This window comes from Phenylobacterium sp. (genome assembly GCF_035276905.1).
Lineage (GTDB): Bacteria > Pseudomonadota > Alphaproteobacteria > Caulobacterales > Caulobacteraceae > Phenylobacterium.
The window spans coordinates 1-43,960 of record NZ_DATELG010000292.1 but is presented as its reverse complement, the minus strand read 5'-3'; the positions used below and the strand labels follow the sequence as shown (position 1 = coordinate 43,960).

At 69.6% G+C, this 43,960-nt stretch carries 46 protein-coding genes, 1 pseudogene and 1 riboswitch; of the genes and pseudogenes, 28 read left to right on the top strand and 19 right to left on the bottom strand.

Features of this window, described 5'->3' with window-relative positions; genetic code table 11:
* Positions 1-10 precede the first annotated feature (10 nt).
* From VJS38_RS13885 to VJS38_RS13875, 3 genes are read right to left on the bottom strand one after another with little or no spacing between them, the layout of a single operon-like run.
* Positions 11-847, bottom strand: coding sequence for an ABC transporter substrate-binding protein (locus VJS38_RS13885; RefSeq protein ID WP_324088742.1), 837 nt, complete (start codon positions 845-847; stop codon positions 11-13).
* Entirely contained in the window at positions 844-1,824 is a 981-nt protein-coding gene (locus VJS38_RS13880; protein WP_324088741.1) for an aminotransferase class I/II-fold pyridoxal phosphate-dependent enzyme, read from the bottom strand. The genes VJS38_RS13885 and VJS38_RS13880 overlap by 4 nt, the downstream gene beginning before the upstream one ends.
* Positions 1,824-3,785, bottom strand: coding sequence for a TonB-dependent receptor plug domain-containing protein (locus VJS38_RS13875; protein WP_324088740.1), 1,962 nt, complete (start codon positions 3,783-3,785; stop codon positions 1,824-1,826). The genes VJS38_RS13880 and VJS38_RS13875 overlap by 1 nt, the downstream gene beginning before the upstream one ends.
* Before the next feature lie 137 nt (positions 3,786-3,922).
* Positions 3,923-4,106: riboswitch (cobalamin riboswitch) on the bottom strand.
* A gap of 41 nt (positions 4,107-4,147) precedes the next feature.
* Between VJS38_RS13875 and cobU the strand changes: the two genes are divergently transcribed.
* A complete protein-coding gene (cobU, locus tag VJS38_RS13870) occupies positions 4,148-4,666 on the top strand; it encodes a bifunctional adenosylcobinamide kinase/adenosylcobinamide-phosphate guanylyltransferase (protein ID WP_324088739.1) in 519 nt (172 codons plus the stop codon).
* 7 nt (positions 4,667-4,673) lie between these two features.
* Here cobU and VJS38_RS13865 read toward each other — a convergent pair whose 3' ends face one another.
* Positions 4,674-5,210: a GNAT family N-acetyltransferase gene (locus VJS38_RS13865; protein ID WP_324088738.1), complete on the bottom strand. Its 537-nt coding sequence runs from the start codon at positions 5,208-5,210 to the stop codon at positions 4,674-4,676.
* Between the two features lie 97 nt (positions 5,211-5,307).
* Here VJS38_RS13865 and VJS38_RS13860 point away from each other — a divergent pair, with 97 nt between their 5' ends.
* The 7 genes from VJS38_RS13860 (at position 5,308) to VJS38_RS13830 (ending at position 10,596) form a co-directional block, all read left to right on the top strand.
* Positions 5,308-6,237, top strand: a complete 930-nt coding sequence (locus tag VJS38_RS13860; protein WP_324088737.1) for a Gfo/Idh/MocA family oxidoreductase — start codon at positions 5,308-5,310, stop codon at positions 6,235-6,237.
* Positions 6,238-6,482: 245 nt separating this feature from the next.
* Positions 6,483-7,307, top strand: coding sequence for a VacJ family lipoprotein (locus VJS38_RS13855; protein WP_324088736.1), 825 nt, complete (start codon positions 6,483-6,485; stop codon positions 7,305-7,307).
* Between the two features lie 31 nt (positions 7,308-7,338).
* Positions 7,339-7,983, top strand: a complete 645-nt coding sequence (locus tag VJS38_RS13850; RefSeq protein WP_324088735.1) for an MlaC/ttg2D family ABC transporter substrate-binding protein — start codon at positions 7,339-7,341, stop codon at positions 7,981-7,983.
* Positions 7,984-8,011: 28 nt separating this feature from the next.
* The gene (gene mlaD, locus VJS38_RS13845; protein WP_324088744.1) at positions 8,012-8,557 is read left to right on the top strand and encodes an outer membrane lipid asymmetry maintenance protein MlaD; all 546 of its coding nucleotides are present in this window, start codon (positions 8,012-8,014) and stop codon (positions 8,555-8,557) included.
* A gap of 1 nt (position 8,558) precedes the next feature.
* On the top strand, positions 8,559-9,365 hold the full coding sequence (locus tag VJS38_RS13840; RefSeq protein ID WP_324088734.1) for an ABC transporter permease: 807 nt from the start codon (positions 8,559-8,561) through the stop codon (positions 9,363-9,365).
* Positions 9,362-10,129, top strand: a complete 768-nt coding sequence (locus tag VJS38_RS13835; protein WP_324088733.1) for an ABC transporter ATP-binding protein — start codon at positions 9,362-9,364, stop codon at positions 10,127-10,129. Before VJS38_RS13840 ends, VJS38_RS13835 begins: the two co-directional genes overlap by 4 nt.
* Positions 10,126-10,596 (top strand): hypothetical protein, encoded by a 471-nt coding sequence (locus VJS38_RS13830; RefSeq protein ID WP_324088732.1) that lies wholly within the window; start codon positions 10,126-10,128, stop codon positions 10,594-10,596. The genes VJS38_RS13835 and VJS38_RS13830 overlap by 4 nt, the downstream gene beginning before the upstream one ends.
* Before the next feature lie 9 nt (positions 10,597-10,605).
* Here the strand turns inward: VJS38_RS13830 and VJS38_RS13825 are convergent, their stop codons facing one another.
* Positions 10,606-12,810 carry a beta-glucosidase gene (locus VJS38_RS13825; RefSeq protein ID WP_324088731.1) on the bottom strand — a complete coding sequence of 735 codons (2,205 nt, stop codon included), beginning with the start codon at positions 12,808-12,810 and terminating at the stop codon, positions 10,606-10,608.
* Between the two features lie 112 nt (positions 12,811-12,922).
* Complete coding sequence (locus VJS38_RS13820; protein ID WP_324088730.1) at positions 12,923-14,533, bottom strand: DHA2 family efflux MFS transporter permease subunit; 1,611 nt, start codon at positions 14,531-14,533, stop codon at positions 12,923-12,925.
* A gap of 84 nt (positions 14,534-14,617) precedes the next feature.
* Here VJS38_RS13820 and VJS38_RS13815 point away from each other — a divergent pair, with 84 nt between their 5' ends.
* Complete coding sequence (locus VJS38_RS13815; RefSeq protein ID WP_324088729.1) at positions 14,618-15,541, top strand: LysR substrate-binding domain-containing protein; 924 nt, start codon at positions 14,618-14,620, stop codon at positions 15,539-15,541.
* A 6-nt stretch (positions 15,542-15,547) separates the two neighbouring features.
* Here the strand turns inward: VJS38_RS13815 and ilvD are convergent, their stop codons facing one another.
* Positions 15,548-17,398, bottom strand: coding sequence for a dihydroxy-acid dehydratase (gene ilvD / locus VJS38_RS13810; RefSeq protein WP_324088728.1), 1,851 nt, complete (start codon positions 17,396-17,398; stop codon positions 15,548-15,550).
* 114 nt (positions 17,399-17,512) lie between these two features.
* The gene (locus VJS38_RS13805) at positions 17,513-17,755 is read right to left on the bottom strand and encodes a hypothetical protein (RefSeq protein WP_324088727.1); all 243 of its coding nucleotides are present in this window, start codon (positions 17,753-17,755) and stop codon (positions 17,513-17,515) included.
* 139 nt (positions 17,756-17,894) lie between these two features.
* On the opposite strand from VJS38_RS13805, the gene VJS38_RS13800 reads away from it, so the two are divergent.
* From VJS38_RS13800 to der, 9 genes and pseudogenes are all read left to right on the top strand, one after another.
* On the top strand, positions 17,895-18,242 hold the full coding sequence (locus tag VJS38_RS13800; RefSeq protein ID WP_324088726.1) for an ArsC family reductase: 348 nt from the start codon (positions 17,895-17,897) through the stop codon (positions 18,240-18,242).
* 124 nt (positions 18,243-18,366) lie between these two features.
* Entirely contained in the window at positions 18,367-18,747 is a 381-nt protein-coding gene (locus VJS38_RS13795; protein ID WP_324088725.1) for a DUF6249 domain-containing protein, read from the top strand.
* A gap of 26 nt (positions 18,748-18,773) precedes the next feature.
* Positions 18,774-19,349 (top strand): RNA polymerase sigma factor, encoded by a 576-nt coding sequence (locus tag VJS38_RS13790; protein WP_324088724.1) that lies wholly within the window; start codon positions 18,774-18,776, stop codon positions 19,347-19,349.
* Positions 19,342-19,716, top strand: coding sequence for a hypothetical protein (locus VJS38_RS13785; protein ID WP_324088723.1), 375 nt, complete (start codon positions 19,342-19,344; stop codon positions 19,714-19,716). The genes VJS38_RS13790 and VJS38_RS13785 overlap by 8 nt, the downstream gene beginning before the upstream one ends.
* 3 nt (positions 19,717-19,719) lie before the next feature.
* Positions 19,720-20,547, top strand: coding sequence for a 3-methyl-2-oxobutanoate hydroxymethyltransferase (gene panB, locus VJS38_RS13780; RefSeq protein WP_324088722.1), 828 nt, complete (start codon positions 19,720-19,722; stop codon positions 20,545-20,547).
* A 253-nt stretch (positions 20,548-20,800) separates the two neighbouring features.
* Positions 20,801-22,228, top strand: coding sequence for a hemerythrin domain-containing protein (locus tag VJS38_RS13775; protein WP_324088721.1), 1,428 nt, complete (start codon positions 20,801-20,803; stop codon positions 22,226-22,228).
* Between the two features lie 194 nt (positions 22,229-22,422).
* Entirely contained in the window at positions 22,423-23,169 is a 747-nt protein-coding gene (locus VJS38_RS13770) for a tetratricopeptide repeat protein (RefSeq protein ID WP_324088720.1), read from the top strand.
* On the top strand, positions 23,166-24,551 hold the full coding sequence (locus VJS38_RS13765) for a PQQ-like beta-propeller repeat protein (RefSeq protein ID WP_324088719.1): 1,386 nt from the start codon (positions 23,166-23,168) through the stop codon (positions 24,549-24,551). Before VJS38_RS13770 ends, VJS38_RS13765 begins: the two co-directional genes overlap by 4 nt.
* A gap of 21 nt (positions 24,552-24,572) precedes the next feature.
* Positions 24,573-25,906: pseudogene (gene der / locus VJS38_RS13760) on the top strand (ribosome biogenesis GTPase Der); the annotation flags it as partial.
* Positions 25,907-26,079: 173 nt separating this feature from the next.
* On the opposite strand, the gene VJS38_RS13755 reads toward der, so the two are convergent.
* The 8 genes from VJS38_RS13755 to VJS38_RS13720 form a co-directional block, all read right to left on the bottom strand.
* Complete coding sequence (locus VJS38_RS13755; RefSeq protein WP_324088717.1) at positions 26,080-26,832, bottom strand: SDR family NAD(P)-dependent oxidoreductase; 753 nt, start codon at positions 26,830-26,832, stop codon at positions 26,080-26,082.
* Between the two features lie 158 nt (positions 26,833-26,990).
* Positions 26,991-28,016 (bottom strand): bile acid:sodium symporter family protein, encoded by a 1,026-nt coding sequence (locus tag VJS38_RS13750; RefSeq protein ID WP_324088716.1) that lies wholly within the window; start codon positions 28,014-28,016, stop codon positions 26,991-26,993.
* Positions 28,013-29,503 carry an amidophosphoribosyltransferase gene (gene purF / locus VJS38_RS13745; RefSeq protein WP_324088715.1) on the bottom strand — a complete coding sequence of 497 codons (1,491 nt, stop codon included), beginning with the start codon at positions 29,501-29,503 and terminating at the stop codon, positions 28,013-28,015. The genes VJS38_RS13750 and purF overlap by 4 nt, the downstream gene beginning before the upstream one ends.
* The gene (locus VJS38_RS13740; protein WP_324088714.1) at positions 29,500-30,108 is read right to left on the bottom strand and encodes a CvpA family protein; all 609 of its coding nucleotides are present in this window, start codon (positions 30,106-30,108) and stop codon (positions 29,500-29,502) included. Before VJS38_RS13740 ends, purF begins: the two co-directional genes overlap by 4 nt.
* Before the next feature lie 13 nt (positions 30,109-30,121).
* Complete coding sequence (gene radA / locus VJS38_RS13735; RefSeq protein WP_324088713.1) at positions 30,122-31,489, bottom strand: DNA repair protein RadA; 1,368 nt, start codon at positions 31,487-31,489, stop codon at positions 30,122-30,124.
* A gap of 115 nt (positions 31,490-31,604) precedes the next feature.
* A complete protein-coding gene (alr, locus tag VJS38_RS13730) occupies positions 31,605-32,777 on the bottom strand; it encodes an alanine racemase (protein ID WP_324088712.1) in 1,173 nt (390 codons plus the stop codon).
* Positions 32,707-34,206 (bottom strand): replicative DNA helicase, encoded by a 1,500-nt coding sequence (locus VJS38_RS13725; RefSeq protein ID WP_324088711.1) that lies wholly within the window; start codon positions 34,204-34,206, stop codon positions 32,707-32,709. Before VJS38_RS13725 ends, alr begins: the two co-directional genes overlap by 71 nt.
* Positions 34,207-34,348: 142 nt before the next feature.
* Complete coding sequence (locus tag VJS38_RS13720) at positions 34,349-34,588, bottom strand: hypothetical protein (protein ID WP_324088710.1); 240 nt, start codon at positions 34,586-34,588, stop codon at positions 34,349-34,351.
* Positions 34,589-34,742: 154 nt separating this feature from the next.
* On the opposite strand from VJS38_RS13720, the gene VJS38_RS13715 reads away from it, so the two are divergent.
* The gene (locus VJS38_RS13715) at positions 34,743-35,186 is read left to right on the top strand and encodes a group III truncated hemoglobin (RefSeq protein ID WP_324088709.1); all 444 of its coding nucleotides are present in this window, start codon (positions 34,743-34,745) and stop codon (positions 35,184-35,186) included.
* 11 nt (positions 35,187-35,197) lie between these two features.
* On the opposite strand, the gene VJS38_RS13710 is transcribed toward VJS38_RS13715, so the two are convergent.
* Both VJS38_RS13710 and VJS38_RS13705 read right to left on the bottom strand, forming a co-directional pair.
* Positions 35,198-35,440, bottom strand: a complete 243-nt coding sequence (locus tag VJS38_RS13710; protein WP_324088708.1) for a hypothetical protein — start codon at positions 35,438-35,440, stop codon at positions 35,198-35,200.
* Complete coding sequence (locus tag VJS38_RS13705; RefSeq protein ID WP_324088707.1) at positions 35,441-35,872, bottom strand: MucR family transcriptional regulator; 432 nt, start codon at positions 35,870-35,872, stop codon at positions 35,441-35,443.
* A 212-nt stretch (positions 35,873-36,084) separates the two neighbouring features.
* On the opposite strand from VJS38_RS13705, the gene glyA reads away from it, so the two are divergent.
* The 7 genes from glyA to thiL are packed head-to-tail and all read left to right on the top strand — an operon-like array spanning position 36,085 to position 41,015.
* Positions 36,085-37,374, top strand: coding sequence for a serine hydroxymethyltransferase (gene glyA, locus VJS38_RS13700; RefSeq protein WP_324088743.1), 1,290 nt, complete (start codon positions 36,085-36,087; stop codon positions 37,372-37,374).
* Between the two features lie 32 nt (positions 37,375-37,406).
* Positions 37,407-37,883 carry a transcriptional regulator NrdR gene (gene nrdR, locus VJS38_RS13695; RefSeq protein WP_324088706.1) on the top strand — a complete coding sequence of 159 codons (477 nt, stop codon included), beginning with the start codon at positions 37,407-37,409 and terminating at the stop codon, positions 37,881-37,883.
* Between the two features lie 8 nt (positions 37,884-37,891).
* A complete protein-coding gene (locus VJS38_RS13690; protein WP_324088705.1) occupies positions 37,892-38,536 on the top strand; it encodes a RibD family protein in 645 nt (214 codons plus the stop codon).
* A complete protein-coding gene (locus VJS38_RS13685; RefSeq protein WP_324088704.1) occupies positions 38,537-39,127 on the top strand; it encodes a riboflavin synthase in 591 nt (196 codons plus the stop codon).
* Positions 39,128-39,167: 40 nt separating this feature from the next.
* Positions 39,168-39,635 carry a 6,7-dimethyl-8-ribityllumazine synthase gene (ribH, locus tag VJS38_RS13680; protein ID WP_324088703.1) on the top strand — a complete coding sequence of 156 codons (468 nt, stop codon included), beginning with the start codon at positions 39,168-39,170 and terminating at the stop codon, positions 39,633-39,635.
* Entirely contained in the window at positions 39,632-40,081 is a 450-nt protein-coding gene (gene nusB, locus VJS38_RS13675; protein WP_324088702.1) for a transcription antitermination factor NusB, read from the top strand. Before ribH ends, nusB begins: the two co-directional genes overlap by 4 nt.
* Positions 40,068-41,015, top strand: coding sequence for a thiamine-phosphate kinase (thiL, locus tag VJS38_RS13670; protein WP_324088701.1), 948 nt, complete (start codon positions 40,068-40,070; stop codon positions 41,013-41,015). Before nusB ends, thiL begins: the two co-directional genes overlap by 14 nt.
* 13 nt (positions 41,016-41,028) lie before the next feature.
* On the opposite strand, the gene VJS38_RS13665 is transcribed toward thiL, so the two are convergent.
* Positions 41,029-42,045, bottom strand: coding sequence for an aspartyl protease family protein (locus VJS38_RS13665; protein ID WP_324088700.1), 1,017 nt, complete (start codon positions 42,043-42,045; stop codon positions 41,029-41,031).
* A gap of 139 nt (positions 42,046-42,184) precedes the next feature.
* Here VJS38_RS13665 and VJS38_RS13660 point away from each other — a divergent pair, with 139 nt between their 5' ends.
* Both VJS38_RS13660 and VJS38_RS13655 read left to right on the top strand, forming a co-directional pair.
* On the top strand, positions 42,185-42,613 hold the full coding sequence (locus VJS38_RS13660) for a hypothetical protein (protein WP_324088699.1): 429 nt from the start codon (positions 42,185-42,187) through the stop codon (positions 42,611-42,613).
* Positions 42,614-42,812: 199 nt separating this feature from the next.
* A partial coding sequence (locus tag VJS38_RS13655) for a sodium/proton-translocating pyrophosphatase (RefSeq protein ID WP_324088698.1) occupies positions 42,813-43,960 on the top strand: 1,148 nt, incomplete at its 3' end.

The following is a 43,960-nucleotide window of genomic DNA, read 5'->3' as shown; positions in this document are numbered from 1 at the left end:
GCCTGGGGGCTCATGCGAGGGACCTCCGCGCCTGCGCCAGCCGGGTCGCGGATTCGACCAGGTTCGGACCGCCGCAATACATCAGATGCTCCGGAAAACTGACGATGCGCGTCCGTCCGCCCAGCGCCTTGAGGGCCGGATGCTTCATCACGCGCTCGCCCCAGGTCGGGGCGCCCGGCAGGGTCTCGCCACTGAACAGCACGTCCGGCGGGTTGGCGAGCACGCTGTCCAACGGGACGTCGGTCGTCCGCTTGGCGCCGTACTCGACCGCGGCGTTGCGGAAACCGGTTCGACGCAAGAGCTCGTCCATCAGGGTGTGCGGACCCGAGGCGAGGCCATTGCGCTGGAAGACCAAGGCGCGGACGGGGTTGCTTGCGGCCGGCGGAGCGGCGGCGGCCAGGGCCGCTTCGATGCGCGCGATTTCGAGGCGGCCGCGTTCGGGATGGCCGGTCAGGTCGGCAATTCGAAGAACCTGCTCCAGGCTCTCGGCCACGCTGTCCGGCGTCGAGAACAGCTCCACGGCGACGCCCAGGCGCTTCAGCGAGTTGCGGGTCGCCAGCGACGAGTGGCGGCTGGCCAGCACCAGATCCGGCGAAAGGGCGATCACCTCCTCGGCGCTTTCGTAGGTGAAGGGAAAGCGGCTGGCCGCCGGGCCGACGCTGGAGGCCAGCGGCTGGCGCGAATAATGGCTGAGGGCCGCCACCTGCGAGGGGTCGGCGACGCTGAGCAGGACGGCGTCCAGGCAGGGGTTCAGGGAGACGATGCGGCGGGCGGTCGCCCGTCCCGCGCCGGCCAGCCCGAAGGCCGCCGCGGCTGTTACGGCCGCGCGTCGGGTCGGAAGGCTCACCGGGCGCGTTCCGACAGGGCCGCTTCCAGGCGGGCCCAGGCTGCGGCCCCGCCGGGAAGTCCGAAGCGAAGAAGCCGGGGATCGGCGAAGGGGCGGCAAAGGACGCCGGCTGCGGCCAGCCGCAGGAAGACGGCGCGGGCGTCCGGCGCGCGGGCCAGCCGGAACAGGGACGTGCCGCCGACGACGGTGAGGCCTGAGCGCGTCAGCAGCTGGTCGAGGCGCGTTGCATCCCGCGCCAGCCGGGCGCGCGTGCGATCGGCCCAGGCGTCGTCGGCATAGGCCGCAAGGCCCGCGGCGATCGCGTCGGCCGATATGGGCCAGTCGCCGAGCCGCCTCCTCAAGCTGGCGACCAGCGCCTCGTCGGCGACGACGAAGCCGAGCCTCAGGCCGGCCAGGCCGTAGAACTTGCCGAACGAGCGCAGGACGACCAGGCGGCCCTCCGCCCGAGGCGCCAGGCTGAGCTCGGGCGCGGTCTCGACGAAGGCCTCGTCGACGAGCGTCCAGCGCCGGCCGGCGGACGAGAGCAGGAGGTCGGCAGGCGTGATCCGACCGTCCGGATTGTTCGGACTGACCACCGCCCAGGCCTCCGCATCCTCCGGCGAGAGGCTGACTTCGGCGCCTGCCGCGCGCCAGGCCTCGGCGTGGCCGCCGTAGGTGTCGGGCGCGATCGCCACGCCTCGGACCGCGAGCAGATCGGGCAAGAGCCGGATCGCCGTCTCGCTGCCGGGCACGGCGGCCACGCGCTCAGGCCGCGCGCCGAAGGTTCGAGCCGCCGCCGCCTCCAGAAACTGCAGCGCCTCCGGGTCGGGCAGGCGCGCCCGCTCGGCGCGGCTGGCCCGCGGCGCCGGATAGGGCCGCGGGTTGATCCCCGTCGAAAGGTCGAGCCAGGGCTGCGGCGCCTGCGGAAAGGCCGCCTGCGCCGCCGCCAGCCGGCCGCCGTGCCGGATGAAGCCATCCAGCTCGGCCGACGTCGTCATCAGAATGTCGCCCTCACGCCGGCGTAGGCCGCCCGACCGAGCTGGCCGTAGTTGCGGATCGTCTCGTAGGACCTGTCGAAGAGGTTCTCGATCCGCCCATAGACCTCGACCGTGTCGTTGATCGGGTAGGACGCGCGGATGTCCCAGAGCACGTAGCCCTTCAGGACGGTGGTGTTGGCCGTATTGTCGAAGCGGTCGCCGGCGTAGTGCACGGCGATCGCCGTCTCGAGCTTGGTCGGCCAGCGATAGGTCGCCTCGGCGTTGGCCTCCCGGGCTGGACGTCTGGCGAGTCGCTTGTCGAAGTTCGGGCTGCCCTCGACGTCGTTGCGCGCGTCGGTCCAAGTGTAGTTGGCCGTCACCGTCAGCGCGTCGGTGACGTCCACCTCGGCGTTCAGTTCGACGCCGTGGGCCTTGGTGCGCGCGGTGTTGGCGTAGTAGCCGAACCGCGGCAGGCCGCCGGCGCCGATGCAGAGCGGATCGCCCGAGCCGCTGGTGCAGGTGAAGAAGTCGATCTGGTTCTTTGTCCGGCGGTCGAAGTAGGCCGCGGAGAGGACGACGCGGTTGTCGAACAGCCGTTGCTCGATGCCGGTGTCCCAGCTGTGGGAGGATTCCGGCGCCAGGTTCGGGTTCCCGAACTCGCTGCCCAATTGGTAGAGGCTGGGCGCCTTGAAGCCCTGGCCCCAGCTCGCGCGCAGGATGGTGTTCCCGTCGTTGAGGCGCCAGGCGGCGGAGGCCTGGCCGACGGTGTGGCCGCCGAAGTCGCTGTGGTGGTCGTGGCGGATCCCGCCGCTGAGCGTCAGGTTCGTCAGCACGTCGCCGGTCAGGTTGGCGTAGACGCCGGTGAGGTCGGCGCTGCGGCTGATGGAGGGCGGGCTCGGATCGAAATCGGACGGCGAGTTGCTGCGCATCGACGCGTGCTCGGTCTCGGCGCCGAACACCGTCTTCCAGGCCGGCGTGATGGCGAAGGCGCCCTGGTACTCGAAGCGCCGGTTGCGCCCCAGCGAGCCGAAAGTGACGTCTGTCAAGGTCTGGTCGGGGTCGTAGTTTTTCCGCCGGGTCTGGGTGTAGGCGAAGGCGAGGCGGTTGGTGAAGCGGCCGTCCAGCAGGCCGAGATTGGCGCCCACGTACCCGACCAGATCCTCGGTCACCCCGTACTCGCGGTCGTCGGCGAAGGTGAAGTCCGGCGGCGGGAAGCCGTCGAAGTCGTTCCGGCCGCGCGAATAGATGGTGCGCAGGTCGAGCGACAGCTGGTCGGTGACGGCCACCTTGGCCTTGGCGCTGGCGCCGATGTTTTTGTAGCCGTCGGATTCCGTTCCGCCCTTGGCCTGGTCGAAGGCCGAGACGCCCGTGGTCGACAGATAGCCCACGGTCGCCCGCCATGCGACGCGGTCGGTCTTGCCGCCGACACCGGCGCGGCCCAGGTACCAGTTGTTCGAGCCGCCCTCGGCCATGAGGTCGCTCTCGAAGGGCTTCGTCGGGTCCGTGGTGATGAGGTTGACCACCCCGCCGATGGCCTGGCTGCCCCACAGCACCGACTGCGGCCCGCGCAGGACCTCGACCCGGCTGATGTCGCCGACCAGCAGGTTGCCGAAGTTGAAGCTGTTGTCGGTGGAGGTGGGGTCGTTCAGCTTGACCCCATCGATCAGCACGACCGTCTGGCCCGTCTCCGCCCCGCGGATATAGACCTGGGTCGGCGCGCCCACCCCGCCATTGCGCGAGAAGCTGACGCCCGGCGTGCGGCTCAGGATGTCGCTGAGGACCTGCGTCTGTTGCGCCTTCAGCTCCTCGGCGGTCAGCACCGTGACCTGCTGGCCGATGTGGTCGGCCCGTTCGGGCGCGCGGCTGGCGACGACGACGAGCTCATCCGTCGATGGAATGTCCATGTCGGCGGCCAGGGATGCGGCAGGCGCGGCGACGGCGAGCACGGAAATGGCGGTGGAAACGAAAAATCTGGTGTTCAAGGCGAGGCCCTCTTCAATCGAAGGCCGCCGGAACGCGAGGTTGGGCGCGACGCGCCCGCCCCGCGCACGCGCGGCCGGACAAGACGTCGCCGAACCGGGGTGTTCTCCCGTCCTCCAAGGCCATCCCCGACCTCGTCGAATGACGACCGCCGCGGGCAGGTCTCCTGACTTGCGGCTCGATCGCCCGGCCCCGCCTTCCCAGGCCTTTCGGCCCAGTGGCGCATGGGGTCGTGCTCGCCGCTCACAGTTGCGGGGACAGTCCGGGTCTTTCACCCAGTTCCCTTTTGATCCCTTGCGGGAACCCGTTGCGTGAGTGGCGCTATAGTCGCGCTGGCGCGGTGCGTCAAACAAGGGTGTTTCGAATGGGCCTGAGGCTGATCATCGGTGGAGCGCGCTCGGGCAAGAGCGCCCGCGCCCAGGCGCTGGCGGAGGCGCAGGCCCAGCGGCGCGGCGGGACGCCGGTCATGATCGCCACGGCTGAAGCTCTGGACGAGGAGATGCGCGAGCGAATCGCCCGCCACCGGGCCGAGCGCGGTCCAGCGTGGCGGACGCTGGAGGCGCCGCTCGATCTCGCCGCCGCGATCGCGGGGCTGGCGCCTGAAGACTGCGCAGTCGTGGACTGCCTGACGCTGTGGCTCAGCAATCTGATGTTCGCCGAGCGCAGCCTTGCTCAGGAGACCGATCTCATGCTCGAGGCCGCGGACCACGCATTGGGCGAGGTGATCTTCGTCACCAACGAGGTCGGCATGAGCATCGTGCCGGAGAACGCCCTGGCCCGGCGGTTCCGCGACGAAGCCGGTCGGATGAACCGGCGGGTCGCCGAGCGCGCGGACGAGGTGGAGGTGATGTTCGCCGGCGTTCCGCTGCGGCTGAAGCCGTGAGGCGGCCTCAGGCGCAGGCGCGACCCGCGGCGTAAAGCACGTGCCGCCGGAGCGGATGATCCACTGGAAGATGCGGGTGGTCGAAGGCGCGGCCAGGTTGCTCGACCATGCCGATCCGCTGCATCACGCGCTGCGAGCGCCGGTTGTCGACCGCGGTGATGGCGATGATCTCGTCGATGTCGAGGTGCTCGAACCCCCAGGCGAGCGCGGCCGCGCCGCCTTCCGAGGCGAAGCCCTGGCCCCAGGCGTCCGGCGAAAGGCGCCAGCCGATCTCGACGGCCGGCGAGGGCGGCAGATCGGCCTGCAGGCGCATGAGGCCGATCATGCCGATCAGGCGCGCGTCCGCCTTGCGCTCGGCGGCCCAGAAGCCGAAGCCGTGCTCGGCGATGTGAGAGGTGACGCGGTCGAGGGCGGCGTCGCTCGCCCTGCGGTCGATCGGTCCGCCCAGCCAGTCGCTGACCCGCGGGTCGCCGTTGAGCGCGGCGAAGGCGTCGCGGTCGGCGTCGCGGAATGGGCGCAGGATCAGCCGGGCGGTCTCGATCATTCCGCCAGTTGTGGGCACGGTGCGGCGTCGGGTCCAGTGCCGGATCCTGCGCGACGGTCAGGTCGTTTGGGAGAAACCCGTAAAGGCGCGCGCCCCAATGAGCCCAAAAATCCAGCTCGGCCTCGTCGGTCTCGGCAAGATCGCCCGCGACCAGCACCTTCCAGCCATCTCCAGGACGCCGGGGATCGAGCTGGTCGCCGTCGCCAGTCCCCACGCGCGGGCCGAGGGCGTGCGCAACTACGCCGAGGTCGGGGAGATGCTGGCCGCCGAGCCGCACCTGGACGCGGTGGTGATGTGCCAGCCGCCACAGCCGCGGTTCGACGCCGCCAGGCAGGCTATCGCCGCGGGCAAGCACGTCTTCCTGGAGAAGCCCCCAGGCGCGACCATCTGCGCGGTGGAGGCGCTGATCAGCCTGGCCGACGAGAAAGGCCTTACGCTCTTCGCCAGCTGGCATTCGCGATACGCCGCAGCGGTGGCGCCGGCGCGGGCGTGGCTGGCGGGACGCACGCTGCGAAGGGCGGCCATTACCTGGAAGGAGGACGTCCGCCGTTGGCATCCGGGACAGACCTGGATCTTCGACGCGGGCGGTTTCGGCGTGTTCGATCCTGGGATCAACGCGCTCTCCATCCTCACCGAGGTCGTGCGCGATCCGATCGTGCTGTCGGCGGCTGAGCTGGAGGTGCCGTCGAACCGCGCCGCGCCGATCGCGGCCAAACTCGCCCTGAAAACCGTCGAGGGTGCGCCGATCGAGGCCGTGTTCGACTTCCGCCAGACGGGGCTGCAGACCTGGAATATCTCGATCGAGACAAACCAGGGCGAATTGCTGCTCAGCGAAGGCGGCGACAGGCTCGCGATCGACGGCGTCGCGCAGGACTGCGGGCCGGAGGGCGAGTATCCGGCCATGTACCGGCATTTCGTCGATCTCGTGCAACACCGCCGCAGCGACGTCGATCTGGCGCCCCTGCGGCTGGTCGCGGACGCGTTTCTTTCCGGGCGCTTTCGGCCGACCGATCCTTTCGAAGAGTAACCAGGGAAGGAGAGCGCCGTCTGCGGCATGCCGGCCGCCTCGCAGGGGGTCGCCGCGGCAGAGCGGTGATACGTAGGCCGCTCCTGAACCTGCGGCCGCGCCGACGGAATTCCGACGCCGGACGGAATCTTGCGGCCCGAAGGCCACAGGCCGCTGCGGAGATGCAAAGCCATCGGCAAAGTTACGCCGCTGGGGCTTGATCCTCACTACGGTATAGCTACGTGGCAGCGGGAAGGGGATCGTCCATGACTCGACGCGCTAGATCGATCGGCCGGCTGACCGGGCCGCTGCGGTATGTCGGCCTTTGCCTGGCCGGCGCGCTGGCCGCGACGAGCGCGGCGGCGCAGGATGCGCCCCCGACTCCGCCGGCGGAGCGCGCCGTGGCGCCCGAGGCGCGGGCCGACGCCACCGTCGCCTACGACCCCTGGCAGCCGATGAACCGCGGGCTGTTCGCCTTCGGCATGGGCCTCGACCATGCGGTTTTCGCACCGGTCACCCACGGCTACATGAAGGTCACCCCCGCGCCGGTGCGCAACCGGGTGACCTCGATGGTCTACAACCTCAGCGAACCCTCGACGGTGATCGAGGACGTCCTGCAGGGCCATCCGAGGAAGGCCGGCCGCGCCACCGCGCGGTTCGTCGTCAATTCGACGGTGGGCGTCCTCGGCCTTTTCGACGTCGCCGCGCGCTGGGGCCTGGAGCCTCACGAATCCGATTTCGGCCAGACCCTCGGCCGCTACGGCGCCCAGCCCGGCCCCTACATCTTCGTGCCGGTCGTCGGCCCCACGAACCTGCGCGACGGGATCGGGCGGATCGTCGACGTCGCCACCGACCCGATCGGCTTCATCACCGGCCCGATCACCTCCACTCCTGGCGCGATCCGCTACGGCGTCACGGCGCTGGACCAGCGCGCCCTCAGCGATCCGGCGTTCGAGGCCCTGAAGGACGCCACCGATCCCTACGTGACCACCCGATCGGCCTATACGCAGTATCGGGCCTCGGTCATCCAGAACGCCACGGGCAAGACCCAGGCGCTTCCGGACTTCGACGAAACGCCGAGCGCACAGTAAAAGCGTAGCCTTCCAGAACTTGGATCCGACGATGCCCCACCTGAACCGCCGCCGCATGAGCGCTGCGCTCGCCACCGTCGCCGCCGTCCTGACGCTGGGCGCGGCGACTTCCAGCCAGGCCCAAGGCGCGCGCGACCCTGGCGCGGAGCAGTTTGTGCAGGCCAGCGCGCAAAAGGTGATCGGCATCCTGGCCGACAAGGGCCTCAGCGAGGCGCAGAAGGAGGCGGCCTTCCACCGCGCCATCGACGAACTCGCCGACGTGCCGAAGATCACCAACTTCGTGCTCGGCAAGTACGCCCGGTCCATCACGCCCGAGCAGAAGGCGCGCTTCACGCCGGCGTTCCGCGCTTACGCCGAGAGCGTCTACCGCAACCGCCTGGACGACTATCACGGCGAAGTCCTGAAGGTGACCGGCTCGACCGTGCGCAAGCCCGGCGATGTCATCGTCACCACCCAGATCACCGGCGGTCACAATGCGCAGCCGGTCGACGTCGCCTGGCGCGTGCTGGGCGGCTCGGGCGGCTGGAAGGCCGTCGACGTCCAGTTCAAGGGCGTCTGGCTGGCGATCACCCAGCAGCAGGACTTCGTCTCGACCATCGACAACGCGCACGGAAACATCGACGTGCTGGTCGCCCAGTTGCAGCGCGACGCGAAGCGGCCGCCGTCGAGCCGCTGAGACGGCCGGCGAACGGAACGGAAGGGATCTGACTTTGCGTGAACAATGGGCCGAGGCCGCCACGGGCCTGGTCGTCATCCTGCTGGCCGCGGTCTTCCTGGTCTATTCGCTGACCGTCGGCGGCGTCGGCCGCAAGGCCGGCAGCTATGAGGTCACGGCCAAGTTCGGCGAGGTCGGCGCGCTCGCGCCCGGCGCCGTGGTCAGCGTGGCCGGGGTGAAGGTAGGCACGGTCTCGGAGATCAGGCTCGATCCCAAGACCTTCCTGGCGGTGACGAAGCTGAGCCTTGATCCCGCCGTCAAGCTGCCGGCGGACTCCACCGCCAAGATCACCAGCGACAGCCTGCTGGGCGGCGCGCACATCGCCATCGCGCCGGGCGGCGCGCTGGAAGACCTGAAGCCCGGTAGCGAGATCGAGAACACGCAAGGCTCGGTCGACCTCTTCGGCCTGATCGGCCAGTTCCTGCGCCCGCAATCGGGGGACGCGGCGGCGGGCAACGCCGCGGCTCCCGCCGCGGGCGCCGCGGCGGCGAAGGCTCCGGCGGCGGGCAACGTCGCGGCTCTGCCGGACTATTGAGATGACCGCCTCGACCGTCGCGCCGCCGGCCGTACTCAGCCCTCTTCGCCTGCTGGGCCGCTCCACCCTGGGCGTCCTGAAGCGGGTAGGGTCGGTGGCGGTGTTCGCCGCTCGCGGCGTCGCGGCCGCGGCGAGCCCGCCCTGGTTCTCCGCCCAGCTGCTGCGCCAGCTGGCGGCCGTCGGCTATTTCTCGCTGCCGGTCGTGGGCCTGACCGCGGTCTTCACCGGCGCGGCGCTGGCGCTCAACATCTACACCGGCGGCGGGCGGTTCAACGCCGAGCAGGTCATGCCGCAGATCGTCGCGCTGGGCATCACCCGGGAGCTCGCGCCGGTGCTGGCCGCCCTGATGCTGGCGGGCCGCGTGTCCGCCGCCATCGCCGCCGAGCTGGGCGCCATGCGCGCCACCGAACAGATCGACGCGATGCAGACCCTGTCGACCGATCCGTTCCGCTACCTGGTGGCGCCGCGCCTGGTGGCGGGCGTGGTCATGCTGCCCCTGCTGACCGTGGTCGCCGACCTGATCGGGGTGGCCGGCGGCTGGCTGGTCGCCACCCGCGTGCTGCACTTCAATCCGACGGTCTACATCCGCAACACCATGAGCTTCCTGCAGGCGTGGGATGTGGGCTCCGGCCTGATCAAAGCCGCCGTGTTCGGCTTCATCGTCACATTGATGGGCTGCTTCCACGGCTACAACGCCAAGGGCGGCGCCCGCGGCGTCGGCCGGGCGACGACGCATGCCGTCGTCTCCGCCTCGGTGCTGGTGTTCGCCGCCGACTACCTGCTCACCTCGCTGTTCGCCCACACATGACCACCGTGCCGAAACTCGCCTGGAAGGGCGTGCACAAGCGCTTCGACGGCAAGCGGGTGCTGGACGGGCTCGACCTGGCGGTGGACGCCGGGCGTTCCCTGGTGATCATCGGCGGGTCGGGGCAGGGGAAGTCGGTCACGCTCAAGGTGGCGCTGGGCCTGATGACGCCCGACGCCGGCGAGATCGCCCTCGACGGCCAGGACGTGGTGGGGCTGCGCGGCCCAGCGCGCAGCAAGCTGTTTTCCCGCTTCGGCATGCTCTTCCAGGGCGGGGCGCTGTTCGACAGCCTGTCGGTCTGGGAGAATGTCGCTTTTCGCCTGCTCAACGCCGACGGCGTCAAGCGCAAGGCCGCCCGCGAGCGGGCCGTCGAGGCGCTGGAGCGTGTGCGGTTGGGCGCGCAGGTCGCCGACCTGTTCCCCGGCGAGCTCTCCGGCGGCATGCAAAAGCGGGTCGGGCTGGCCCGCGCCGTGGTCGCCACGCCGGAGATCATCTTCTTCGACGAGCCGACCACCGGGCTCGATCCGATCACGGCCGCGGCGATCAACGGCCTGATCGTCGAACAGGTCCGCAGGCTCGGTTGCACGGCGGTGTCGATCACCCACGACCTGGCCTCGGCCCGGACCATCGGCGACGAGATCGCCATGCTGAACAAGGGACAAATCATCTGGCGTGGAACCCCGGCCGAGCTCGACCACACCGACGACGCGCGCGTGCGCCAGTTCGTCGACGGGCGGCCGGACGGCCCGCTGACGAATCGCCATTGAGGCTGCGCGCTGCGATGTGGCGCGGCCTCGTCCTGGCCGCTCTGCTCGGCCTCGCCGGGCAGGCCAGAGCCCAGGCCTATGTCACGCCGATCTGCCGGGCTTACGTCTCGGACGCCAACCTGCGCTTCGATTCCGCCGAGCACGTGCGCTGGTACAAGCGCTTCTGGACCGGCCAGTGCGGCCAGATGCTGGCCTGCCTGCCGGGCTCGCCCACCTGGAACGACATCGCCGCCAGGCTGGTGGCGCGCGGCGCGCCGGCGCAGCGTCCGGCGCTCCTGCCCACGGCCTGCGGGCTGGGACAGCGGATCGGGCTCGAGTGGTCGCGCGAGCATGGCGTGCGGCGGATCACCACCGCGGACCTCAGGCGCTATCGCACCCTTCTCGAGGGCGACGCCGATCCCGTGCGCGGGCTGGCCAGGGTGGAGAGCGCCGTCGAGGCGGACCTGAAGCGGCCGCCGCAGCGCTGAGCCGCGGACTCAGGGCTTGATCGAGAGCGTCGCCAGCTGGGCCTTTCCGGTCAGCTGCGGCTGGTCGAAGGCGGAGCCCACCTCGATCTCGTAGAGGCCGGGCGCGACGCGCCAACGCCGCCCGGCCACATCGAACGCGGCCAGGAGCCGCGGATCCGCGGCGACGGAGACCTGGCGGGCCTCGCCGGGCCTAAGCTCAATGCGCCGCCAGCCGACCAGACGCTTGACGCCGTTCACCCGGGCGTAGACCTGGGCCACCTCCACGCCGAGGCGCTGGCCGACGTTGGCGACCTGGAAGCTGACTCGCAGGCCCTTGCCGCCGGTGACGGCCAGGCTCTTGTAGGCGAAGCGCGTGTAGCTGAGGCCGTGGCCGAAGGCGAACAGCGGCCTGGCCTTGGTGCGGTCATACCAGCGGTAGCCGACGTCGGCGCCTTCCGGATAGGTGACCGGGAAGTGCTTCTGGGCGTCGGGCAGGGCGGCGATCTCCTCGTCGCTCTTGCCGGCCAGGAGGTCGGCGCCGGGCAGTTTCGGGTTCGGCGTCTGGGCGAGCGAGGCTGGGAAGGTGATGGGCAGGCGCCCGGACGGATTCACCTGGCCGGTAAGGACGCGGGCGATGGCCTCGCCGCCGCGTTGTCCCGAATACCAGGCCTCGAGCACCGCCCCCACCTGATCCAGCCAGGGCATGGTCACCGGCCCGCCGGTCTCCAGCACCACGACGGTCTTCGGGTTCGCCGTAGCGACCGCCGCGATCAGGGCGTTCTGATTGTCCGGCAGGCTGAGGTCGGGAACGTCCTTGTCCTCGGTGGTGAACTGCTCGCCGAACACCACCACGAGGTCGGCGTCTCGGGCGGCCGCCGCGGCGCGCTGCGGATCGGTTCCGTCGTCGAACCTCACCGTCGCCTGCGGCAGCGCCGCCCTGAGCGCCGTGAGCGGCGGGGACGGCGCGTATACCCGCCTCTGCCAGGCGGGCTCTCCCGGAATATTGAGTGCGAGCGCCGGCCCGCCCACGGGCGTGACCTGTGACGAGCCGCCGCCGCTCGGCACGCCTGCGTCGGCGTGGCCGCCGACGACGAGGATGCGCTTCGCAGAGCCTGCGATCGGCAGCAGGCCGCCTTCGTTCTTCAGCAGCACGATCCCGGCCTCGGCCACCGCCTGGGCGACCTTGCCGTGGGCGTCGTAGTCGATCGGCCGGCCCATCTTCACCGGATCGTCGGCGACGCCCGACGCATACATGGTGCGCAGGATGCGCAGCACCGCCCGGTCGATGTCGGCGTCGGTGACGCGGCCGGCGGCCAGCTCCTGGCGCAGCAGGGCGCCGAAATAGGGCGTGTCGGAGTGTTGGGTCCCGGACTCCTGGTCGAGGCCGGCGCGGATCGAAGGGCTATGGACGGCGCCCCAATCGGACATCACGAAGCCCTTGTAGCCCCAGTCCCGGCGCAGGACGTCGGTGAGCAGGAAGCTGTTCTCGCAGGCATAGACGCCGTTGACCTGGTTGTAGGCGCACATCACCGAGCCGGGCTGGCCGATCTCGATGCCGATCTCGAACGCCAGCAGGTCGCTCTCGCGCAGCGCCTGCTCGGGGATGCTCGCCGTCAGCGTCGTGCGGCCGGTCTCCTGGGCGTTCAGGACAAAGTGCTTGATGGTCGAGATGATCCGGTTCGACTGGACCCCTCGGATGGCGTGGCCGGCCAGGGTCCCGGCCAGCAGCGGGTCCTCGCCCAGGTATTCAAAGTTGCGGCCGTTGCGCGGCTCGCGGACCAGGTTGACGCCTCCGGCGAGCATGACGTTGAAGCCCTTGGCCCGGGCCTCCGAGCCGATCATGGCGCCCGCCTGTTCGATCAGCTGCGGGTCCCAGGTCGAGGCCATGGCCGCGCCCGAGGGCAGGGCGGTGGCCACGTCCCCATGGCGCATGACGTTGTCCATGTTGGCCACGCCCAGGCTGGCGTCGCTCTCGATCAGCGCGGGCACGCCCAGTCGCGGCACGCCCTTCACATAGCCCGCCCCGAAGATCACGCCCTTTGGCTTTTCGGCCTCGGGCAGCTGGAACGGCATGTAGCCGCGGATCAGGTCGAACCGTTCGTCGAGCGTCATCTGCTTCAGGGTCTGCGCCGCGCGCGCGTCGGGTGCGGCGTTCTGCCCCTGGGCGCGCGCTGCGGCCGCCAGGGCGAGCGCGGAAGTCATGACGGCGAAGGTCGTCGCGCGGCGAAGTTTCATGACTGGAATGAATATCCTGTGTGACAGCCTGAAGCTTCGGCCTGCGTCGTACCGGAATCAATCGAACGATAGGGCCCTGTTATGGCCGTTCCATGCGGTCGAAGCCGAGGCGTCAGTCCAACACGGCGTGGCCGCCGCCGACGGCGCCGCGGCGGGTGCGGATCAGCAAGACGAACGGCAAGGTGACGAGGGTCGCCACCATCATCAGCCTGAAGTCGTCCAGATAGGCGACGAATGCAGCCTGGTGGTTGATCGCCGCGTCGATCGCCGGGAGGCTGTGGTTGGCCCAGGGGTCGACCCGAGCGGCGACCGCGGCCGACGTCGGGTCGGCGCTGGGCGTGCGGACCATCGCGGTCAGCGCGGCGTGCATGGTCTGGGTGTTGCGCGTCAGCATGAACAGCACCACCGAGATCCCGGCCGAGCTGCCGATGTTGCGCATCAGGCTGAACAGGGCCGCGCCTTCGTTCCGCAGGCTGGGATCCAGGGTCGCGAAGGCGGTGCTCGACACCGGCACATAGACCAGGGAGACGCCGAAGCCCTGAAGCAGGCCAGAGACCACCAGCGGCATGTAGGACATGTCCGGCGAGAACTTCGTCATCTGCCAGAGGGAGAGGGCGGTGATCGCCAGGCCCGCGGCGAGGACCGCCCTTACGTCGATGAGGGTCAGCAGCCGGCTGACCACCATCATCCCGAACACGGTGCCGATCCCGCGCGGCGCCGTCACCAGGCCGGTGAGCAGGACGGGGTAGTCCATCTCGTTCTGCATCAAGGGCGGCAGCAGCGCCAGGGTGGCGAAGAGCACGATGCCGATCAGGAAGATAAAGAGCGTCGAGGCGACGAAGTTGCTGTCCTGGAAGAGGTGCGGGTTCAGGAACGGCTTGTCCGTCGTGAACATGTGCACGACGAAGACGTAGAAGGCCGCCGCGGCGATCAGCGTCTCGGTGATGATCTCCTTCGACGAAAACCAGTCGAGCTGCTGGCCGCGGTCGAGCATCAACTGCAGGGCGGTGACCGCCACGGTCAGGGCGGCGAAGCCCATGAAGTCGAATCGCGTCCTGAGCGGCAGCGGCCGTTCCTTGAGCGTAAGCAGACCCAGAAAGGCGATCACCCCGATCGGCAGGTTGATGTAAAAGACCCAGCGCCAGCTGAAGTTTTCGGTCAGCCACCCGCCCAGGGCCGGGCCGCCGATGCTGCCGATCTGGGCCGCGCCGGCCCAGATGGCCATCGCCTTGGGGAAGTCCTTCGGCTCGTTGATGTCGAACAGCACCGCCTGCGACAGCGGCACCAGGGCCGCGCCGCCGACGCCCTGCAGGAACCTTGCGAGCACGATCTCGGGCAAGGTGGTGACCATGCCGCACAACAGGGAGGCCAGGGTGAAGAGGACGATCGAGACCAGCAGCACCTTGCGCTTGCCGAAGGCGTTCGCCAGCCACCCCGACAGCGGGATCGTGATCGCCGCGGCGACGATGTAGGACGTCAGCACCCAGCCCATCTGGTCCTGGCTGGCGGACAGCGCGCCCTGCATGCGCGGCAAGGCGACGTTGGCGATGGTGGTGTCCAGCGACTGCATGGTCGTGGCGGCCATCACCGCGGCGGTGATGATCCAGTACGCGCCTTTTGACCTTGCAGGGGCCGCATCGAAGATCGCGGCGGTCGCTTCCGACATCTTGAGCTGAACGTCCCGCCAGACCGAGGACGGCGAGGGCGCGAGCGCGCACGCCATCGCACAGGGCTTCGTCATTTGGCGGCCGGGCCGTCCTTTGATAAGGGGGAATATTCCAAACTATCTGCTCGCAAAGTGGGAATAATGACGCATGTCGATTTCGGCGAGCTGAACGCCTTCGCCTCGGTGGCCGAGCACAAGAGTTTCACCCGCGCCGCCGCCCAACTGGGCGTCGCCCTGCCGACCGTCAGCCAGACGATCCGAGCTCTGGAGGAGCGGCTGGGCGTGCGCCTCTTCAACCGCACCACCCGCAGCGTCGCCCTGACCGAGGTCGGCGCACGGCTGCTGGCCGACGTCCAGCCGATCCTGACGCGCCTGGGGGAGGCGCTGGAGAACGTCAATTCCTTCCGCGACAAGCCGATGGGCTCGCTGCGGCTGGCGGTGGCGCGGCCCTTCGCCTCCCAGCTGGTGGCGCCGCTGCTCAAGCCCTTCCTCAGCGAATATCCCGAGATCCGGATGGAGGTGGTGGTCGAGGACGCGCGGACCGACATCGTCAAGAGCGGCTTCGACGCCGGGATCCGGCCCGGCCACCAGGTCGAACGCGACATGGCGACGCTGCGGGTCGCCGAACCCTATCGCCTGTTGGCGGTGGCGGCCCCGGTCTACCTGGCGGCGCGAGGCTGGCCGCAGGCGCCCAAGGACTTGCACGCACACAACTGCATTCAGGTCCGCGCGCCCTGGGACGGGGCCCTGCTGCCCTGGACGTTCGTCAACGGCGAACAGCGGATCGAGATCGCGGTCGAGGGAAGCCTGACGGTCAACGACGCCGACGTCTGGCTACGGTGCGTGCTCGACGGGCTCGGCGTGGGCTACCTGCCCGAGCCGATGGTCGCGCCGCTCATCGCCAGCGGCGCCCTGGAGAGCCTGTTCACGGATTGGAGCGGCGAGCGGTCGGGGGTTTTCCTCTACTACCCGAGCCGTGGCCAGCCCCCGTCGCCGCTGCAGGCGCTGATCGACTTCATCGAGACTCGCCGCCGCCAGGGCATTCTTTGGCCGACGGCGGCCTGACCACGTTCAGCGGCGCGGCTGGTCCACGTCCCGCACCGCGCCGCGCGCGGCGCTGGTGGTGAAGGCCGCATAGGCGCGCAGCGCCATCGAGACCTTGCGGTCACGATCAGCAGGCTTCCACGCCTGGGCGCCCTTGGCCGCCATGGCGGCGCGGCGCTTGGCGAGGACATCGTCGGCGACGGCCAGCTGGATCGTGCGGCTGGGGATGTCGATCTCGATCCGGTCGCCGTCCTCGACAAGCCCGATCAGCCCGCCTTCGGCCGCTTCCGGCGAGACGTGGCCGATCGAAAGCCCCGAGGTGCCGCCGGAGAAGCGGCCGTCGGTGATCAGGGCGCAGGCCTTCCCCAGGCCCTTCGACTTCAGGTAGCTCGTCGGATAGAGCATCTCCTGCATGCCCGGACCGCCGCGCGGGCCTTCGTAGCGGATCACCACCACGTCGCCGGCCTCGACTTTGCCGGTCAGGATGGCGCTGACCGCCGCGTCCTGGCTCTCGTAGACCTTCGCCGGGCCGGCGAACTTCAGGATGCTCTCGTCGACGCCGGCGGTCTTCACGATGCAGCCGTCGAGCGCGAGGTTGCCCTTCAGCACCGCCAGGCCGCCGTCCTTGGAGAAGGCGTGCTCGACGTCGCGGATGACGCCGCCTTCGCGATCGAGGTCGAGCTCGTCCCAGCGCCGGTTCTGGCTGAAGGCGACCTGGGTGGGCACGCCGCCGGGGGCGGCGCGATAGAAGGTGTGGACCGCCTCGCTGTTGGCGCGGCGCACGTCCCAGCGCGCCAGCGCCTCGCCGAGGCTCGCGCTGTGCACCGTCGGACAGTCGCTATGGATCAAGCCGCCGCGCTCCAGCTCGCCCAGGATGGCCATGATGCCGCCCGCCCGGTGAACGTCCTCCATGTGCACGTCCTGCTTGGCCGGGGCGACCTTGGAGAGGCAGGGCACCTGGCGCGAGAGCCGGTCGATGTCCTCCATGGTGAAGTTCACGCCCGCTTCATGGGCCGCGGCCAGCAGGTGCAGCACCGTGTTGGTCGAGCCGCCCATGGCGATGTCGAGGCTCATGGCGTTCTCGAACGCCTTGAAGCTGGCGACCGAGCGCGGCAGCACGCTCGCGTCGTCCTGCTCGTACCAGCGCCGGGTGATGTCGACGATCAGGTGGCCGGCTTCCAGGAACAGCCGCTCGCGGTCGGCGTGAGTCGCCAGCGTCGAGCCGTTGCCCGGCAGCGACAGGCCGAGCGCCTCGGTCAGGCAGTTCATCGAGTTGGCGGTGAACATCCCCGAGCAGGAGCCGCAGGTCGGGCAGGCCGAGCGCTCGATGGTCGCGACCTCGGCGTCGCTCATGCTGTCGTCGGCGGCGGCCACCATGGCGTCGACCAGGTCGAGGGCGACCTCCTTGCCGCGCAGCACCACCTTGCCGGCCTCCATCGGCCCGCCGGAGACGAAGACCGCCGGGATGTTGAGACGCAGCGCGGCCATCAGCATGCCGGGCGTGATCTTGTCGCAGTTGGAGATGCAGACCATGGCGTCGGCCGTATGCGCATTGCACATGTACTCGACGCTGTCGGCGATCAGGTCGCGCGAGGGCAGGCTGTAGAGCATGCCGTCGTGGCCCATGGCGATGCCGTCGTCGACGGCGATGGTGTTGAACTCCTTGGCCACGCCTCCGGCGCGCTCGATCTCGCGGGCGACCAGCTGGCCGAGGTCCTTCAGGTGCACGTGACCGGGGACGAACTGCGTGAAGGAGTTCACCACCGCGATGATCGGCTTGCCGAAGTCGGCGTCCTTCATCCCCGTCGCGCGCCAGAGGCCGCGGGCGCCGGCCATGTTGCGGCCATGAGTGGAGGTGCGGGAGCGGTAGGCGGGCATGGGCAATTGTCTCGATCGATAGGCGGGACCGCGCGAAACCCTTCACCTAGGCGTAACGCGCCAAAGGTCAATCCGCGGGATGTGATCGGCGGCGCCGGGCCGCCGCGCGGAGATTCAAACGATCTGATCGTCGGCGACGACCGGGCGGCTTTCGCGGGTGGCCCGCATGCTCTCCTTCGGATCCTTCGGATTGGACGAAAGGATCACGTAGTCTTCGTGCACCTCGATGAGCACGCCGACGAAGGGGAAGTCCTGGAACTGGCTGGGAACCCGGTAGCTGACCGTGTCGCCCACATTGAAGGTCGCCGGATCGAAGTTGAATTCGAACGGGCAGTTTTCGCCGTCCATGCCTTGCATCGCAGTCTCCACTCTCCACGGCGGCTCGGCCGCGGATGTCGCGAGCCCATTCTGCCGGACCCGGCGGGCGGGGTCCAGTTAGCCCGCAGCCGGCGCGAATCGCGCGACAAAGCCCGGCCTTACTTGGAGCAAGCCGGCTGTGACGACGATCCTCTACGGCATCCGCAACTGCGACACGATGAAGAAGGCCTGGACCTGGCTCGACCAGCACGGCGTCGCCTACGACTTCCACGACTACAGGAAGCAGGGGATCGAGCGCGAGCGGCTGGAAACCTGGGTCGCCAGGCTCGGCTGGGAGGCGCTGCTCAACCGTTCGGGCAGGACCTTCCGCAAGCTTCCGGACGCCGAGCGCAGCGGGATCGACGCTGCGAAGGCGGTCGAGCTGATGCTGGCCCAGCCGTCGATGATCAAGCGGCCGGTTCTGGAGGCCGACGGGCAGCTTCTGGTGGGCTTCAGGCCGGCCGAATACGAGCGCCGGTTCGGCTGACCGCCGACCGCCCGGAACATGACAAAGAATTCACGGCGCAGCCTGCATCCATTGCCGCAGAACATCGCCTCCTGTTCCTGAAGGACGGCGCCTCCGCTGTCTGAAATGACAAGAGGAAGAGTCGATGCATTCACTAGTCCCCATTGCGGCGTTCGTGATGGTCGCGGTGATCGTGGTCGTCCCGCGCTATCTGCAGAGCCTCGAGCGCCGGAAAATGGCCGAGGCGCTGCGGGCCGCGATCGAGAAGGGTCAGACCTTGCCGCCGGAGATGGTCAATCTCCTGACCGCGGAAACCCGCCCTCAGCGGCCCGCGCCGTCGCCTCGGCGCGACCTGCGGCGCGGCGTGATCCTGCTCGGCGTCGCGCTCGGGCTGGTGGCGATGGGACTCGTGATCGGCCAGGGCGAGCCGGATGCGACCTATCCGATGATCGGGCTGGCGGCGATCCCGGGCTTCATCGGTCTGGCGTTGATCGCCATTTCGCGGATCGATAGGGATCGCACCTAAGCCGCCGCGCGGGGGACCCCACGCCTATGGCCGGCGCCGGAAAGCTGCGCTTCGCCCAATTGCATGACCTGGAGCTTTGCGCCCAGGCCGTGACGGGGAAGCGTGCGCCCTTCGGCGAGCTCGTGCGACGGCACGGGCCGGCGGTGCGCGGCCTGTTGCGCCGGATGGGCGCGCCAGCGCCGGAAGCGGACGATGTCGCCCAGGACGCTTTCCTGACTGCGTTCGAACGGATCACCGAATTTCGCGGCGAGGGAACCTTCGCGGCCTGGGTCAAACGGATCGCCGCGCGGCTCTATCTGCGGCGCCTGCAGAAGGCGCGACGGCTCGTGGTGCTGGTCGAGGCGCCGGATCCGGTTCCGCCGGGCGGCGACGCCGACGGGCGCATCGACCTCGACGACGGATTGAAGGCGCTGTCGCCGGCCGAGCGGCTCTGCCTCGCCCTGTGCTTCGGGGCGGGCCTGTCGCACGGCGAAGCGGCGGAGTCCTTGAACCTGCCTCTGGGAACCGTCAAATCCCATGTGAAGCGCGGTCTGGACAAGCTTCGGGCCCGGCTGGCGTCAGCAGGCGAGACCGCACCGGAAAGGAGCCGCCACGATGGCTGAGCTCGATTTCGAACGGCGGCTGGAGCGGCTTTTCGCCGAAGCTCCCGCCTTCGCCGACGACGACACGTTCGCCGAACGGGTCGAGCGGCGGCTGGACCGGGGCTGGACCGCGCGGCGCTGGTTGATCGGCGCCGCCGGGTTGGCCGGCGGCCTGATCGGCGCCAGCCAGCTGGTGGTCTCCAGCGTCTTCCATCGGATGGCCGCGGTCGAAGGTTCGGCGCGGGCGCTGTCCTCCGGACTGCCGCGCACTGAACCGGTTCAATGGATATCCACGCTGCCCAGCGGCGGCGTCGTGGTATGGATCGCGATCGGCGTAGCCGTCATCCTGATGGGCTTCGTGTTTACGCGTGTGATCGAGGAGATCTGATCCGTGTCATCGCATCGCCAGGAAACGATCCGCCGCAAGGCGGCGCCCGACATCGCCGCGCGCAAGGGCAAGACCCCGATCGTCGTCCTGACCGCCTATACCGCCCCGATCGCCGAGATCCTCGACGAGCACTGCGACGTGCTGCTGGTGGGCGACAGCGTCGGCATGGTGGTCCACGGCCTGCCGAACACCATAGGCGTGACGATGGAGATGATGATCCTGCACGCCCAGGCCGTGGTGCGCGCGTCGAGGAAGGCCATGGTCGTCGTCGACATGCCGTTCGGCTCCTACGAAGGCTCGGCCGAGACGGCCTACGTCAACGCGACGCGGATGCTCAAGGAGACCGGCGCCCAGGCGGTGAAGGTCGAAGCCGGCGAGACGGTCGCCGAGACGATCGCCTACCTGGTCAAGCGCGGCGTGCCGGTAATGAGCCATGTGGGCCTCAGGCCCCAGGCGGTGATGATGGACGGGGCCTTCAAGGCGAAGGGCAAGGCCGCCGACGAGCGCCAGCGAATCCTCGAGGACGCGCGCGCCAGCGAGGCGGCGGGCGCTTTCGCCATCGTCGTCGAAGGCGTCGCCGAAGGTCTGGCCAAGGACATCACCGAAGCGGTGGGCGTGCCGACCATCGGCATCGGCGCTTCCGCCGGCTGCGACGGCCAGGTGCTGGTCGTCGACGACATGCTGGGCCTCTTCTCCTGGACGCCCAAGTTCGTGCGGCGCTACGCCGACCTGAAGGGCGAGATCGCGCGCGCAGCGGCGGCCTATGCGGAGGACGTCCGCGAGCGCCGGTTCCCGGGGCCGGCGGAAATATATTTCGCCAAGGCCGGATAATATTGACTCGCTTTCGCTTGCCCCGGAAACCGGGCCAATCATAAAATTGATAGTTACTCAAGCTATCCGAGCGTCGGAACCTCGAAAGTTACTATAGCGTGGCTTGTATAGCGCCACTCCAGGAACAGCGTAAACCGCTACCTTGAGAGCGGCGTGAACATATCTCGCCAGAATTAAAGTAGAGCTGAAACAAGTCGGCGCTCTCCGAGTTCTCCCGCCACGCCGCCAGGGCGGCGGCGAACTTGGAGGGACCATGCCGAAGGACGACGATCCAACGATCAGCAGCGGCTCCGAAAAGCCGCAGAATCCTGGCCAGACCTCCGCCTCTGGGACCGGCGCGAATGCAGCCGGCCAGTCCGGCGACAAGGCGGCCGCCGGCTCGGCGCAGTCCGGTCAAGGCCGGGACGCCGAGAACGCCGCGCAGGGCGACACCAACGCGTCTTCCCAGCGCGCGAGCGCCTTGCTCAAGGCCGACCACCAGAAGGTGGAGAAGCTGTTCGCCGAGTTCGAGGGCGCGGACGATCAGCGCCAGAACGAGATCATCCGCCAGGCCTGTCAGGACCTGATCCTCCATACCCTGGTGGAGGAGGAGATCTTCTATCCCGCATGCCGCGAGGCCGCGTCCGACGAGGAGCCGCTGGACGAGGCGCAGGTCGAGCATGACAGCGCCAAGCTGTTGATCCTCGAACTGCTCGAGGGGCGTCGGAACGACCCGTTCCGCCAGGCCAAGTTCAAGGTGCTGGCCGAACAGATCCGCCACCACGTGGCGGAGGAGGAGAAACCGCGCACGGGCATCTTCGCCAAGGCTCAGGCCGCCGGGATCGACACCCCCGAGCTCGGCCACCGCATCCAGCAGCGCAAGCAGCAGGTGCAGGGCCGGGCAGGGAGCGCCCTGCGGCCGACGCGCCCGTCATCGCTGCAACTGCTGGCGGGCGTCGCAAGACCAGCGGAGGAGTATGGAATGCCTAGAAACTACGGACCCGAGCGCGACGAACGCGGTCGTTTCATGAGCGATGACGATCGCGACGATCGCCGGCGCTACGGAGCCGAGCGGTACGAAGGCCGTCGGCGTTACGCCGACGACGATGACGACCGTACATACCGCGAACGCGACGGCGGCCGGCGGGGCGGCTGGTTCGGCGACCCCGAGGGTCACGCCGAGGCGGCGCGCCGTGGTTGGGACAACCCCGACCATGGGCCGAGCGGCTGGTACGGCGATAGCCGCGGCCATTCCGAAGCGTCCCGGCGCGGCTGGGACAACCCCGACCACGGCCCGAGCGGCTGGTACGGCGACAGCCGCGGCCACGCCGAGGCGTCCCGGCGCGGCTGGGACAATCCCGACCATGGCCCGAGCGGCTGGTACGGGGATCCGGAAGGCCACTCTGAAGCGTCCCGCCGCGGCTGGGACGAGCGCCGTTCCTTCTCCTCGCGCGATCGCGACTACGATCGGGAGCGCGACGACGACCGGGGCCGCTACCGCGCCCGCGACGAGGAAGGTCGCTTCCGCTCGCGCGACGAGGATGACGATCGACGCTATCGCTCGCGCTCACGCGACGAGGACGATGATCGCCGTTCCTACCGCGGTCGCGACCGCGACGAGGACCGCGGCCAAGGGGGGTGGTTCGGCGATTCGCGCGGCCACTCCGAAGCTGCTCGCCGCGGCTGGGACAACCGGCGCTAGGCTCACTTTATGAGCTCGCCAGACGAGCCCTGCGCTCGCCTGATGAAGGGACGGCGGTTCGCGCAGCGATGCGGGCCGCCGTTTCTTGTGCCTGGGGCGAGCGTTGCGGCAGGGGGCGTTGCGGCGGGGGGCGTCGCGCTATAGGTTCCCGGCCTCTGCACACCTCGCCGTGCATATGAGTCCGGAGTCCCCGTTTGGCCGATCTGTTTGAAGAGGTCGAGGAGCAGCTGCGCTCCGACCGCTACCGGACGTTTGCGCTGAAGGCCCTGCCATGGCTGCTGGGCCTTGCGGCGGCCGCGCTGATAGCGACCCTGGCCTGGTGGGGCTGGTCGCATTATCGCGAGCAGGCGGCGGCGAAGGCCTCCGAGCAATACGCCGCCGCCCTCGACGCCCTGCAGCAGGGACAGACCGACCAGGCGGCCAAGCTGTTCACCGACGTCAGCAAATCCTCGGCGAAGGGCTACAAGTCGCTGGCGCTGATGCAATTGGGCGGCCTGCAACTGGCCAAGAACCAGACTGGTCCCGCGGTGCAGTTCTTCGACCAGTCGGCCGCGGCCGCGCCGGACGAGACGATCGGCGACGCCGCGCGCCTCAAATCCGCCTTCGCCTTGCTCGACACCGCGCCGGCAAAGGACGTGGAGGCGCGGTTGACCCCGCTGATGCAGGACGGCCGCCCCTATCGCATCCAGGCCCGCGAGGCGCTCGCCTTCACCAAGCTGATGGCCGGCGACGTCGCCGGGGCGCGGGGCGACTTCGTGATCATCTCCGGCATGCTCGACGCCCCGCAGGGTGCGCGCGTCCGGGCCAAGGCCGCCATGGGCCTGATCGATTCCGGCTCGGCCAAGGCGCTCGCCTCGACCGTCCACGCCGCCGCCGCCCTTCCGCCCACACCCGCTGTCCCGGCCCTGCCGGCGCCACAGCAAGCCCCCGGTCCTCAATGACGCTGCGCCGCACCCGCCTTCTCACCGTCCTCATGGTCGCCGCCCTGGGCGCGAGCGGCTGCTCGACGCTGGGCCATCTCAATCCCTTTCACGGCAAGGGCGCGCTGAAGGAGACCGCCAGCGAGGGCGAGCGGATCTCGATCGTCCCCGCGGACCAGAAGCTCGAGGTGTCGGAGGCGCTGAAGGGCGTGGACTTCGCCCTGCCGACGCCGGTCGCCGTCACCGACTGGCCGCTGCCCGGCGGCACGCCGGAACAGTCGGTGGAGAACGTCGACGCCGCGCCGAACCTGACGGTGGCCTGGCGCAAGGGAATCGGCCGGGGCTCGGGCAAGGGCTTCTTCGTCACCGCTCCGCCGATCGCCGTCGGCGGCCGGGTCTACACCATGGACGCCGAAGCCGGCGTCTCGGCGCACGACGCCCAGACCGGCGCGCAGATCTGGCGCACCGACATCCGCACCGGCGGCAAGCGCGACCGCGAGGCGTGGGGCGGCGGCCTCGCCTACGCCGACGGCAAGATCTACGTCTCCTCCGGGTTCCGGCAGGTCGTCCAGCTCGACGCCGCGACCGGCGCGATCGGCTGGCGCACCAAGACCGACCAGCCGATCCACGCCGCGCCGACCGTCACCGGCGGCAAGGTGATGGTGGTCGCGCTCGACAACACCCTGCTCACCTTCGACGCCGCTACCGGCGCGCCGAGCTGGAATTACCAGGCGCTGTCCGAGCCCGCCCGCATCCTGGCGGCTTCCAGCCCCGCGGTCAGCGGCGACACGGTCGTGGCCGCCTTCGGCTCGGGCGAGCTCGTGGCGCTGCGCGAGCAGAACGGCAGCGATCTGTGGAACGCGGCGCTGTCGCGCACCAGCCAGACCAGCGCGCTTTCGGAGATCCGCGACATCCCCGGCCGCCCGGTGATCTACCGGGGCGACGTCTACGCGGTGAGCCACTCAGGCGTCTTCGCCGCCACCGACCTGCGCACGGGAACCTCGCGCTGGAGCCTGCCGGTCGTCGGCGTGACCTCTCCCTGGGCGGCCGGCGACGTCGTCTATGTGGTCTCGCGCGACGGCCAGCTGATCTGCGCGGCGCGCGACAGCGGCCAGATCTACTGGATCCGCGACCTCAACGAGGGCTTCAAGCCGAAACGGAGGGGCGGCTTCTTCGGCCTTGGCGGACGCACGATCCAAAAGCCTCTGTGGTCGAGCCCGATCCTGGCGAACAACCGGGTGATCCTGGCCAGCTCCACGGGCGAACTGGCGGCGGTGAACGCCAAGACCGGCGCGGTCGACCGGCGCATCAGGATCGGCGCCCCGGTGCTGATCGGCCCGATCGCCAGCGGAAACACGATCTACATGGTCAGCGACAACGGTCAGCTCATCGCTCTGCGCTGAGCTGACCGCTAAAGTACCTCCATGCCGTTGAAAATCGCGATCGTCGGGCGCCCGAACGTCGGAAAATCCACCCTGTTCAACAGGCTGGCCGGCAAGAAGCTCGCCATCGTCGACGACCAGCCGGGCGTGACCCGCGACCGGCGGTTCGCGTCCGGCCGGCTGGGCGACCTGGACCTGGAGCTGATCGACACCGCCGGCTTCGAGGACGTCACCGACGAGAGCCTCGAGGCGCGGATGCGCGCCCAGACCGAGCTCGCCATCGCCGAGGCCGATGTCGTGCTGTTCGTGATCGACGCGCGCGACGGCGTGGTCGCGCACGACAACGTGTTCGTCGAGATCCTGCGCAAGCACGACAAGCCCGTGGTGCTGGCGGCCAACAAGGCCGAGGGCCGGCAGGGCGACGCCGGGATTCTCGACGCCTTCGGCCTTGGCCTGGGCGAGCCGGTCCCGATCTCCGCCGAGCACGGCGAGGGCATGGCCGACCTCTACGCCGCCATCGCCACCCATGCGCTGGAGGTCGAGGACGAGGAGGACGAGGGCGACAAGCCGGTGCGCATCGCCATCGTCGGCCGGCCGAACGCCGGCAAATCGACCCTGGTCAACCGCCTGATCGGCGAGGACCGGCTGCTGACCGGGCCCGAGGCCGGCATCACCCGCGACGCGATTCCGGTGGACTGGGAATGGGACGGCCGCGCGGTCCGTCTGGTCGACACCGCGGGCCTGCGGCGCAAGGCCAAGGTGCAGGAGAAGCTGGAGAAGCTGTCCACCCAGGACACCATCCGCGCCATCACTTTCGCCGAGGTGGTGATCCTGATGATGGACGCCACCCATCCGTTCGAGGTCCAGGATCTGCAGATTGCCGACCTGGTCGAGCGGGAAGGGCGGGGCCTGGTGTTCGCGCTCGCCAAATGGGACCTGGTCGAGGATCCGCAGGCCAGGCTCGCCGAGTTCATCGAGGAGGCCCAGCGCCAGCTGCCGCAGGTGCGCGGCGCGCCGATCGTCGCGCTCTCCGCCGAGACCGGGCGCGGGCTCGACCGCCTGATGCCGGCGGTGTTCAAGGTGCACGCCGACTGGTCGACCAAGGTCAAGACCCGCGATCTCAACGACTGGCTGGCGATGGCGACCCAGCGCCACCCGCCGCCGTCGGTCAATGGCCGCCGGATCAAGCCGAAGTACATGGCCCAGACCAAGGCCCGCCCGCCGACCTTCGTGCTGTTCGCCAGCCGCGCGGAGCAGCTGCCGGACAGCTATCGCCGCTATTTGATCAATTCGCTGCGCGAGAGCTTCGACCTGCCCGGCGTGCCGCTGCGGGTGACGATCAAGTCGACGCGCAACCCCTACGCCGACGACGGCGAGCCGGCGCCGCGCGCGAGCGCGCCGAAGCCTAGGCCCCCTATCTCCGCCTCGCCCGCCAACGCCAAGGCGCCGGCCAAGCCCAAGGCTGAGCCCGCGAAGCCCAAGGTCAAGGCGGCGAAGCCGAAGTCCGGCGCGCCGCGCGGCCGCGCCCAGAAGCTCGTCCGGCCGGGCGTCAAGCCGAAGCGGGCTTCCCGGCCGACTTCCAGTCGGCGAACGCCACGTTAGAGGTCGGCAGGCCGAGGTCAGGCTTCTGCACCAGCTCCAGGATCAGCGGGCCGATCTCCGATGGATCGGGCAAGGTCTGCGGATCCTCGCCCGGCATCGCCTCGGCGCGCATCCGCGTGCGCATGGCGCCCGGCTCCAACAGCACCGCGCGGATGCTGGTCTGTTCCAGCTCGTCGGCCCAGGTGCGAACAATGTTCTCCATCCCGGCCTTGGTCGCGCCATAGGGGCCCCAGAAGGCCTTCGGCCGCTGCGCGCGGCTGGTGGTGAGGAAGATCGCCCGTGCGGCCGGCGCGGCGCGCAGCAGCGGCTCGGTCGTGCGGATCAGCCGGTAGGTGGCGGTGAGGTTGGTCGCCACGACCCGGTCCCAGTGCTGCGGCTCGATGTGACCAACGGGCGTCAGCGGCCCCAGGATCGCGGCGGCGTGGACCAGGATGTCGAGCCGGGCGAAGCGCTGGTGCAGGGCGAAGCCGAGCTGGTCCAGCGCATCGCCGTCGGAGATGTCGAGCGGCACGAGGGTCGCCGAACCGCCGGTGGCCTCGCGGATCTCGTCGTCCAACTCCTCGAGCCCGCCCTGGGTGCGGGCGACGGCGACCAGCTGAGCTCCGGCCTTGGCGAGCGCGAGGGCTGCGGCCCGCCCGATGCCGCGGCTGGCGCCGGTGACGAGGGCGATCTTGTCTTGCAGGGGGAGGGACTCAGACATGGGCCGCTTCCTAGAGCGCGTTCCGCAAAAGTGGAACCGGTTTTGCGGTCAGAACGCGCTCAAACTTTTGATTTTAGAGCATGATTCAACGATCAGGCGATTTCGCCTGATCGCATCGTGCCCAAGTGCGCAGCCGCCCAAAGGGGAAGCCAAAGGCGTCAACGCGCGGCGAACGTTTCGGCCTCGGCTTCCGGCCGGCGCGCATAGGCCTGGGCGATCACCGCGCAGGCCATGAGCTGGATCTGGTGGAACAGCATCAGCGGCAGAAGCGCGACGCCGGCGGTGGCGGCCGGGAACAGGACGCCCGCCATGGGCGCGCCGCTCGCCAGGCTTTTCTTCGAGCCGCAGAAGACGATGGCGATCTCGTCGGCCTTGGAGAAGCCGAGCGTGCGCGCGGTCCAGGCCGTGGCGGCGAGCACCACCGCCAGCAGCAGCGAACAGAGCACCAGCAGGCGCACAAGATCGGCCGCGCCCACCCGCGACCAGACGCCTTCGACGACGGCGCCGGAGAAGGCGGTGTAGACCACCAGCAGAATTGAGCCGCGGTCGATATAGGCGAGGAACTTGGCGCGGTCCTTCACCCAACCGCCGATCCAGCGTCTGAGCGCCTGCCCTGCGACGAAGGGCAAGAGCAGTTGCAGCACGATCGCCCAGACCTGGCCGGCCGAGACGCCGCCCTGGGCATGCAGCAGCAGGCTGACCAGCAGAGGCGTCAGGAACATGCCGATCAGGTTGGAGGCAGACGCGGAGGCGACCGCCGCGGGCACGTCGCCGCGGGCGATGACCGTGAAGCCGATCGAGCTCTGGATGGTCGAGGGCAGGCAGCCCAGGAAGATGAGGCCCGACGCCAGCGCCGGCGGGGTGATCCAGGCGGGAAGGGCCGCAAGGCCCAGGCACAGCAGCGGAAACAGCCCGAAGGTCGCCGCCATCACCAGCAGGTGCAGCCGCCAGTGCGTCAGGCCGCCGATCACCGCCTCGCGCGAGAGCCGCGCGCCGTGGAGGAAGAAGACCAGGCCGATGGCGAACTTGGTGGTCCAGTCGAAGACGTGGGCCGCCTGACCGCGCGCCGGCGCGAGGCTGGCGGCGACCACCATCAAGACGATCAGCAGCAGATAGCGGTCGACCTTGATCCGCGAAAGCAGGCCGCCCAGGCCCCGCCTGCCTGCCGCCGCCTCCGCGCTCATGCGTCGACGAGGAAGGACAGCTGCCGTTCGACCGCCTCGTTGCGGCCTTGGGCGATCTCGCGATCGAGCAGGCGCGTGGGGTAGTCGCCGGTGAAATAGTGGTCAGTGAACTGCGGGTTGGCCGGGTCGCGGGAACCGGCCTCCATCGCCCAGTAGAGGCCCTCGACCGACAGATAGCCCATCGAGTCGACGTTCAGGATCTTGGCGATCTCGTCGACCGTGTGATTGGCGGCGAGCAGCTTTTCGCGGTCGGGCATGTCGATGCCGTAGTAGTCCGGCCACTGGATCGGCGGCGAGGCCGAGCGCAGGTGCACCTCCTTGGCGCCGGCCTCGCGGACCATGCGCACCACGCGCACCGAATTGGTGCCGCGGACGATGGAGTCGTCGATCAGCATCACCCGCTTGCCGGCGAGCACCGACCGGTTCGGCGCCAGTTTCATCCGCACGCCCATTTCCCGCTGACCCTGGGTGGGCTGGATGAAGGTCCGGCCAACGTAGTGGTTGCGGATGATGCCCATCTCGAAGGGCAGGTTGGCCTCCTGGGCGAAGCCGAGGGCCGCGGGCACGCCGGAGTCCGGCACCGGGACGACCACGTCGACGTCGGCGGGGGTTTCCTGAGCGAGCCTTCGGCCCATGCGCTTGCGCACTTCGTAGACCGAATGGCCGTTCACGACCGAGTCCGGACGGGCGAAGTAGACGTATTCGAAGATGCAGGGGCGTGCCTGGCGGGCGGGGAAGGGGCGGATGCTCTCGATGCCGCCATGGTCGATGACCACCATCTCGCCGTGCTCGATGTCGCGCACGAAGCGGGCGCCGATCATGTCGAGCGCGCAGGTCTCGGACGCCAGCACGTACTTGCCGTCGAGCTCGCCCAGCACCAGCGGCCGGATGCCGAGGGGATCGCGCACGCCGATCAGCTTCTTGTTGGTCAGCGCCACCAGGGCGTAGCCGCCCTCGATCTGGGTCAGGGCGTCGATGAAGCGCTCGATCAAGCGGGCTTTCCGCGAACGGGCGATCAGGTGGAGGATCACCTCGGAATCCGAGGTCGATTGGAAGATGGCCCCGCCGGCGACCAGCTGTTCGCGCAGCGTCAGGAAGTTCGTCAGGTTGCCGTTGTGCGCCAGCGCGACGCCGCCGCTCTCGAGATCGGCGAACATCGGCTGGACGTTGCGGATGAACGAGCCGCCGGCGGTCGAGTAGCGGGTGTGGCCGATGGCGCAGCGGCCGGGCAGGCGATCGGCGAGGCTGCCGCCGCCGAAGGCGTCGCCGACCTGGCCCATGTGCCGCTCGGTGGTGAACTTCTGGCCATCGAAGGCGGCGATGCCGCAGGCTTCCTGGCCGCGGTGCTGAAGGGCGTGAAGTCCGAGCGCGCTCAGGCCGGCGGCTTCCTCCACGTCGTAGATGCCGAAGACCCCGCACTCGAGCCTGGGCGTGTCGTCGTCGGGATCACGCTGGGGGGCGGAGTATTTCTCGAACACCTGAGTCACCGGCTCTTCTCCACCAGATCGTCCACCTCGCCGCGTTGGCGCGCGTCGTACCCTCCCGTCGTCGTTCTGTCACGCGAGGGTTGGTAGACCGCGCGCTCGACCGTCGGCTTCAGCCGCTCGGCCACGTGCAGGCCCCTGGGCGCCAGGGTCTCCAGCAGTCGGCCCATGTTCGCGGCCAGCGGCCAGGTGCGGGCATGGGTGATCCAGCGGGGCTGGAGGTCGACAGGCGTAGCGGCGACGAACATCAACTTCAGCGCCCCCAGGACGACGAGGCCCCGCACGAGGCCGATCAGCAGACCGGCGGTCCTGTCGAGGGCGCCCAGGACATTGGTTCCGTGCACATGGCGCACAAGGGCTGCGCCGATCAGCCGCACGACGATATAGCCCGCCAGGAACAGCACGAGCAGGGTCGCGGCGAGGGCGAACCAGTGCGAATGGAGCAGATGATCCGCCACCGGTTCGGCATAGTGCAGCCCGAAGACGGCCGCCGCCGCCCCGCCCAGCAGGGCGGCCACCGCGACCACCTCCCGCGCCGCGCCGCGCGCGAAACCGACCAGCGCCGAGATCAGCAGCAGGCCCAGGACGATGTAGTCGAACTTGGTCACTTCTTAAGTCACTTCACTTCCAGTCCGCCTCGCCGATCCGGCGGATGGCGTCGGACAAGCGGCTCGCGCCCGTGACCCGAAGCACCGAGGCGCTCTCCAGGTCTGCGGGCGCCAGGGCGCGGCGGAAACCGAGTTTCGCCGCCTCCTTCAGGCGGGAGTCCATGCGGCTAACTGGCCGAACCTCGCCGGACAGGCTGATCTCGCCGAACACCACGCAGTCCTGGGGCAGGGCCTCGTCCAACGCGGAGGACGCCAGCGCCGCGGCCGCCGCGAGGTCGGCCGCCGGCTCGCTGATGCGCAGCCCCCCCGCTACGTTGAGATAGACATCACGGTCGCCGAAATGAAGCCCGCAGCGCGCTTCCAGCACCGCCAGAACCATCGCCAGCCGCCCGGAATCCCAGCCGACCACGGCGCGCCTGGGTGTGCCGTACGCGGAGGGGGCGACCAGGGCCTGGAACTCGACCAGCACCGGGCGCGAGCCTTCGATGCCGGCGAAGACGGCCGCGCCTGCAGCCCGCTCGCCGGCGGTGTTGAGGAAAAGCGCCGAGGGGTTTTTCACCTCCGCCAGGCCCGCATCGCCCATTTCGAAGACGCCGATCTCGTCGGTGGCCCCGAAACGGTTCTTCGCGCCGCGCAAGATGCGGAACGGATAGCCGCGCTCGCCCTCGAAGGCGAAGACCGCGTCGACCATGTGCTCGACGACGCGCGGCCCCGCGATCGCGCCTTCCTTGGTGACGTGGCCGACCAGGATCACCGCCACGCCGCGCTTCTTGGCCAGACGGACCAGTTCGCCGGCGGCGGCGCGCACCTGGGTCACCGATCCGGGCCCCGCCTCGTGGGCGTCGCTCCACAGCGTCTGGATGGAGTCGATCACCACCAGGTCGAACTTCTCGCGCTTCAGTCCCTCGACGATCTCCCGCAGCGATGTCTCCGCAGCCAGCTTCACCGGCGCATCGGAGAGGCCCATTCGCTGGGCCCGGCCGCGCACCTGCTCCACCGCCTCCTCGCCGGATATGTAGGCGCAGGCGACCCCGCGCCGCGCCGCGTGCCCGGCCACCTGCATCAAAAGGGTCGACTTGCCGACCCCCGGGTCGCCGCCCAAAAGGATCGCCGATCCCGGAACCACGCCGCCGCCGCAGACCCGGTCGAACTCCTCGACGCCGGTGGCGATGCGGGCCGGCGGCGGGACCTCGTCCTCCAGCCCCTCGAAGGCGAGGCCGCGGGTGCGCGCCCCCTTCGCCGGCGCCATGGCCCCCGGCGGCCGGCTGGAGACCTCCTCGACAAGGGTGTTCCAGGCCCCGCACCCCGCGCACTGGCCGGCCCACTTCGACTGGGCGGACCCGCAGGACTGGCAGACGTAGACGGCGCCGTCGCGGGCCAAGGGACGCTCCTGATTCGGACGCGGCCATTGTACTGAAGATCCTCCCCCGTTGGGGGAAGCGGCGGCGTAGCGGTCCAACGCCGGCTTCCGCTCAGAAGCCGACGAAGCGCGTTTCTCAGATCTCCCCCACGTACGTCCGCTCGCCGCGGCGGCCCAGCCGCACCAGCACTTCGTGCGCCACGGTGCCGGCGGCCGTGGCGAGGTCGTCGAGCAGGGCGTTCTCGCCGAGGAGTTCGACCTCATCGCCGACCCGGCCGGCGGCGTCGCCCAGGTCGATGACCAGGAGATCCATGTTGACGATCAGCATCGGCCGCCGGGCGCCGGCGTACCAGGCGTAGCCGCCGCCGCGCGCGGCGCGGATCACGCCGTCGGCGTAGCCGGCGCCGACCACGGCGACGCGGGCCGCCCGCTCCATCACCACCTTAGCGCCGTAGCCGAGCCGTTCGCCGGCGCGCACGGTGCGGATGTCGAGGATCGGGGCGACGAGGCGGGCGACCGCCCTCAGCCGCGGATCGGGACGCTCCTGCGGCCCGCCGCCATAGAGGCTGACGCCCGGTCGGATCATGTCGAAGCGGTAGTCGGGCCCCAGGAAGGCGCCGGCCGACGCGGCCAGGCTGGCGCGCGCCTCGGGAAACAGCGCCCGCGCGACGGCGAAGCGCGACAGCTGCAGCGGGTTGTGCGGATCGGCGGGATCAGTCCCGGCGCCGAGGTGGCTCATGACCAGCTGGACGTCGAGACCGCGCAGGCGGTCGATCGACTGGGCCAGAGCGCGCGCCTCGTCGAGGCTGAGACCCTGGCGGTTCATGCCGGTGTCGACGTTGAGCCCGACGGGCAGTGGGCGAGCCAGCGCGCGGGCGAAGGCGGCCGCCTCGCTGACCTGAGGCAGGCTGCAGAGCACCGGGACGAGGTCGGCCTTGGCGAGGCGCGGCCCCGCGCCGGTGGTCAGACCGTCGAGCACATGGATGACCGCCGGGCGCGCAGCACCCAGGCCGGAGCGCAGGGCCTCGCCCTCCGCCAGCCGGGCGACGAAGAAGCTGCGCGCGCCTTCGGCCCAGAGCCGCCGAGCGACCGCGACCGCGCCCAGCCCATAGCCGTCCGCCTTGCAGACCGGCGCGACTTCGGCGCCCGAGGCTTCCGCGGCCAGGACCCGATAGTTGTCGGCGAGGGCGTCGAGGTCGATCGTCAGCCTCGCAGAGGCCGCGTCCCGCCGGTGGGCGTCACTCGTCCGAGTGCTGGAACCTGGCGTGGTGGTCGCGGGCGAGATTGCCGAACTTGGTGAGATCTTCATTGAACGACAGCCGGACCGTGCCGATTGGACCATGGCGCTGCTTGCCGATGATCACTTCGGCTACCCCATTCACCTTGTCCAGCTTCTCTTGCCACTCGAAGTGCTCTGGCGTGTTAGGCGCCGGCTCCAACCGGCTCAGGTAGTAGCTTTCACGGTAGATGAACATCACCATGTCGGCGTCCTGCTCGATCGAGCCGGATTCCCGCAGGTCGGAGAGCTGCGGCTTCTTGTCTTCGCGATTTTCCACCTGGCGGGAGAGCTGCGAAAGCGCGATCACCGGGACGGCCAGCTCCTTGGCCAGCGCCTTGAGCGACTGGGTGATCATCGAGACTTCCTGCACCCGGTTGTCGGAGCCGCCGCCGCCCGTGGTGATCAACTGCAGGTAATCGACGACGATCAGGTCGAGGCCCACCATCCGCTTCAGCCGTCTCGCTCGCGCGGTCAGCTTAGCGATGGTGATGCCGCCGGTGGCGTCGATGAAGAGCGGAGCCTCCTGGATCTCAAAGGCGGCGTCGCGGATGCGGCCGAATTCCATGGCGTCGATCTCGCCCTTGCGCAGCCGGTCACCGGAGACGCCCGAAGCGTCGGCCAGCAGGCGCATGGCCAGTTGCTCGGCGCTCATTTCGAGGGAGTAGAAAGCGACCACCCCGCCGCGCACGGTCTTGCGCGAGCCGTCGGGCTGAGGCTCCCACGTGTAGTTGCGGGCGACATCGAACGCGATGTTGCAGGCCAGCGAGGTCTTTCCCATTGAGGGCCTTGCCGCCAGGATGACTAGGTCGGAGGGGTGCAGGCCGCCGATTTTCTGGTCGAGGTCGATCAGCCCCGTCGAAAGGCCAGCCAGCGCGCCGTCACGCCCGTGCGCTTCGGCCGCCATGGCGAGCGCGCCAGTGACCGCAGTTGAAAAAGGCACGAAGCCCTGGGAGACGCCGCCGGTCTCGGCCAGCGCGAACAGCTGCTGCTCGGCGGCCTCGATCTGGTCGCGGGCGGAAAGCTCGACGTCGCCCTTCTGCGCCTGGACGGCGATGTCGCCGCCGATGCGGATCAGGTCCCGGCGCAGGGCGAGGTCATAGACGGCGCGGGCGTAGTCGGGCGCATTGGCGGCCGGCGGCGCGCGATCCACGAGGTCGGCGAGATAGCGCACCCCGCCAAGCTCCTCGAACGCCGGATCGCGGGAGAACTGCTCGGCCAGCAGGATCGGCTCGGCCAGCTGGCCCTTGCGGACGTTGACCTCGATGGCCTGGAACAGCCGTTGGTGGAACGGCTCGAAGAAGTGCGCCTCCCGCAGGAAGTCGCCGATCCGCTCGAAGGCGGCGTTGTCGTAGAGAATGGCGCCCAGGAGCGCCTGTTCGGCTTCGATATTGGCCGGGACGTGGGGGATCGCGACGTCGTTGGAGACAGGTCGCAGGTCGAGCGCCGGGACGGTTGCCATACCCTACAGTTAGCTTAAGGCCGGGGCTCTGATCAGTGCGACATCCACGTCCGGAGCCAGCTGTCCACACTCTTCGCCGCGCGCTGTGGACAAGCGCTGCATTGCGCCTTCCGACAGCTCCGCCGACGGAAGGGACGGACGCCTATTCCGCCGCCAGCGCCACCGGCTCGGCGTCGATCTTGCGGCACCGCGCCAGGAGCGCGAGGTGGTCGGCGCCGTTCTGGACGTTGCGCACCCAGGCCTTGTCGCCGTGCACCGCGATCACTTCGAAATGAGGGAAATAGTTGGTCCCCGCGCGCACGACGTCCCCAACCGCGATCTCCTCGTCATAGTCCCGCTCGTGACGGATGGAGAAGACGTCGGAGTAGCTGGACAGGGACATGGCGCGGCCTCCGGAAAGACAGGAACGTCGAGGCGAGCGCGTCGAATTAATGATTTTGCGCAGGCAGGGGACGGCGCCTTTCGTCGCAGTCCCCGCGCGCCGTTCGCCGGCCGGCGGGGCTTGCGGATTCCATCACGTCGCCGATCTCTAGGGCATGGAAGATTCCTCCGCGATCCGTCGCGCCCGCGTCGCCCCAGGCGTGGCGGCCGGCGTCGACGAGGCGATGGTCAGCCGCCTGGTGACCGCCTTTTATGGAAAGGTGCGGCGCGACCCGCAGCTCGGGCCGATCTTCAACCGTGAGGTAGAGGACTGGGACGAGCACATCGCCAAGCTCTGCGACTTCTGGTCGTCGGTGCTCCTGATGACCGGCCGCTTCAAGGGCCAGCCGATGCTGGTCCACGCCAAGCTGGCGGACATCGGCCCGGCGCACTTCGTCCGCTGGCTGGAGCTTTTCCGTCAGACGGCGGGCGAGGTCTGCCCGCCCGAGGCGGCGGCGCTGTTCTGCGCCAAGGCCGACAGCATCGGCGAAAGCCTGCAACTCGGCGTCGCCGTCAGCCGCGGCGAGCCCTTGCCGCCGCTGCGCGCCCAGAGTCGATAAAAACGGAGCCGTTAGGACAAGAGGCCGTACAGCCGGCAGCGCGCGCTCCAGCCGCCCTTCACCTCGGTGACCACGGCGACCTCGACCTCATGGACGCAGCCGCCGCTGACGATCGTGTAGAGGTCGCCGATCCGGGGTCGCAGGGGGTCGATCGACCAGATGACCAATTCGCCCTTGGTCAACAGCTCGTCGTCCAGAATCTCGTAACCGCTGTCGTCGAACGGGCGCAGCTCCGGATCGCGAACCCTCGCCATCTATTTGCGTCTCCTCACGCCGCGGCCGAGGCCGATCTGTTTGGCGAAGTCGGACCGCCGGGCCGCATAGGCCGGGGCGACCATCGGGTAGTCGGCCGGCAGCCCCCAGCGACGACGGTACTCGTCCGGGCTCATGTCGTAGCGCGAGCGCAGGTAGCGCTTGAGCATCTTGAGCCGCTTTCCGTCTTCCAGGCAGACGATGTAGTCGTGCTGCACCGATTTCGAGAGCGGAACGGCCGGCTTCGGCCGCTCCTCGACGGGCGCGGGCGCGCCGCGGCTCAGCCCCTCCAGGGCCTGGTGAACGGTGCGGATGATGTCCGGAACGGCTTCGGCTGAGACGGCGTTGCGGCTCACATAGGCCGCCACGATCTCGGCCCCGAGGCGCAGGAGCTCCTCCGGGGAGCGGCCTTCGGGGTCGGGTCCAACGCTCATTCAGTCCCCCTTGTTTTGCACGCTGCACACGCCCGTGCCGTGCGCGCGGCTACGGCCCGGGTCTTGAACGCAACGCTGGCGCGCGCCGTTTGGTTCCGCCACAGCTGCACGACCTATCGCAGGAGCGTTGGAACGAACGCCGCAACCAGCTAAAGAGCGCGTTCCGTCCTTCCTGTTCCTCCGCAAGCCCCCGGAAAGGCGTCGCCTTGACCCTGCACGTGCAAGCCCAGTCCTCCGCCGACGAATTTTTCACCCGCGGCGTCGGCGAGACCGACCCGGATCTCGCCAAGGCGTTGCAAGGAGAGCTGAGGCGGCAACAGGACCAGATCGAACTGATCGCGTCCGAGAACATCGTCTCCAAGGCGGTGCTCGAGGCGCAGGGCTCGGTGCTGACCAACAAATACGCGGAAGGTTACCCGGGTAAGCGTTATTACGGCGGCTGCGAGGTGGTCGATGAGGCGGAACGTCTCGCCATCGAGCGCGCCAAGCAGCTGTTCGGCTGCGACTTCGCCAACGTCCAGCCGCACTCGGGCAGCCAGGCCAACCAGGCCGTCTTCATGGCCACCATGACGCCGGGCGACACCTTCATGGGCATGGACCTGGCCTCCGGCGGCCACCTGACCCACGGCAAGAACGTCAACCAGTCCGGGAAGTGGTTCCGCCCTGTGCACTACGGCGTGCGCGCCCAGGATCACCTGATCGACTACGACCAAGCCGAAGAGATCGCGCTGGCCGAACGGCCGAAGGTGATCATCTGCGGCGGCTCGGCCTATTCGCGGCGCATCGATTTCGCCCGCTTCCGCGAGATCGCCGACAAGGTCGACGCGGTGCTGATGGCCGACATCGCCCACTACGCCGGCCTGGTCGCGGCCGGCGTCTATCCGAACCCGTTCCCGCACGCGCACATCGTCACCACCACCACCCACAAGACGCTGCGCGGTCCGCGCGGCGGCATGGTGATGACCAACGACAAGAAGCTCGCCAAGAAGATCGACAGCGCCGTCTTCCCCGGCCTGCAGGGCGGCCCGCTCATGCACGTCATCGCCGCCAAGGCGGCGGCCTTCGGCGAGGCGCTGCGGCCGGAGTTCAAGGCCTACGCCCGCCAGGTGATCGAGAACGCCCGCGCGCTGGCCGACAGCCTGCAGGCGGCCGGCTTCAAGATCGTCTCCAACGGCACCGACAGCCACCTGATGCTGGTCGACCTGACGCCGAAAGGCGTGAACGGGGCCGATGCGGAGATCGCGCTCGAGCGCGCCGGCATCACCACCAACAAGAACGGCATCCCCTTCGACCCGCTGCCGCCGATGCAGACTTCCGGCCTGCGCGTCGGCTCGCCGGCCGGCACCACCCGCGGCTTCGGCGGCGGCGAGTTCCGCCAGATCGGCAAGTGGATCGGCGAGGTGCTCGACGGGGTCGCCGCCGGCGGGGATAATTCGGCGGTCGAGGCAAGGGTGCGTTCGGAGGTCCTGGCGCTAACGAAACGGTTCCCCATCTACTCGTAATAGCGGTAGATGGGCGCCGGGAGGGCCAGATCATGCGTTGCCCGTTCTGCGCCAGTGAAGAGAGCCAGGTGAAGGACTCGCGGCCGTCGGAAGACGGCGCGGCGATCCGGCGCCGTCGGCTCTGCCCCGAATGCGGCGGCCGCTTCACGACCTTCGAACGCGTGCAGCTGCGCGAGCTGACCATTCTCAAGCGCTCGGGCCGTCGCACGCCGTTCGACCGCGACAAGCTCGCCCGCTCGATCTCCATCGCCCTGCGCAAGCGGCCGGTGGATCCCGAGCGGGTGGAGCACATGATCTCCACCATCGTGCGCCAGCTGGAAAGCATGGGCGAGACCGAGCTGCCGTCCTCGGCGGTGGGCGAGCTGGTGATGAAACAGCTCAAGCAGCTCGATGACGTGGCCTATGTCCGTTACGCCTCGGTCTATCGCGACTTCCGTGAGACCCAGGACTTCGCCCGCTTCCTGGGCGAGGAAGGCCTGAGCGAGGCCGAGCAGCCGACGGAGCACTGAGTTCCGCCGTGCCGGTTACGCTCAAGCTCGCGACGTCCCTCGACGGGCGGATCGCCACAGCGTCCGGCCAGAGCAGGTGGATCACGGGCGAGCGGTCGCGCCAGGCGGTGCATAGCCTGCGCGCCCAACACGACGCGGTGCTGGTCGGCGCCGAGACGGCGCTGGCCGACGACCCGGAGCTGACGGTGCGGCTGCCGGGCTACGCGGGGCCCCAGCCCGCACGGGTGGTTCTGGATAGCCGCCAGCGCCTGCCCGACGGCTGCGGGCTGGTCGCCAGCGCCCGACAGGTCCCGACCTATGTCGTGGCGACCACCAAGCCCGCGGCGCGGCTGCTCGAGGCGGGCGTCCGCGTCCTGCGCGCGCCCGCCGTCGGCGAGGACCGGCCGGAGCTGAAGGTCGTGGTCCAGGCGCTGGCCGCCGAAGGCCTGCATCGGCTGTTCGTCGAAGGCGGCGGACAGGTGGCGGCGAGCTTCCTGCGCTGCGGGCTGGTTGACGCCGTCGAATGGTTTCGCGCCCCGATCGTCATTGGCGGGGAGGGACGCCCCGCGGTGGGCGCCCTGGCCGTCTCCGGCCTTGCCGACGCACCGCATTTTCGCCGCACCGAGGTCCGCGAACTGGGCGAGGACCTCTGGGAACGTTACGAGAGGATCTGAATGTTCACCGGCATCGTCACCGACGTCGGCCGCGTCCGCGCCGTCCGCGCCACCAATCGCGACCGCCGGTTCGAGATCGAGACGGCTTTCGACCTGGCGACCGTGCAGATCGGCGCTTCGATCGCCCATGCCGGCTGCTGCCTGACGGTCGTCGAGAAGGGCGCCGGCTGGTTCGCCGTCGAGGTGTCGGGCGAGACGCTCGACAAGACGACGCTGGGCGACTGGGCCGAAGGGCGACGGGTCAATCTTGAGCGCGCGGCCCGGGTCGGCGACGAGCTGGGCGGCCACATCGTCTCCGGCCATGTCGACGGGGTCGGCGAGGTCAAGTCGGTCGAGGCGGAGGGGGGCTCGCACCGGGTGCGGATCCAGGTCCCGCAGCCGCTGCATCGCTTCATCGCGCCCAAGGGCTCGATCACCGTCGAGGGGGTCTCGCTGACCGTCAACGAGGTCGAGGACGACGTGTTCGGCGTCAACCTGATCCCCCACACCTGGGAGGTGACGACGCTGGGCGGCCTGAAGGCGGGGGCGCGCGTCAATCTCGAGATCGATATGCTCGCGCGCTATCTCGCCCGCTGGCGCGAAACGGCCTAAAGCGTCGGCGACATTAGTCCTAGAGGTCGGCGAGCCGAAGATGAGCGAACCCCAGATCCGCGTCCTGATCGTCGAGGCCCGGTTTTACTCCGACCTTGCGGACGAATTGCTGCGCGGGGCGGTCGACGCGCTGGAATCGCTCGGCGCGGCTTATGACGTGGTGACGGTTCCCGGCGCGCTGGAGATCCCGGGCGCCATCGCCATCGCCGAGGCCAGCGCGCACCGTCCGACCGGCGGGGTCCACTATGACGGTTATGTCGCCTTGGGAACGGTGATCCGCGGGGAGACCTATCACTTCGAGATCGTCTCCAACGAATCGGCGCGCGGCATCATGGACCTGACGACCCGCAGCGGCCTGGCCATCGGCAACGGCGTGCTGACGGTCGAGGACGAGGAGCAGGCCTGGGCGCGGGCCCGGGTGAGCGAGGGCGACAAGGGCGGCGGCGCGGCGCGCGCGGCCTTGACCATGATCGCGCTGAAGCAGCAGTTCCAGGGCGGGCGGTCGTGAGCGCGCCCGGCCGTCAGGCGCGGTCCGTGGCGCGGCTCGCCGCGGTCCAGGCGCTCTACCAGATGGAGGTCTCGAGCGCCGGCGCCGAGGCGGTGATCCGCGAGTTCGGCGAGCACCGATTCGACCGCGACATCGAGGACATGACGCTGGCCGGCGCCGACGAGGCCTTCTTCGCCGATCTGGTGCGCGGCGTGGTCGCCCACCAGGGCGAGGTCGACACCGCCGTGGCCCGCAGGCTGGCGCAGAACTGGCGGCTGGAGCGGATCGACGCCACGGTGCGGGCGATCCTGCGCGCGGGAACCTACGAGCTCGCCCACCGCTCCGACGTGCCGACCGAGGTGGTGATCGACGAATACGTCGAGCTCGCGAAATCCTTCTTCGAGGGCGCGGAGCCCGGCTTCGTGAACGGGGCTCTGGACGGCGTGGCTCAGGATGTCCGGCGCTGACGAGTTCGACGAGATCGAGCGTCTCTTCCGGCCGCTGACTCGCGGCGCGCCGGGAGCCTTCGACCTGCTCGACGACGCGGCCGTCGTGCCGTCGCGGCCGGGCTATGACCTGGTGGTGACCAAGGACGCGGTCGTCGAGGGGGTCCACTTCCTGCGCAACGAGGCGCCGGACCTGGTGGCGCGCAAGCTCCTGCGGGTGAACCTCTCCGACCTGGCCGCCAAGGCCGCCGAGCCCTTCGCCTGTTTCCTGGCGGTGGCTTGGCCGGCCAGCTTCGATCTGCGCCAGCGCGAACGCTTCGCCATGGGCCTGGCGGCCGATCTGGAGAGCTACGACCTGCACCTGATGGGCGGCGACACGGTGGTCACCGAGGGACCCTTCACCGCCAGCCTGACGGCGCTCGGCTGGGTCCCGCACGGGCGCATGGTGCGCCGGGCAGGCGCGCGGCCGGGCGACAAGCTGATGGTCAGCGGCACCATCGGCGATGGGGCGCTGGGCCTGGCCGCGGCGCAAGGGGCGATCCCCGATTCCGACGGCTTCCTGGCCTTCCGCTACCGGCTGCCGCAGCCCAGGCTGGACCTGCGCGGTCCGCTGCGCGCCTGGGCGACCGCCGCCGCCGACGTCTCCGACGGCCTGGTGGCGGACGCGGGCCATATCGCCAAGGCCAGCGGCGTCGGCCTGATCGTCGACCTCGATCAGTTGCCGTTGTCGGGGGCCGCGGCCACCTGGCTGGAGCAACAGGCCGACCCCCAGGACGCGTTGATCCGGCTCGGCACCGGCGGCGACGACTATGAGGTGGTCTGCACCATCCGGCCCGACCAGCCGAAGCCCGCCGGCTTCGCGGTGATCGGCGAGGTCACCGAGGGCGAGGGCGTCGAGGTCCGCGCCGCCGGGCGGCTGGTGGACGCGGGCCAGGGCGGCTGGCGGCACATCTGAGCGGGCGGCCGGCTCAGGCGTCGAGCAGGTCGAACCGCACCTGCGAGCGGCCGAAGTCCAGCGAGACGGCGCGGAACTGCCGAAGCAGGTCCATGCCCAACAGGACCGCCGCCTCCTCCGCCACGCCCCAGATCTCGAAGACGTGCGAATCCGACTGCACGACCGGCACGTTGCCGAGCTGCAGGCCGCCCAGCCGCAGGAACGGCAGGTAGATCATCTCGCCCGCGAAAGCTTCGCCCAGGATCGAGACCATGTTCACGAGCTGCGGCTTGAACTGGGGCGCGCCGGCGCGGTCGAGCATGCGCCGCAGCGCCGTATTGCACAGGCTCGCCTCGGAGCCGGAGTCGATCAGGGCGTTGATCGGACGCTCGCCGAGCTCGGCCTCGACGATGGTGAGCTGGCCGTGGCGGCGACGGGCGGGCACGACGACGCGGCCCGGCCGCGTGAACTCGTCGCGCGAGGGGGCGACCTCCAGGCTGTTGCGCGTGAAGTCGAGGGTCAGGCGCTGGTTCTGCAGCCAGTCCACCGCCAGCACGCCGCAGAGCTTCGGATCGTCGAGAGGGAGCGCGAGCACGGACATGTCGTGGCGCTTCTGCGCACCGACGCGCAGTTCGCCGATCTGCACCAGCGGCTGGGAGCGCACGCCGACCACGGTGTGCACATTGCGCGGCGGCTCCATCGGCAGGGCGAGGGTGTCGGCGACCCGGCGCGCGATGCAGGAGATGTTGGCGCCGGTGTCGACCATGAAGGGGAAGGGGCCCTGGCCGTTGATCGTCACCGGCACGGTCATGTGCTCGAAGCCGTCGTCGCCGCCGTCGAGTTGGCTGGCGTCGGGCTGGCTGGCGTCGGGCTGGCTGGCGTCGGGTTGGCCATCGACGGGCGGTGCGGCCGGCGCGCCCATGGACGCGACCCCGGGTGTCGGCGCGCGAGCCGCAGCGTTCGGAATGGCGGCCCAGCTTTGCGCTGGACAGACCCCGGCGGCCGCCCAGGCCACGAGGCTCCAGGCGGCGGTGCGGCGCGTCATCGGCATGCGCCACGTCCTCCCTATACAGACAAGATATCACCGTTCGACCGGCGTGGCCGCGCTTTTGCGGAAGCCGGGTCTTCAATTCGGCCGGAGGTCGCGCCCTCTCAACCGGGCGGAAACCTGTGAGGCTCATCGTGACCGCATGCTCCGCCGTCGCCTCCTCGCCGCGCTGCCGATTCTGTCGCTCGCCGCCTCGCCCGCCGTCGCGGCGGAGGAAAAAGCGGGCGCCAAGCAGGTCGGCCAGTATGTCGACCTTCAGCCCGTGGCCCTGCCGGTGGTCATCGACGGCCAGCTGGTGAACTACGTCTTCGTCTCGGTGCGGCTGAACCTGGCCAGCGGGGCGGACACCTCGCGGTGGCGGGCCATGGAGCCCTACTTCCGCGACGCCCTCGTGCGGGCCGGGGCCACCACCCCGTTCACCCTCGGGCGCGAGTACGACAAGATCGACATCGCCAAGATGACCACCAGCCTGATGAAGTCGGCGGCGCAGATCGCCGGGCCGAACGTGGTCCGCTCGGTCACCGTGACCTCGCAGGTCCCCAGCCGCCGCGCCCGCCCGCCGCAGGCTTAAGCAAAACGTCTCGCAGAGCACGGTTCGCGCCAACCATTGCGTGCGCGGGCGATCCTTGGCACCCTCCAGCCCGTCAATAAGCTGGTGCGCCAAGTAAGCAGCGCTCCGGCACAGGGAAACCGGGGCGGGAAATCTTGGAATTGGCCGCTTTACAACGGCGGCTGAACCCACCCCCGCGCAAACGCAAAGGGGCGCATTGATGAGTTCGACGCTGTTGCTGGTGATCGTAGCCGGCCTGCTGGCCGTGCTGTACGGCGCCGTGCAGTCCAGCACGCTGCTGCGGGCTTCGGCCGGCAGCGCGCGCATGCAGGAAATCGCCGCCGCCATTCAGGAGGGGGCGCAGGCCTACCTGCGGCGGCAATACACCACCATCGCCATCGTCGGCGTGATCATCCTGATCGCGGTCGGCGTGCTGATCGGCCCGCGGGCGGCCGTGGGCTTCGCGATCGGCGCCGTCCTGTCCGGCCTTGCCGGCTTCGCCGGGATGCTGATCTCGGTGCGGGCCAACGTACGCACGGCCCAGGCCGCCTCGGAAGGGCTGGAGAAGGGCCTGAGCCTGGCCTTCCGGTCCGGCGCCGTCACCGGCATGCTGGTCGCCGGCTTCGCGCTCCTCGGCGTCAGCGTCTACTACTGGGTCCTCACCGGACCGATGGCGCTCGAGCCGACCAGCCGCGAGGTGGTCGACAGCCTGGTGGCCCTGGGCTTCGGCGCCAGCCTGATCTCCATCTTCGCCCGCCTGGGCGGCGGCATCTTCACCAAGGGCGCCGACGTCGGCGGCGACATGGTGGGCAAGGTCGAGGCCGGCATCCCCGAGGACGATCCGCGCAACGCCGCGACCATCGCCGACAACGTAGGCGACAACGTCGGCGACTGCGCCGGCATGGCCGCCGACCTGTTCGAGACCTACGCGGTGACCACTGTCGCCACCATGGTGCTGGCGGCGATCTTCTTCCGCGGCACGGCCGAGGTGGGGACGATGATGCTCCTGCCGCTGGCGATCTGCGGCGTATGTATCGTCACCTCGATCATCGGCACCTTCTTCGTCCGCCTGGGCAAGAGCCGCAACATCATGGGCGCGCTCTACCAGGGCCTGATCGTGACCGGCGTGCTGTCGCTGGGCGCCATCTGGTGGGTCACCAACCAGATGGTTCCGGACGTGGTCACCACGACCTCGGGCGTCAGCTTCGACGGCATGAGGCTTTTCTGGTGCGGCGTCGTCGGCCTGGCCGTCACGGCCGCCATCGTCGTGATCACCGAATTCTACACCGGCACGGGCTTCCGCCCGGTGAAGTCGGTGGCGAAGGCCTCGGTTTCCGGCCACGGCACCAACGTGATCCAGGGCCTGGC

Coding starts and splice junctions, on each gene's coding strand:
- VJS38_RS13880 (WP_324088741.1), bottom strand. CDS start 1,824: ATGACGACGTCGGCCGAGCTGGATGGCTTCATCCGGCACGGCGGCCGG.
- cobU (WP_324088739.1), top strand. CDS start 4,148: ATGGGCCTGAGGCTGATCATCGGTGGAGCGCGCTCGGGCAAGAGCGCC.
- VJS38_RS13865 (WP_324088738.1), bottom strand. CDS start 5,210: ATGATCGAGACCGCCCGGCTGATCCTGCGCCCATTCCGCGACGCCGAC.
- VJS38_RS13860 (WP_324088737.1), top strand. CDS start 5,308: ATGAGCCCAAAAATCCAGCTCGGCCTCGTCGGTCTCGGCAAGATCGCC.
- VJS38_RS13855 (WP_324088736.1), top strand. CDS start 6,483: ATGACTCGACGCGCTAGATCGATCGGCCGGCTGACCGGGCCGCTGCGG.
- VJS38_RS13850 (WP_324088735.1), top strand. CDS start 7,339: ATGCCCCACCTGAACCGCCGCCGCATGAGCGCTGCGCTCGCCACCGTC.
- VJS38_RS13840 (WP_324088734.1), top strand. CDS start 8,559: ATGACCGCCTCGACCGTCGCGCCGCCGGCCGTACTCAGCCCTCTTCGC.
- VJS38_RS13835 (WP_324088733.1), top strand. CDS start 9,362: ATGACCACCGTGCCGAAACTCGCCTGGAAGGGCGTGCACAAGCGCTTC.
- VJS38_RS13825 (WP_324088731.1), bottom strand. CDS start 12,810: ATGAAACTTCGCCGCGCGACGACCTTCGCCGTCATGACTTCCGCGCTC.
- VJS38_RS13820 (WP_324088730.1), bottom strand. CDS start 14,533: ATGGCGTGCGCGCTCGCGCCCTCGCCGTCCTCGGTCTGGCGGGACGTT.
- VJS38_RS13815 (WP_324088729.1), top strand. CDS start 14,618: ATGACGCATGTCGATTTCGGCGAGCTGAACGCCTTCGCCTCGGTGGCC.
- ilvD (WP_324088728.1), bottom strand. CDS start 17,398: ATGCCCGCCTACCGCTCCCGCACCTCCACTCATGGCCGCAACATGGCC.
- VJS38_RS13805 (WP_324088727.1), bottom strand. CDS start 17,755: ATGCAAGGCATGGACGGCGAAAACTGCCCGTTCGAATTCAACTTCGAT.
- VJS38_RS13795 (WP_324088725.1), top strand. CDS start 18,367: ATGCATTCACTAGTCCCCATTGCGGCGTTCGTGATGGTCGCGGTGATC.
- VJS38_RS13790 (WP_324088724.1), top strand. CDS start 18,774: ATGGCCGGCGCCGGAAAGCTGCGCTTCGCCCAATTGCATGACCTGGAG.
- VJS38_RS13785 (WP_324088723.1), top strand. CDS start 19,342: ATGGCTGAGCTCGATTTCGAACGGCGGCTGGAGCGGCTTTTCGCCGAA.
- VJS38_RS13775 (WP_324088721.1), top strand. CDS start 20,801: ATGCCGAAGGACGACGATCCAACGATCAGCAGCGGCTCCGAAAAGCCG.
- VJS38_RS13765 (WP_324088719.1), top strand. CDS start 23,166: ATGACGCTGCGCCGCACCCGCCTTCTCACCGTCCTCATGGTCGCCGCC.
- VJS38_RS13755 (WP_324088717.1), bottom strand. CDS start 26,832: ATGTCTGAGTCCCTCCCCCTGCAAGACAAGATCGCCCTCGTCACCGGC.
- VJS38_RS13750 (WP_324088716.1), bottom strand. CDS start 28,016: ATGAGCGCGGAGGCGGCGGCAGGCAGGCGGGGCCTGGGCGGCCTGCTT.
- alr (WP_324088712.1), bottom strand. CDS start 32,777: ATGAAGATCTCACCAAGTTCGGCAATCTCGCCCGCGACCACCACGCCA.
- VJS38_RS13725 (WP_324088711.1), bottom strand. CDS start 34,206: ATGGCAACCGTCCCGGCGCTCGACCTGCGACCTGTCTCCAACGACGTC.
- VJS38_RS13720 (WP_324088710.1), bottom strand. CDS start 34,588: ATGTCCCTGTCCAGCTACTCCGACGTCTTCTCCATCCGTCACGAGCGG.
- VJS38_RS13715 (WP_324088709.1), top strand. CDS start 34,743: ATGGAAGATTCCTCCGCGATCCGTCGCGCCCGCGTCGCCCCAGGCGTG.
- VJS38_RS13710 (WP_324088708.1), bottom strand. CDS start 35,440: ATGGCGAGGGTTCGCGATCCGGAGCTGCGCCCGTTCGACGACAGCGGT.
- VJS38_RS13705 (WP_324088707.1), bottom strand. CDS start 35,872: ATGAGCGTTGGACCCGACCCCGAAGGCCGCTCCCCGGAGGAGCTCCTG.
- nrdR (WP_324088706.1), top strand. CDS start 37,407: ATGCGTTGCCCGTTCTGCGCCAGTGAAGAGAGCCAGGTGAAGGACTCG.
- VJS38_RS13685 (WP_324088704.1), top strand. CDS start 38,537: ATGTTCACCGGCATCGTCACCGACGTCGGCCGCGTCCGCGCCGTCCGC.
- ribH (WP_324088703.1), top strand. CDS start 39,168: ATGAGCGAACCCCAGATCCGCGTCCTGATCGTCGAGGCCCGGTTTTAC.
- thiL (WP_324088701.1), top strand. CDS start 40,068: ATGTCCGGCGCTGACGAGTTCGACGAGATCGAGCGTCTCTTCCGGCCG.
- VJS38_RS13665 (WP_324088700.1), bottom strand. CDS start 42,045: ATGCCGATGACGCGCCGCACCGCCGCCTGGAGCCTCGTGGCCTGGGCG.
- VJS38_RS13660 (WP_324088699.1), top strand. CDS start 42,185: ATGCTCCGCCGTCGCCTCCTCGCCGCGCTGCCGATTCTGTCGCTCGCC.